This is a genomic window from Komagataeibacter xylinus, from assembly GCF_031081985.1.
Lineage (GTDB): Bacteria > Pseudomonadota > Alphaproteobacteria > Acetobacterales > Acetobacteraceae > Komagataeibacter > Komagataeibacter xylinus_E.
Window position 1 is genome coordinate 505,919 of the sequence record NZ_JARWSK010000001.1, and the last position, 56,295, is coordinate 562,213.

The following is a 56,295-nucleotide window of genomic DNA, read 5'->3' on the forward strand; positions in this document are numbered from 1 at the left end:
CCCAGCCAGCGCACCATTGTGGGCGCGGAAATGCCGCGCATGGTGCCTACGAGAAAGCCGTGGCCGACTGCACCGCCGGTCCAGTTGCCCCCGTCATCCCGTAGGCACTGGTACAGACCCTCCTGTCCAGCGGTTCCGTTTATGATTGTGTGGAAGTTGGTCTGCATGTCCGCAACATTAAGCGGACGGGAAACAGCATTTCAGGGAGAAGGATTTCCCCCTAACGCGCTTCAGAACATGGAGAGCTGGCTGGGGTCGTTGCGCCGGGTCCGCGTGCGTGGCTGCGGTGCCGGGTCATCATGCGTGGCCATGATCTGGACCACGCGCCTGCGCGACACACCGGCGCGGCGTGCGCTGTCATCAAGGGACAGGCCCATCTGGCGGTAGCGCCGCACGCGCCAGTGGCGGCAGACGGGCACATCGTAATACGTGCCGCCGTGCTGTTCCTGTAGGGCTGTGGCCACTTCGGGGCCGAATGTCTGCTCCAGCCTGCTGCCTGCCGTCTTGCATGGTACGCTCAGGCGTGACCCACCCGCAGTCTCTATGAACTGGAGCGCCGCGTCTTCGCCTATGGCGGCGACAAGCCAGTCGATCTGTGCGGGTGGGTGAATGGTCATTTCACGTCTTTACCATATTTTTCCAGCAGGGCGGTAATATCGCGCATGAGATTACCTTCGCTGGCCGCGACCATTTGGTCCTGAATACGCGCGGCATCCTCGCTACTGGTGGCATGCCGCCCGGCAATGACGGCCTGGCGGACCATAGACCGGATTTTATCGCGCAGCGGTGTCAGGTCGTCAGTAATCATCAACATTTTCCTCGGTGTCCGTGGGATAGAAAATCCTTTTTACGAACAGACAGGCACAGATAGTGCCCGCAATCTCGAGAATATCGGTTTTGAAGCAATACCCGATCCCGAACAGGACAAGTTCTATGATGGCAAACGCCACGGCTTTCTGAATGGTCACGGCATGTCTTTCCAAAAATAAAGGCCACTAATGCGCTAAACATTGGTGGCCTTTGACTTCAGCCCCCGAGCGCTCAAAAGCGGCACGGGACACGTATAGGGCAAGGTTGCCCTGCACGTACAGGAGAACATGCAGAAACAAAAAACCGCCCCGGATAGGGGCGGTTTCTGTAGTGGCCGCATGTGAGGTTAATAGAACGCCCGCAAGCCGAATAGGAGAACCATCGCAATGATGCTCACCAATACTGCGCACATCATCAGCGTAAAATTGCGACTGAGAAGCGCACATACTGTGAAAGTCACTGCAACGGTTGATATCGACGCGGGCAGCCAAGGATGTAGCTTCATCATTTCAAACCTTTCTCAAGGCGCGATTTCCAGCGCTTCAGTCCTTCAATCACCTTCCGTCCCTGCACGCCGTCCAGGAATTCGGGTGCGGTGATGCCAGCGGGATGGTCTGCCGTCATGGTCTGGCGCTGGACGTAGGCGCGCAGGGCTTCACGGGTGCCCCCGCTGGTCAGCATCGGGGCCATGTCCTTCCAGATGGCATAGATCATGCGCACATGCGGCTTGTCGCTGCTGGACAGGCTGCCTTTCTTCGGCTTCCAGCCCAGCGTGCGGAAATGGGCCAGAACCTTCTCCAGCGCGGGTGTGGTGGCGTCCTTCGCGCTGGTGTGGCCGGTGATGCGGTGCAGGATGTCGCGGTATGCTTCATCCGGCAGCGCCAGTTCCTTGCGGGCGATGTGCAGCTTGGCGTAGATCGCGCCGCGTGCCGGGTTGGCCCTGCGGGCCTGTGTGGTGGTCATGTCGCTTTTCCTGTGCCGAGGATGTGCATCTTGCAGTCGTATCGGGCGTGCCCACGCCTGATGCAGGCGGCATAGCCGGGGTTATCGAAATCGGGGTCGCGGGGCAGGCCGAAATACAGCAGCCCCGCGAACGAAAGGACCAGAAGGGCAAGCATGCCGACCATGGCCCACACATCTCTCATAGTGCCGAGAATTGCAGGCTGATCGCGCGCCATTCCTTGTCGCGGCTCTCACGCTCGTAAAAGCGCAGGTAGGACCGTGACCCGGCGATGCGGATACTGTCGGCAATGGCGTCGCAGGCATCGGGCCATTTGGAATGGGGAATATCCACCTTCCGCAGCTTTTGCAGGTGATCCACATTGATTTTTCCGGTCTTTTCATCCCGGTTGAATGCATTGTTCAGCAAATCACGCACCCATGGCTCAAGCTGATCTGTCAGGTCGTTCAGCACCTCGCTGACCAGCGCCTGTGCCGCGACCACCGCCCCGTCCACCGCGCGGTAATCCGTCACGCTGAATTCCACCTTCATCAGGTCGTCGAACGACACGATGTTGAAGCCGCCCCGCTTTCCGGTCGGGTTGGCGTTATACAGCGCGAGCATGGACCGGACGTAGAGATCGGCATCAGCCATGAACTGCCGCTTCTGTTCGGCAATCAGGTCACGCAGGGCGCGTGCCCCTTCAACCATCTTCACCGTAATATCGTTCTGAAGCAGGCAGCGCACCTGCACATGCTGGCGCATGCTTTCGGTCCCGATCACGTTGCGCACCGTCCCTTCACGGGACGGCTGGTACACGTCCTGTCCTGCGTCCAGGGCGGCGGCGATGCGTGTGGTGGCGTTCATGAGCGGGTTCCTTTCGGGGATTTCATCGGCCAGCGGCGCAGGCTGGCGTTGCGGGTGAGGACTGTGGCGGTGAAGTGCATGAGCGCGGAGAATGCTTCGTGGTCGCTGGTGGCTTCGGGAATACCGGGCACCAACAGACGTTTGCCTTTGCGGGAATGACGGGCGAGGACTTCCACCACGCCCCGGATCACGCCGGGCTTGCCGTAGGCGATGGGCAGTGTGCCGTTGGGGAAATGGAGACCATCGGCAAAGCCGATGATCCCGTTCCTGTCGCAATGTGCGGTGCAGGTCATATCAGTGGACTCCCGGCGCATGGGGCCGGCAGGCAGTGGCGCATGAAGCCGTTGCGAGCATCAGGGCATATGCCGCCGCGCGGATCGTCTGATAGTTGGCCTCATGCACCTGCATGGTATTCGCTGCATTGACAGCACTTGTCAGGGCTTCATGGATCGCATCCAACAGATCGTTTGGTCCCTTTCCAACCCATTTTTCCTGTTCCGTGGTAATGAATTCGATGGCTGTAGCCGCAGTCGTGGCAAGGGCTGGGGCAGTAACAACCATTCCCCCGCTCATGCCCCGATCTCCCGGCATTCGCCTTCGACCACCACGCTGCCCAGGTGCGGCAGGTGCCCGGCAAGGGCTGCGGTGCCGATGGCTCCGTCGATCTCGATGCACCGGCGCATGAGCCAGTCGCCCAGGTCATGCAGTTCGGCTGCGGTCAGGGTGCGGTCGCCCGTGGTTTCCTTCATGCGGATCGCTGTTTCCCGCATGCTGCAGGTGTTGTGGCGAAGCTGTGCAAGTGGTGTCTGGTGCATCTATCGGCCCTCCAGGCCAGAGAGAATTTGCCGCACACGCATATGCGGCGGCAGGGATCGGAAGAACGCCACAACGATTTTCTGACGATCGCCCGCGCCGCGCTGTGCTGGGGTATCCAAGGAATCAGCGATGGAAGGTGCACACGCGCCCGAAAGGTCGCGCGCCGTGGAGCGCAGCCACAGGATCAGGTCTTCCAGCAGTGGATCGAAGCGATCCGGGTGGTCAAACGGAGTGCCTGCCGTGACTTCGTGCAGGGCGTCCATGACGACGACAGGAGCAATGACCGGATCAATGCACCGGACGCGCGCCGGGAACTGGGGGTTCAGGCAGACGCTCATGATGCCGCGCCTTCGTTGACGGCTGCGCGGGCTTCGTCGTCGCCATCTACCAAGGCATCGAATTGCGCCGCCGTTAAAGAGCGTCCCTCAAGTTTGGCATCTTGAAGGAAGCGCCAGCGAATGCGTTCATAGCGCTGCCGCCATGCAGCAACCTGCACCTCCATTTCATCCCTGAAGACAAGCTGCCAGATGCGCTGCTCTCCGCTTTCGTTGGTAGTAATTTTGATGCCGTGGTCGCTCGCATTTCCGGTAAAAACAACCGGCTGGCCCATCGCCATGAGTATGCGCATCAGCATGGCGGCCGGTTCCTCGCCAGTCGCCTCGGACGCAATTTCATAGCCAAGGGCCGCGCAGGCATCTTCGATATGCTCCGCCGTAATGGTGGCCGGGAGCCAGTATCCGACTAGGACGCCACTATTGTCTGACATTTTCAGCCTCCCACGCGCCGGAACTTCGGCAGTTCGCCGGTCATGTGTTCCGCCCAGGCGCGCTTCATGTCGTCGGTAGTGATGTGATCGTTGCCGCTGATGCGGGCCATGCGCATGGCGTTGCGCAGCACCTTGCTCATGGAGCGCAGGCCGCCGGGCTTCTGCGCGATGCCCTTGGCTGCGATCTTCACGTCATCATCCTGAATGTTCCATTCCGCGATGATGGCGCACATGTCGCGCTCCAGCGGACGCTGGATGTAGCGACGCAGGCCGATGCGGCTGAAGAGCTGCGCATGTTCCTTGCTGCGGCCCAGCCCGTCGATCTTGTCGTTCAGCGGGGCATTGCCCGCGATCACGACGCCGATTTCCGCCAGATCGTGCAGGGAGCGGATTTCCTCCAGCGCCTGAATGCTCAGGTGATGGGCCTCGTCCACGATCAGTAGGCCGCCGGTATCGGTCAGGCGTTCGATGATGGCTTCATCCAGACCATTCCCGCGTTCACGCAGGCCCAGTTCCTTGGCGATGCGCGTCAGGATCGCGGTGGGGGAGCGCATGGCCGGACGGCCCGTGACCAGCCAGACGTTGTTGTTCTGGCGGGCATAGGCTTTCAGCGCCACGGTCTTGCCCACACCGGCATCGCCCGCGATCATGGCCATGTCCGGCCCGAACTTCGCACCATCCAGCATGGCGAAGATACGCGACGCGGTGGCCGTCATGATGAACCCCGGAATGATCGGGGTCATCTCCCGCTCTTTTTCCTTGGTCGCCAAGGATTTCAGCCACTTTTCCATGACCTCATCAATGCGGGCGTTATTGCCCGCATAGGTGTTGTTCAGCCAGGCGCTGTAGGTGGTGTAGGCAATGCCTGTGGCATCAGATACCTGCCGGTTCGACAGGCCCTGCTTTTCCTGTGCCAGGCGCGCGCGGTTGCGCAGGCTGCTGGCGTCAGGCATGGGGGTAGCGTTCGTGGTTTCTTTAACCATCGTTCCGTGTTCTTTTCTGTTGTGTCAGTCGGTTAATTCTTGCGGACGGTCAGTAATCGTCCGGGTCAACAAGGCGTAGGCCGGGTCGCTGGGCACGTTCCATTTCCATGGCTCGCACCAGATAGTCGTCTTCTTCTTCATCCGGCTGGATGGCGATGGCGGCATTACCGGACGTGGCGGCAGCAGGGCGGAACGGGCGCACCACCTTGGCCTCCATGGGCGTTTCTTCCGCCGCATCGGGATCGGGGGCGTAAATGTCCTGCAATTCCGCGATGGACATGCGGTTCTGCGCCTTTTCCATATCCTTCTGCGCCTTGATCCACGCCTTGCGTGCCCGGTTGTGGGACTGGGCAGCCCCCTTGTCGGCGAAGCCTGCCGCAGCAAGGCACGGCGCTTCACACACGAAGGTGCCGTCCAGGCGGTAAACGAACACCGATCCCTGCAATGCCTGCGGGTCAAACCGCACCACAAGTTGCTGCCCGCGCAACGCGGTCAGTTCTTCCGCCCAGAAGCGGTTGCCTTCCAGCTTGAATTCACCCGTGGTCTTGTCCGCGCGGATCGCTTCCGCCGCCAGCAGCCACAGCCGACGCTGTTCCGGCGTGGCCTTGGTGATGGGAGCGGTGGCATAAGATGCTTCGAAAGCCTGTTTGAAGCTGAGTTTTCCGCCGCATACCTTGCTGCGCCGCCCTATACGCTCGTTGTGCTCCTGAATGCCTTCCGCCACTACCTTGATGAACAACTCCAGTGGCACGGACCGGCTGCCGTAGTTCTCTGGCTTGTTCATCGGGTTATTCCCGGCATACGCTCCCTCGAACAGCGGATGCTTGGCCAGCCCCTGCGCCAGATCGCGCCACGCACGCTCGATCGGCTTTGACTGCCCGCTATAGGGATTAACAAACCGCACATCCACGCCAAGCTGGGGCATGATGCCCTGCGGTTCATCATCCCGAAGCTTGAAGCGGTAGCGGTTTTCGACCCCGCCGGTCAGCCACTTGCTAGCGAAGGCGCGCCCGTTATCCAGATAGCATTTATGGGGGATACCATAGCGTTCCACCATGTCACCAAACGCCAGACGAACCATCTCCTTGTTTTCGGAAATATCCAGACGCCATGACAGGATCATGCCGGTAAACAGATCCTGAAAGGCCACTAAAACGGGCCTTACAGGCTTCTGAATGCCCGGATAATCAACGAACACGTCAAAGACATGACCATCGACATTTACCGCCTCCATGGCATGGAAGATGGAGCGGTCACGCTCCTGCGCGGGGAACATGCGGTGCAGGGCATCGTTACCTTCCCGGCACAGGGTCAGCAGCGCCGGTCCCAGCGCGTCCATGCGCCGCTTGAGCGTCTTTGCTGATGGCAACTTCCATCCCTCCTTTTTGGCTTGTCCCTGCAAGCGCCGGTAGCAGTCATTGAAGGTCGGACCAGACAGGCGCAGGTAATCGGCTTTCAGGATTTCCCATGCCTCACGCGGACACTCCGCGCGCGACTTGGCCGTGGCGTAATGCGGTGCCAGGGCGGCCAGCCAGTCGCACCGGTTCAGCCCGCGCACATCCCGATACCAGTTGTATATCGTGGTCGTGCCCACGCCGCGCAGCGCTGCAATCTGTATGATCGCGTAATTCTTGCGCACGCCATGTTGGATCAGCGTCTCCACCGCATCCAGTATCTGGTATGCCCGGCGGGCTTCCTCCTTTCTGTTCTCCGGCATGGCGTCAAAGCGCCACCACAGGTCTTCACGTTCACGCCGGGCGCGGTCTTCATCCGGCTTCTGTGCTGCCTCGGCAGCCTGCATCCGCATGACCAGGGCAGCCTGTGCAGGGAGCGGAAGGGAATACATGGTGAATTCGTATCCGCCCCCCCGGCCATTACGCTCACGCCATGTCTGACCCTTAAGTTCAGGGTTCATCCAGCCTTCTGCGTTGCACCTTTCGCGCATGTTTCGTTCGGTGGCAGGCAAAGTGGGGAGCGCCATAGCCGCCAGTTCGGTTAGCGAAAACCAGTGCTGCTGTGCAGTAACCGCCATCACCAGTCACCCCCACGCATAGCCTGACGGCGCAGGGCATTTTCACGACGTGCCAGCTCTTTCTTGTGCTCACTAACCGCGGCAAGCTCGATCATAGGCAGGTAGCGGCGCTCGATCACAGCCCAGCCGAGCGGCTCCGCCATGAACTCCAGCAGCCTGCGGTCCCGCGTAACAGATAGAAGGGCATCGAATCTCGGCACGCTGATCTGATGCCCTTCACGCTGCACGCTGGCGTACGCATTGATCATGTTTATCGACACCGGCTTTTCCAGCAGGTCGGACATCGCCGCCGCAATCTGCTCACGCGACCGCCCGCAGGTGTCCAGCGAGACGGAAATGGCGCGCGACAGGCGCGATGTGAACTGGTTGGCGCGGATCAGGCGCGGGTCAAACCGCACCACCGGATTGGGCGGAACCCAGTCCAGCAGGGAAAGCTGTTCAGGTGCATTCCGGGTCATGCCGCTGCCCTTTCTTCTGCCTGATAGCCGGGAAGATGTGGCGCGAAGAACTCAATGATCTGCTTGCGCTCCGCAGGGGATGCCTTGCGCCAGATGGCAGCCGTCTTTTCCAGTGCACCTGGCGGCGTAGGCTTCGGGCGACCAGCAAGCTGGCGCACGATCTCGGACACCTTCCGCACGCCCGGCCATTGGGCCACGAAATCCGCGATCTGGCGCTGCATGTCCGGCTCCTGCTTGGCCAGTTCATCAAGCTGTGCGCCGCTATCGGCCAGCCAGGTGCCCGTGATTTTTTCGCGGACATCCGGCATGATGTGAGTGTAACGGGCAATGGACCGGCGGATGGTGCTGGCATCAATGCCCAGCTTTTCACCCGTGCTTTTAGTGAAGGAAGGGATCAAGTGTGCAAGGTTGCACTCTTGATCTGACTTCCGGTCGCCACCGTGCTTCGTTTCCGGGTGCAGTTCCTCATAAACCGCCTTGCGTTCGGCCAGAAACGTAGCCTTGTCCAACGGGCTCAACTCCCGGCGGCACAGGTTTTCGTCAATTTCCAGCAGCTTCGCTTCCAGATCGGAAGCCTTCACGATGATGGCAGCGGCATGGTCGATGCCCGCCAGCTTCATCGCAGCCAGACGGTGGCCGCCAGAAATCAGCGCATACTTGCCAGACCGGCCAAGCTTGCGGACCTCAATGGGTGCTCGCTGGCCGTTCTCCTGCATGGAAGCGGCAATCAGCGCTGCCCAGTCTGGGTCAACCGCCCGCAGGCGCTCGCCAACCTCGATATCGGCTACAGGGATTTGTTCGATGTTCATGCCGCCACTCCGTTTTGACGGTGCGCGTCATGCGGCAGGGCGGTAGGTGTCCTGATAACGGTCATGGAAACAGGAGACCCGTCATGATGATAGCGACCCGGCCAGATGTTCTGCGGCTCACGCCCCAGCACCTTGGCAATCTCGCGTTCAATCGGAACCGAATATCCCACGGTTCCGATGGTTTTGCTCACGGCACGGCTATCGCGGCCAATCATGGTGGAGAACTTCGCAAGCGAGCCGTATCGCTTCCGAAGCTCCGCCTTGATGTCCTCGGCGTGCATTCCTCTAGGCTTCTGTGCCATATATATAGCTCCTGAGATTCGGGGCGGTGCCAGCCGCCCTTTTCTTCAACCCCGTTTCAGCGACTTTACGCCGCTGTTGTTCGTCGCGAGGTGTGCCGTGAGAATATCTAATCCGCAGTGCAGGGCAAGCGCAAAAGTGCGCATCCGACTTCTTATCTGTGGAAATCATGTTGATAAGTGCGGTTACGCATTAGTATGACTGAAGAAATCTCAGGGAAAGACGTTCGGAAGCGTGACATCCAAGTTCCGGACCCGAACTTGGATGCGATCCATCTCGTGGAGCGCCTACGCAGTGCCATCAAAAGTGCTGGTGGGAATAAGCACGTATCCGCACTATCTGGCGTTCCTAACGGCTCGATTAATCACTATCTCACGGGCCGATCTATGTCGGCAGAAGCCGCATCCCGCATAGCCCGTGCATGTGGGGTATCCCTAGACTGGCTTCTTCTCGGTGATGAAGTCTCGCATGCGCGTTCAGAAGTGAGTATCTGCGGTCTAGAACCATCAGATGATTTGACTCACATCGACTATTATAATGTCGCCGCGTCCGCAGGCTTTGGCCTGTGCGCTGATGAGGCGGAAAAGCCCGAGAAAGTCGCTATTTCTAAGCGTTTCTTGCGGCAGGACTTGGGGCTTGAGCCCAACCGCGCCATCATGCTGGAAACCCGTGGCGACAGCATGGAGCCCGCCCTACGGGCTGGGGACCTCCTCGTGGTCGATACCCGCCAGCAGCATATCCTTGATGGCGTCCATGTCCTGGTCGTAAACGGCGGTCTGCTCGTCAAGCGCGTGTCAGCCGAACCAGACGGCAAGGTCCGCATAGCCTCGGATAACCCGCTTTATCCGCCATTTTTCACGGATATATCCCGCGTGCGCTGGGGGAAACCCGATGGCGACAACACAATCACCGTAATCGGCCGCGTAGCCTACAGACTGCAGGCGATGTCGTGATTGAATCATATAAAAATTGCTCTACTTTGGAGAAAGAAGATATGAATAATGCAATTTTATCTGAAGGAAATATCTATATTGACAAAAGCCTTATAAAGATTGGAGAAAGCACTTTTTCTGTATCATCAATTGGAAGTATATCTATTAAAAAGGAAAAAACTGGTCTATTTAATTTCTTGGCATTTATGGTGGCAGCAATAAGCTTAGCTTTGATAGCATCCTCTGCTTATGCTGCTATCGCTTTTTTTGTGGTTTCATGCTTTATAATTGGAAAGTTAGGGTTAGATAAATACATAATAATTGTAAAAAATTCATCTGGCGATCAGCCTTTGCTGACTGTTAAGAAAAAAGACCAGGCTGACCGGATAAAACAGGCAGTGGAAGAGGCGCTTCGCCTGCGCAGCTAGAGGATAAGCTCGACCTCTTGATTGAAGCCAGCGTCATCAGCGTCTGTGGGCGTTATCGTGGCGATCTTAACGTGGCTTCAGGGCTTCCATCACTAGCGCCCTAAGAGGCCATTAAGATTGTTCAGAGCGCGCCGCCATCTGAACATGCCACGGTTCCAAAGGGTATGTCCCATATGCCTGAAACGCCATTTGCTTCCAGACATTTCCAAATGGCGATTTCATCTTGTGGATAACTCTCCACCAGACTAGCCTGCGCCTAGAGAAACCGGTATTTCTCGATCCCATCAGATCCCCGCATATCTCACGAAATCCCGGTTACCTTCTGCTTCCATTCCCACTGTCCCCTTTCAACGGTAGCGTGCCTGCTTTATGTCACCCTATGTAGTTTTGTACTACAGAGGAAAATTGTTGCCTGCACGGTTTTTAGGTATAAGAAACATATCCTGACAGTTCTGTATCTGACACGGCCACATAATGCCCATAGGGGAACGGCTTAATTACAGAAAAGCATCAGCGGAAATCATCAAACGCAGAATATACAGATATGCCTTATGCATAAAATGTGCACGAAGTCGCACGCCAAACCATTCTGGCAGGATGGAGCATGGAAACTGTATTTGCTGCCTGCGCGGTTTTTCAGCATAAAGAGCCTATCCTGACAGACCCACGCCCGGCACCGCTTCCGCGGTTTCCGGGCGTCATGCCTTTTATGGAGAAACAGCATGCCCGAACAGGCCGCCACGGGCACGCGGCGCAGCGCCTATAGCCGCAGACTGGCCGATGATATCTGCCTGCGCCTGGCTGATGGGCAGAGCCTGCGCGCCATCTGTGCTGATCCGGCGCTGCCACACCGCGCCACCATATTGCGCTGGCTGCGCGATAATCCGGCCTTTCGTGCGCTCTATGATACCGCGCGCGAAGCCGCGGCCGACACGCTGGCCGAAGAGATCATAGCCATTGCCGACCGCGCCACGGGCCGCGAGGATGTACCAGCCATAAAACTGCGCATGGAGGCCCGCATGTGGGTTGCAACGCGCCTGCGTCCACCGGCTTCCGCCACGCGGGGCGAGGGGGCAGGCAGCATTTCCATTACCATCACCACTGATGACGCAGCCCTTTAGCCTCACGCCCGACCAGCATGCCGCCAACCGGCTTCTGGGGGGAAATGCCACCCATATCCTGCTGCGGGGTGGGGCGCGTTCGGGCAAGACATTCGTGCTGGTGCGCGCGCTGGTCGTTCGGGCACTCCGGGCGGCGGGCACGCGGCATGGCATATTTCGCCACAGGTTCAACGCTTTGCGGGCCACCATTGTGGTCGATACGTTTCCCACCGTCATGCGCCGGTGCTTTCCCTCCGTGCCGTGGCAGCTTTCGCGCACCGACTGGAGCGTGACACTGCCCAATGGCTCGCTCATCATGTTTGGCGGGCTGGATGACGAAGAACGGACTGAAAAGATACTGGGGCTGGAATTCGCCACCGTCTACCTTAACGAAGCAAGCCAGGTCACTTACGGCGCGCGCAACATGCTGCTTACAAGGCTGGCGCAGAAATCGCCCCTGGCACTGAAGGAATATATCGATGCCAACCCCCCAACCACCGCGCACTGGCTTTACCGCGTGTTTGAATCCGGTATCGAGCCTTCATCGGGCCAGCCTTTGCCAGACCCCGCGTGCTACGCCACCATGCAGCTTAATCCGGAGGGCAACCGGGCCAATCTCTCGGCGGAGTATCTGGCCCAGCTCGCGGCCCTGCCAGAGCGTGAACGCAGGCGCTTTGTGCAAGGCGAATACCAGCAGGCTGTCGATGGTGCTTTGTGGCGCCTGGAGGATTTTCGCCGCGCCGCAGCAATAACACCCGCCACCAGCCGCCATGTGGGCACGCAGATGCGGCGCATCGTGGTGGCGGTTGACCCGTCAGGCTGCGCCGGGCCGGAAGATACCCGCTCCGATGAAATCGGCATCATTGTGTGCGGGGTGGATGGCGCGGGCGCGCTTGCCACGGTGACCGAGTGCTTCAAGGTGACAGGTGCCATGCTGGCAACCCAGGGCTGGCCCATCGCCGCAGATGATGCCACCACCATTTTCTGGTGGCTGCGCGTGTGGGACCGGGCGGACTGTCACGTTTATGTGCCCCAGCGCGTGGATGCCGGCCTGCCCACCCGCCTTGATGGCACGCGCAGCACCCATCACGGCCTTGGCTTCGTGCCGTGGGTGTGGATGGCCAATCTGGCGGCACCAGGTACGGTGGATGGTCCCTGCACCTTTGCCCCGGCCATCGATACGGTCATCGAATGCGATTATCTGCTCTCGCAATCGGGGCGGGGGCTTAAATACAGTGCGGACCCCAGGCTTGTCATCCGCGCGGGGCCGGACCCTTATGCCGATGGCACGCCCGCCAGTACCGGTGGTGCATCCGCTGCCCTGACCCTGCCGCTTGATGGCGATGCCAAGCTGCTCGAAATCAACGGTGACGCGGCAGGGGCCATGCGCGACCATTACCGTGAACTGCGTGCCAGCGTGATGGAGCAGATCCATGGCAACCGCGCACAGGCCGATTGCCTTGCCGCCCCCACATCGGGCCGGGCGATGGAAATGCTCTATCAGCCTCTTTTGTGGCTTGTGGACCGCATGGTGTGCGCGTTTTCGCATATGCTTGAAGGCGGCGTGCATATTGGCGGACAGGATTACACCAGGCTCGATGCAACGGGGCTTGCGCTGCAATGGCCCCCCTATTTTGCCGATACGGAAGCCGAACTGGCGCAACTGGCCCAAGGACTTGGCGCTGCGGTGCAGGGGGGCTTCCTGTCGCGGCAGACTGCCTGCGCCATATTTGCCACCCGCGCGGGTGGCCCGGCCCCGCATGCCGAGTGGGCACGGCTGAATGCAGCCGACCCGACCTGATTTTTTTTCGTTGATGGAGAGATATGATGACCCGTGCAAGCGTGCCCCAGACCCCCGACATTGAAACCCTGCACCGCGAGATGGAAACCCTGCGTGCCGAGCTTGATGCGGCCGTGAATGCCCGCACGACGCTGGAGGGCGACCTTGCCCGCGCTACCGAGCAGGTCAGCACGGCCCGCACCCGCGCGGACCGCGCCATCATCCGCGCCGAGGCCCGTGCCCTTGCCGCCCGCATGGGAGCGGTGGAACCTGCCGATGTGGTCCGCCTTGTTGACCTGAGCGCTGTAACGCTCGGCGAAGATGGCGCCCCGCAGGGACTGGACACGATCATGACCGCCGCGCGTGAAAGCCGGGCCTACCTGTTCGCGTCGCCACAGGGGGCATCGGGCGCTGCGCGTGGCACTACTGCAGCAGGCCCCGCACCCCGCGCAGACGATCCGGCCCCGTTCGATGCCCGCACGGCAGGAACGCGCGATGTAAAAGCCGCAGCCATGGCGGCAGGGCTGCGCTGGCCGGTGGCGAATTAGGGCCTGAGCCGACAGACCACAGGGCGGTTCATTACCTGAACGTGACGACCAGAAGACTGTTTGAAAATAATTCCCTGATTTGCTTTTTTAAAAATATAAAAGTAAAGAATATATAGAAATAATGTAAATTTATGGAACAAAAAATGGTTGTGATAAAAAGAGGCATCATCAGGGAAGGTGAGTATAAAGGTTGGAGAGTAGAGGTTGATTTTGATGAATCAGATACTGGTGGATATTACATATACATAATAAAATCTCCAACAGAGGGATATGATTTGTGGTGCAAAGATATGCCATTGGTAAATGGCGAGTTGGAAGAGTTTGATGTCAAATGGGAGTAAATAATTAAATCAATTAAAATAAAAACATAATTTATTCGCAACATCATTTTTATGATGGCAGGATATTGCCTGGATAGATTTTGCAAATAGCGTTCAGGTAAAATATACGCCTGTCTGTCATGGATATAAACAGGAAGATGGCATAATATGCCAATAGTCGCACCCAGCTTGCAGGGATGTACCGTGGCAGGGAGGCAAAACGTACATCCTGCTCACCCATTGCGGTTAAAATAGGCGATCATCCACTATCTGGAGCAGGGTGGATGCCGGTCGCGCGCAACCCCAGCACACGTACCGGCCCCGCCTGCCGCAAGGACCTGTTCATGAGCCAGACCAACGTCACCACACGCAGCTTTATCGACCTGCGCGCCTTTGCCGCCGCATCGGCACCCCAGCCCGGTGACTTCCTGCACGCGCGCACGCTGCTTGCCGGACAGGAAGGCGGTCTTTCCATTGCCGCCTGTGCACCTGAAGGCGCGGGCATCATCACCGCCATGGCGGAAGATGAATTCGTGATCGTGCTGGCGGGCGAACTCAACATCGGTGCGAATGTGCTTGGTCCCGATGCCAGCATCGTGCTGCCCAGGGGGAGCAGTTTCAGTTGGGCTGCGGCACCGGGCACGCGCGCCATCATCATGGGCAGCAAAACCAGCACGCCGGGCGCACAGACGCCGGTGGCGATCAATCCCGCGCCCGTGCTTGCACCTTCCAAGTCGCCTTCGGCCGATCTGCTGCTTGGTCCCGCACCGACATGCCATAGCTTCAATGACTATAAATCCGCCAATGGCGAACTGGTGTGCGGCACATGGGACTCTACGCCTTATGCCCGCCGTGCCATGCATTATGGCCATGCCGAACTGATGTACCTGATTGAAGGCAGTGTGACGTTCGTGGATGGGGCAGGCCGGGAAAAGACGTTCGTTAAAGGTGATATCTTCTTTGTCGAGCAGGGGGCTGACTGTGCATGGGATAGCCGGGAATATGTCAAGAAAGTCTATGCCATTTTCCGCCCGGCCTGAAGCGCAGGGTATTTATTGCCTGCCATAAAATGGTCCATGCGGAATAATAAAAGTTTTTGGGTGCCGCCTTTTTTTTAAAGGCGGCATTCTTTTGAAGATTTTCAGAAAATATTCAAATCATAATTAAAAATCATATCCGCCCGTTACCTGTTCCGCCCACGGTCAAGGCCGCCTGCGGAACAGGCAAGGGGCGCATGATCGCTTACGCATCATGATGGCGCGCCTTACGCCACGCCCCCTTGACCACCCACCCCAGCCATAGATGGCACCTCGCTGCCATAGCCCGTTACCCGCCGCCACTGCATTACGCATGGCGGCTTTTTTCGTTTTTTCAAGGAAATGAAATTCATGGCGATCGCCAATTTCCCCGCTGCCCTCCAGCCCGTCATCCAGCAGGGGTTCCTGTCGCGTGCGTTCCAGGATGCATTGCAGTCGCGCCTGGGTTTCCGTTCCATTGACGACCAGATGGAGTTTCCCGCCCGCATCGGCCAGACCATTACCGATACCCGCGCAGGCCTGCTGCCGCCATCATCCCGCCGCCGCATGCAGGCAGCCGGTGGGCCGTGGCCTACCAGTTCATGACCACCATCGGGCTGAACATCGGCTGGGCGGAAAATCACTTCAAGCCGGGACAGTCGGGCGTGCGGGTGCCGCTGGCCGACAAGCCTGCGGCCAAGCAGGCCGTGACCGCAGCGGGTATTCCCGTTCTGAACAGGAAGGGCAGGCCCGAAATACCGCAAGAATAGGGGTGCAGCTTCGGCGCTAGGTGGATGGCCGATGTGAGCCGAAGCTGCATGCTCCATTCTGCCCTTCATTACGGCAAAAATAAGTCACGTATGTTTCACCGCCATCAGTCTTTCATGTGTTACAGCGGCCATGGGCCCCGCAAACGTGGCGCTGGCCAATACGGTAATAACTGCACTCAAGGAGGCTCTCGATACGTTCAGGAATGCCGCCGGGGCGAGCACATCGTCAGTTATGACAGTACCAGCATTCGCACGGCGTTTGACGGTATTATAGCTGATATCGAGCAGATCAATACACTTGTTATCGCAGTCATTACCGGCATGGCGTCTGACCTGTCGGGCACTGTGGTCTCGGAGGTAAAAACGGCAGCGAATGCCGCGTCAACGCTGATCTCGCTGCTCAAGGCCATGGTGGACATGACTGCACGGCGCAGCACAGTTGGCACGACACTGACGGCGCAGGAGGCAATCGGGCGGATTACGGTTTTCGTGGCAACACATGGTGCATGAATGATCATGAGCAGGGGAAGCAATATGGAACATGCCACAAATGTATTTGCCTTCCTTTACGGCATTGTGGTGGGAAATGCCGTCAGCCTGCTGGCCGGGGGGCTTTTTATGTTACGGCACTGGCGGCGGCAACGGATGATGCGCGAACGCCTTGGGCCGCCGGTGACCTGAGAAAAGTCAGTTGAAAACCTCACGCAATACCGCCTTTTTATAAAGGCGGCATTCAAAATCACTTTCCGGGTTGTGAGCGTGCAGGCACCCTGATCTCACTTGCCAGCACGCCTGCCACAATACAGCACGCGCCCAGAATCGAGGTGGCTGGCATCAGGTCACCGGCCACGCGCCCGACAATACCCCCCCATACCGGCTCACCCGCGTAGATAATGGTGGCCCGCGTGGGCGAGACGGCTTTCTGCGCCCAGTTCATGGCCAGTTGCACAAGCATGCTGCCAACGCCCAGACCCACGCTCCCGGCAACCCATATCCATGAAAATGTGGGCAGGCGCTCGCCCGCAACCGGCATGGCCAGCAGGGCTAGGATCCCGGCCACGAGCAACTGCACCACGGTGATGCGCCTGCTGTCTCCCACCAACGCACAACGGCTGATCAGTATGATCTCGCCTGCTGCCGATACGGCACACAGCACGGTCGCCCATTCACCCCGGCCAAATCCACCTTTGGTTGCATCCTTACCTGCCAGCAGCACCAGGCCACCAAAAGCCATTCCAATGCCTACCCAGTTCATGATGCGTGGCGGCCTGCGCAGCACGATCCATTGCACAAGAGGCACGATCGGCACGTAAAGTGCAGTCAGAAAAGCGGAACGGCTGCTGCTGATGGTTTGCAGACCGTAGGTCTGCAGGGTGTAACAGCCCCATATTGCAATGCCGATCGCCATACCCGCGCCCATCTCGGCCAGGGTCATCCGGCGCAGGACGCGATGAAAAACGGTGCAGCCGATCAACCCTGCTGTCATGAAGCGCAACCCGACGAAGAACAGGGGGCCGCAATGTCGTAGCGTGACATGCACGATCAGGAACGTGCCCCCCCAGAACAGCGTTACGGCCATCAGGGCCAGTTCCTGCCGTGAGGGAAGGTTCATGATCGCCATGCGCGCGCCCGCCATTGTTTTATTTTGATCCGCACCTCTTCCTCCAGATAACCAAAAATAAAGTGGGGCTTACCCTGCGCGAAGGCACGCAACCCGGCCTTCTTGCGTGCTGTTTAACACCCGGGCGCATGGCTTGAAGCAGAGGAGGGCCGTCTTGTCACTTTTTGCCAATATGTCATCGGGGGAAGGCTGGCTCCAGCTTGGTGAACTCGTGCTTGCTTTCATCCTGTCGGCCCTGGTGGGGATGGAACGGGAGTTCAGGCAGAAAAGTGCTGGCCTGCGCACTTACACGCTGGTCGGGGTGGCGTCCGCGCTATTCATGCTGGTATCAAAATACGGTTTCAACAACATTCTTGATGCGGGGCGGGTGGTGCTGGACCCCTCACGCATCGCGGCACAGGAGGTATCGGGCATCGGGTTCATTGGCGGTGGCGTGATCTTCATGCGGCGCGACATCGTGCGGGGGTTGACCACGGCGGCATCAGTCTGGCTGACTGCGGCCCTTGGCATGGCCTGTGGGGCAGGGCTGATTACGCTGGCGGTAGCGACAACCATTGGCCATTTCATCATCATGCTCGGCTTTCCGCGCATCAGCCACCTTGTTCCACGCGATCATGCCGCCCGCCCGGTCGGGCTGTTCGTGTCCTACCCCGATGGGCGGGGGCTGCTGCGCACGATCCTGATCCGCTGCACCAGGCTGCGTTTCACCATTACCCGCGTCAAGCTCGAGCCGCCTGATCAATCCCTGCACGACCCCGAGGCCCTGCAGGATCTGCGCGACCGACAGCACGATGCCGAACTGTCACGACCTGATGAGAGACCGGGCCACGGCACGGTCACGCTCTTCCTCAAGGTGCGCGGCAAGCGGCCTGTCTCGCACCTTGTTGCCGCGTTATCGGATCTTGATGGCATTATCAGCGTGGAAACCGATGAAGGCGATCATGACCCCGAATAGACAGCCTGCACCGCGCCGCTCAGGGGGCCGCTCAGACCGGTAGCTGCACACGGCCCTGTGCATCATGAGTTACGGCAGTGGTGGCGACAACCGCACCAACAGGCAGGGCGGCATAGAGATGCGGAAAAAGCTGCCCTCCACGTGAGGGTTCCCAGCGCACGGCCGCCGGGTCAAGCAGGGCCAGATCGACCGCAAGCAGCACAAGACCACTCTGGCCTGCAAAATGCTTTTCAAGCGTGCCCTGCACCTGTGGCCCGGTGGAGAAATGGATGAAGCCATCCGCCACATCAGCCGGCGAGCCTTTGAACAGGCCCACGCGGACTAATGCTTCATGTTCGGGGGCAGTCAGGATTTTATAGACGATATGCTCTGTCATGACGTTCTGGTCCGGTCAGGGGAGGGCACAGCATAGGGCAGCGCACCAGCAGGGGAAACATGCTGGTCACCATAGCGTCTCACTGCATGCGATGCGAGCAGGCCCATCCGGGCCATGAGTGTGCGCGGGTCCGGCCCCGAGACCAGCCACGTGAGCGGGATGGCCGTCAGGGCCACCAGCGAGGCATAGCCCGTGACCAGACAAACCCGATGTAACCGGGCATGACAATACGCATCATAGCTTCCGGCATGTCGGCCGCCTGCAAATCCGGCAAAACCGGGCCGCTTTAATGGCATATCCGGAGTGAGAAAAGGGGGAAGGCGCACAATTACGGTCATGATGTAAAATCAGTCTGGCCATTGCGGCGCCATGGGCGCACCGTGGAGTTACTCAACCACTACTGTGCATGAAGAGACGGAAAGGTTCGCATGATGATGCCCCTCCCTGGCAATGATACGGAACCAGCCGTGCTGCATTTTCCACGCCGGGCCATTCTGCCTGCAGGAGAAGCATCGGATTACCTGGGCATCCACCCGCGCCACCTGCGCGCCATGCGCCTGCTGCGTTGCGGGCCGAAAACCATCACCATCAATCGCGAGACACTTTATACCGAAGAAGACCTGCGCAGCTTCCGCCAAGGATTGCTCAATATGGTCGGCGTTACGGAAAACGGGGGGTTTTACCGGGAGCTCAAGCCCGGTGAACGAACCGCCGCAACTGAGGGTGACCCGCTGATCAGGCTCCTGTCGCGCCATATCATTCGCCGCAAGGCCATGCTGGTGGGCCTGTGGAGCATGATGGCGCTGGGCATTGGCATCGACCTGATCCTGTTCTGAACAGGAGTGCTTACGGAGCACAGTCTATCGAGAACAAAAAAAGGGGGCTCCATCAGGAGCCCCCTTTTTTGACACATGGTGTCAGGCGCGCAGATTACTGCTGGCCGTGATCGCCGTGCTCATGGTCGCCATGCTCACCACCGTGGTCACGGTCGCCGTGCTCGCCACCATGATCGCGATCGCCATGCTCGTCACCACCGTGGTCACGGTCGCCATGCTCGCCGCCCTGACCGTTCTGGTCATGACCGCCGCGATGGCCGCCATGGTGGCCACGGTGCTCACCGTGGTGCTGGTCGTTGTTGTCATCCGCATGGGCAGCGACGGGCAGGGCCAGGCCGAGGGCAGCAGCAAAAAGCAGTGCTTTTTTCATGTAATCTATTCCTTCCTAACGAACTGATTTTTTCAAATCAGATATTGCCTTATAAAATAACGGCCCGATGATATAAAGAGCATACCGCTATTTCATTTGTAACCGAATGCATCACTTATATCCCTGAAGGTCAATACCTGAATTTTGCGTAACGCTGCCATGCATTTCAGGCATCATCATACAGGAAACCTTCATCGGATACCGTATGTGCGGCATCCTGCTGGCGGGCATAACCGCGCCTGCTGCGCCACGCGCGCAGCAGGGCTTCACGCCACTCTTCATGCGGCTCTTTGCGGGGTTTTGGAGTGGAATCGGACTGTACGTTCATGATCCGGAAACCTTTGAAAAAGCCCGCCAAAGCGCAGGCAGGGATGCTTAACAAATATGGAACATCACAAGTGTGACGATTGTATGAATCCTGTTTCGCGGCACCCTGGCTTTTTCCCTCTGCAGAGGCTAAGGATCGACCTGATGGTGGTATTGTTAGGAATCTATTCTTCTTGCGCCACAGGTAATCAGGGTCGTCCCGCCGAAATAAACGTGATGGTGAAAAATTGCCGGAACCGGGCGAAACAGCATGGCCATGCCCCTCTGGCCCTTGTGGAGCATCCATGGTCTTGTGAAGCCAAAGGCGCGTGCGCGCGTTCCACCCGCAAAGAAAGGAAGACCGACCATGCAGATTGATCTGACCGGCCGCACGGCCATTGTAACAGGCTCAACCGGCGGGATCGGCCTGGCCATTGCCAGGGGTCTGGCTGCAAGCGGTGCGCATGTCATCATCAACGGGCGCCGCCCGGCAGCGGTAGCGGAGGCGGTCAAGGCTCTCGGTGCATTGGGCAAGGGCAGCGTAGCTGGCTTTACGGGCGATCTGGGCATGGCGGAAGGCTGTGCTGCGCTGGTCGCAGCCCACCCGCATTGTGATATCCTGATCAACAATCTGGGCATTTTCGAGCAGAAAGATTTTTTTGAAACTCCGGATGCCGACTGGACCCGGTTTTTCGAGGTCAATGTCATGTCTGGCGTGCGGCTTGCACGTGCCTATCTGCCGGGCATGCAGGCGCGCAACTGGGGGCGTGTGGTATTCATTTCATCGGAATCGGCGTTCAACGTTCCGGTCGAGATGATTCATTACGGCTTCAGCAAGACCGCGCAGGTCACCATCGCCCGCGGCCTGGCAGAGCGAATGGCAGGCACCAATGTCACCGTCAATTCCGTGCTGCCGGGGCCAACCCTGTCGGAAGGGCTGGCGGAAATGCTCAGGCCCGAGCAGGAAAAAACCGGCAGGACAATGGAGGAAGTGGCGGCCGAATTCGTGATGCAGCATCGCCCGTCTTCCATCATCCGCCGCGCCGCGAGCGTGGATGAAGTGGCGAACATGGTGGTTTACCTGTCCTCGCCGCAGGCTTCGGCCACCACGGGGGCGGCGGTACGCGTTGACGGCGGCGTGCTGAGCACGATCTGACCTGGCCGCCCTGTGCGTGCGTCCCGCGCCGATCATGGCCGGGGCGTGGCGCAGACCCTGCATGACACTGCGGATTGCTGGTAGGAGAACAGGGTCTGTTCATCATCATGCCGCAGGGATGTTTCATGTCCACCACCGTTCTTTATTCGCCAGACGACGTGCGTGCCGCAGGGAGCGGCGTGCTCCTGATTGACGTGCGCGACCCCAAGGATTTCGCGGCAGGCCACATTCCCGGTGCCGTCAACATGCCGGACATCTTTACCTATCTGGCCGAAACCTCGCATGAGGGGCTGCACAAGCTGCAGCAGACCTTCGCCACCCTGTTTGCCGATTACGGGCTTGATGGCACCAGAACCGCCATCGTGTATGAAGACGCGCTGCACACCCGCTATGGCGCATCCTGCCGGGGCTACTGGATCCTGCGTTATCTGGGTTACCCCAAGGTGGGCATTCTTGATGGCGGGCTGAGCGCGTGGCGCAGGGAAGGGGGCATGCTGACCACTGATGTCATCACCCCTGCCCGCACGGACTTCCCCCTGCGGCCCGATGCCAGCCTCATGGCAACGCAGGCCGAGGTGCGGGCAGCGCTGGGTTCTTCCACCATCAAGCTGCTCGACAACCGCGACAGGGTGGAATGGCTGGCGGAAAGTTCATCGCCCTACGGGATCGATTTCGCGCCGCGCAAGGGCCGTATTCCCGGTGCCGTGTGGATCGAGTGGTATGACTTCATGAAGGTGACCGACAACCACGCCGCCTTCCGCACGCCTGATGAAATCCGCGCGCTGGCCGCCACGCGCAACCTGCACCCTGATGATGACATCATCATCTACTGCTTCAAGGGTGCGCGTGCTGCCAATACCTATGTGGCGCTGGCCTCGGCCGGGTTCAGCAGGCTGCGCATCTACATGGGTTCGTGGAACGAGTGGTCGCGTAACCCGGCATTGCCGATTGAAGGCGGACTGCCGAAAGCTGCCGCACCTTATAACGGCGACCAGGAAACTGTTTAAAAACAATGCATTGATAAAAAAATAATAAAAGTTCTTGGATGCCGCCTTTTTTCAAGAAGGCGGCGTTCTTCAAAGCTTTTTGAAAAAATCTCCACGAAAAATCTTCATCATTTCAGGGTGTTGTCTGGTTCACCCTGCCGGGCATGGCTGGCCATGATGTCTCTGGTCATGGTCTCGACATGCTGCGTCAGGCGAGAAAGCTGCCGGGTGCGGTCATGTACCAGAGCAAGCGTGAGGTGGGGCACCTGTACGCCCGCAAGCGGCACGAAGGCCAGTTCCCCGCGCATGACCTCTGCCATGACATCGAGCGAACTGAGAAAACAGATCCCGATCCCTGCCGTCACCAACGAAAGCATCATTTGCACATTGTTTGCCCGAGCAGCCACCGGCGGGTTGACGCACCCGCCTTGCAGCAGCCTGTCGAACACGCTGGCAATGGCAAGCGGTTGTTCAGGCATGATGACGGGATGGTCCATGCACTGCGCCAGCCTGACCGACCCTTCCCGTGCCAGCGGGTGCGCGGGTAGGCACACGAAGCCGAGGGGGAAGGTCATGCGGTGCAGTACCACGATGTCGCGCATGTCATCGGGGTCGAGCACGAGGGCCAGGTCGCCTTCACCCGACACAAGGGCCTGGCAGATCCGTTTATTGTCACGGATGTTCACATTCAGCACCACGCCCGGATGGCTGGCCTTCATGTCTGCCACGAGTTGCGGCACGAAGGCGCGTGACAGGGCCTCGGGTGCGAGCAGGTCAACCTGCCCGCGGCGGATGCCCTTCAGGTCATCGATCTGGCGGGTCAGGTCATCAAGATCCTTAACCCAGCGCCGGGCGCAGGCATAAAGCAGCTCGCCCACCGCTGTCAGGCGCATGCCGGTGGGCAGGCGCTCGAACAGGGGGGTCTGCAATTCCTTTTCACCCAGCAGGATATGCCGGTTGATGGCCGAACCCGCAATGTGCAGTTCCTCCGCTGCACGGCGGATGGATTTATGGCGTGCAACCGCCAGAAAATAGACCAGAAAGCGCGAAAAAGGGTTCATGCGTTCTTATTTTGAGAATGAATAAGGATCAATTATGATATATCTGAGAGCATGAAGCATGTGAAATGATCTTTCTGAAAGCCCGTTCAGGAGACGACACCATGCCCGCCGCCGCCACTGCCCCTTCCTTGCCCCGCAACATGACATTCGATGCCGATGACTGGCTGATCCTGGCCCGTTGCTGGCACCCGGTCGCCCTGGTGCGCGATCTGGGCACGCAACCGATGGGCGTGACCCTGCTTGATGCCCCGCTGGTGCTTTACCGCGCGGGCGATACGATTGTGGTCGCCGATGACCTGTGCCCGCATCGGGGCGTACCGCTGAGCATGGGCAAGGGCGATGGACAGACGGTGGCCTGCGCCTATCATGGCTTCCGCTTTGGGCAACAGGGGCGGTGTGTAAAAGTGCCCGCCCACCCCGACAGCGCCATTCCCGGCAAGCTGAAGCTGCGCACCTACCCGGCGGTGGAGCGGTATGGCCTGATCTGGACCTGCCTGCGCCCTGATGAGGCGCCGCCCGTCATTCCGCCCATGCCGCACTGGGATGATCCGGCCTATCAGCAGATCAACTGCCCCTTTATTGACATTGCCGGTTTTGCCGGGCGGCAGGTCGAAGGCTTCATTGATGTGGCCCATTTCGCCTTCGTGCATACCGACACCTTCGCCGACCCCGAAAACCCTGTAGTGCCGCCCTACAAAACGCATGTCACGCCCGATGGGTTCGAGGCCGAATATCGCAGCAGCGTAGGCAACTACCCCATTGGCAAGACGGATCGGGGGCGGCCAGGCTTTGAATGGCTGCGCCACTTCCGGGTGCATGTGCCCTTTACCGCCACGCTGGAAATTTATTTCCCCGATAACGGGCGGCTGGTCATCATGAATACGGCTTCACCTGTATCGGCGCGGAAGACACGTATGTTCGCGCCGATGTGCCGCAACTTTGACAAGGACCTGCCGCTGCAGGATGTCTATGACTTCAACCTGCGCGTATTCGAGGAAGACCGCGCGCTTGTCGAGGCCCAGAAGCCCGAGAACCTGCCGCTCGACCCCACGCTTGAAGCCCATGTCATGGCCGACCGCAGTTCGATTGCCTATCGCCGTGCCCTGCGCACGATGGGCCTGAGCCAGTTTTTTACGGCATAACGTCATGTCAGCTCTTTTTCCTGTTATCGTGCATGATGTCATGCCGGAGGGGGCGGACTGTGTCCGCCTGCGGCTTGCGGTAGCGCCAGGGCAGGGGGCACTGCCCCGCTTCGCGCCCGGCGCGCATGTGGATGTCCTGACCCCTGCGGGGCTGGTACGCCAGTATTCGCTGTGTAACGATGCGGATGATCCCGGTTTTTATGAACTGTGCATCAGGCGCGAAGCGGCCTCACGCGGGGGATCGGCCTCCCTGTGCCGCAGCGTGGAGAAGGGGATGGAACTGCACATCTCACCACCCCGCAATGCCTTCGCGCTGCCGAGTGCGCAACGCCATATACTGATTGCCGGCGGAATCGGGATTACGCCGCTCCTGCCCATGATGGCTCGGCTGCAGCATCAGGGTGCTGATTGGACGCTGTACTATTACACACGTAAGCCCGATCAGGCACCGTTCAGGGACCGGTTGCTTACCGCTCCCTATGGGCACCACGTGCATATGGCCACGAGCCTCAGGCAGGGCTACCCCGCTGCACTGGCCTGTCCTGAAGCGGATACGGCCATCATGCTGTGTGGACCGGATGGCTTCATGCAGGCCGTCTCGTCCCATGCCATCGCTACGGGCTGGGAGGCTGCGCAGATCCATACGGAACATTTCCGCCCTGCGGAAATGGCACCTGCTGATGGGGAGCAGGCGTTTGAAGTCGTGCTGGCCCGTTCCGGGCGGCTCATAACCGTGCCGCCCGACCAGAGCATTGCCGGTGCCCTGATGGCGGCAGGCATTGCGGTCAGCCTCTCATGTGAACAGGGCATGTGCGGCGCCTGTGTCGTGCCGCTTCTGGCCGGGGAAGGCACACATCGTGACATGGTGCTGACCGAGGCGGAACAGGCCAGCAGCATTGCCCTCTGCTGCTCACGCGCCCGCACGCCCTCCATCACTGTGGACCTGTAACAGTTATGCTCCTGACAATGCATATCTGGCGCATGCAATGATCGGTGGCACGGTAATCCGGGTTCAGATTCAGGACAGGAAGCACAAAATGCCATCCAGACCCCTCGGAAGGGGACAGAAAACAAACGGTCCATAGGAAAATCAGAAAGGCTGGCCTGAATTTGGGAATTTTGTAATTACTGACAACATGGGCTGTTGGAGGGCATTACCTCAACAACATTGACATCATACATGCTCTCATGACAAAGCCGTTTTATAAAGTCAGGGGAATGACATATGCCGAGCGACAAAGCTGCCGCACAGACCCGGCAACGCATTATTGAAAGCTTTGTCGCCCTTATCGAAGAGCGCGATGATGTCACGGTTTCCACTGCCCATATTGCAGAACGCGCCAACCTTTCCGTAAGGACTATCTATAAGTATTTTTCCTGCCGTGATGCCCTGTTGCGGGCGACGGGTGAATGGCTGAATACGCAGGTATTCGGCTTTGCGTTGGGCACGGATCCGGATGATCTGGTGCAGGGCTTCCGCATCGCGGCAGCGCGGTTTGACGAGCACCCGAATCTTTCCCGCATTCTTGCCCTGACGCGGGTCGGGCGTTCAATGCGGATCAAGTTTCGCAATGAACTTCTCGTCCGTCGGCGCAGAACGCTATGGCGCGATACGCCAGACGTGCCCCCCGCCGATCGACGCCGGGCAGAAGCCGTGATTGCCTGCCTGGACAATGTCCTGTCGTGGCTGACGCTCCGCGAAGAGTTCGATATGAACGGCAGCGAGGCAGGCGCCGCCATAAGCTGGGCCATAGAAGTGATTCTGCGTGAAACGCGTGCCATGGCCCCTTCGGATCCGCCTTCCCAACCCTGATTCCCATCCCGCTCCAATCCGCAACTGATGGGGCAGGGCGTGGATCAATCCTTCGGGCTATTTTCCTGCTTCGTCCGGTTTGGCATCGAGCGCGCGGGCCAGATCGCCCCTGATGAAGGCATCGAGAATATCACCGAGAAAAGCGGCCATGCTTTCACGCGGGTTATCACCATCAAAAAGAGGCCCGGTGGGCGCTTTTATGACGAACAGGTTCGCTAAACCGCAGAGCATGGCGTACATGCCATAACCAGCCTGCACTTTCCGGCGCAGGATTTCCATATCATTGGGGCCGAAGTCATCGGTTAACGTAAAAACCCGCTTGCCATATATCAGTTCCATCAGATCTTCGAACGCGGCACCGACGATGATGCGATAGCGCGGATAGGCATAGGCATCCGGTATGTAACCGAACATGAGCCGGTAGAGTTGGGGATGGGTGCAACCAAAATCCACGCAGTAAAATACAATACGCTTGAGCGCATCGGCGCGATTGGCGCAAGTGCGGTTGATATGGGCGATCTGCTTGCGGAAAATCTGAAAATATTCCACGGCAATTTCTAGCAGGAGATCATTCAGACTCCCATAATGATTATAGAAATTGGCCGGTGCGACTTTGACTTCCTTGGCGAGGCGACGCACCGAAAGGGCTTCGAGCCGTTCAGATTCAAGTATTCTGACAGTTGCGATGCGCAGGTCTTCGGGAACATTTCCTTTATGATAGCGTCTTGAAATGGGAAGGCATCCTTCTGAAAAGGCGGCATAAGCGTATGAACGTGGGATTATAATCAGAAATTATGTTGCGATTGAGTATGATAAAAAAATGATAGATTTTATACAATGTATGAAATAATTCCTATTTATCCAGCCAATTGTCACAAAACCCTTACATACAAAACATTTTGTCCTGAAATTCCTAACAACATCTTATCGGGCCAGCAGGGACCAAGCGTACGCGCCTACACATGCAACGTGTCATTTTAACTGACTTCAGGATGCATGGCATTGATATAAGAACGGATTTTTTTCTTGACAGGGATTTCAGCCATTGCGCGACAGCGTTGGCCCTGCCTGTTACCAGAGGAAAAAATCATACCTTCTTTTGAACGTCCCTCCAGTGACAAGGTAGATGCAAGTAATAGGATTTATTTCCTAAACACCAACATGCGCCATTATGAACGATGTTAATATAAGGCCCATTAAAAACAGACGCTGCCACAAGCAGTTACGCATCATATTAGGGTGTTTCGTTTAAAAAATAGATGCATATCTTCCTGATATGTATATTAAAAAATATAGTAGCAAAAATTTTTTCTTTACTGAAAAAATGGAATAATTACCCGCTATGCAAAGGATTAGATTTTCCCTTGACAGAAAATTAATCAGAAATTAATACCACTATGAGCCAAAGCGAAAGTCTCGTGTCCACATAGCCGATTACGCTCTCGCCCTATTTGTATCATAGTGACCACTCAACCCAGGTGGAGATCTGACTTTAGGCCTAAAGTGAACATTGTTCATATTTGATTACCGCTTTCCCCATAGGATGACGTAACACCTTGGGGAGGCTCGATTATTAACGATAGCAAGGCAGCGATATAGCTGAACATGGCAGCGGCAAAACGCATAACGGACAAAATCGCGGTCCTGATGAAAAAGACACCGCTGAGCCGGATGCCCCCATGGGTGCCGGTTGTTGTTGGTGCATCCATCATGGGGTTCGCGGGGTCCATAACACTCAGCCTGTATTCCCAGGGGCTGCTGTGCATCGGCACGGTCACGCTCCTGCTGGTGCTCAACCGCAGGCCGGGGCGGGGCATCACCATATTCCTGATGATGCTGTCGCTGCTTGTTTCGCTGCGCTATATCGTGTGGCGGCTGACCACCACGCTGGAATTCCATGGGTGGATACAGGGTGCCCTGTCCATCCTGCTCCTGCTGGCCGAGGCCTATGCCTTGGCCACGCTGTGCCTGAGTTACTTCCAGATGTCGTGGCCGCTGGGGCGCAGGGAGCACGCCCTGCCAGAAGATCCTGCCGACTGGCCGAGCGTGGATGTCTATGTGCCATCCTATAATGAAGAACTGTCTCTCGTGCGCTCGACGGTTCTGGGCGCGCTGGAGCTTGACTGGCCTGAAGACAAGCTGAATGTCTATATTCTTGACGACGGCAGGCGGGTCGCTTTCCGCGATTTTGCGATAGAGTCTGGCGCGGGTTATATTATCCGCTCGGAAAACAACCATGCAAAGGCTGGCAACCTCAACCATGCCCTTAAGGTAACGGACGGAAAATTCGCGGTCATTTTTGATTGTGACCATGTGCCCACCCGTGGCTTCCTTAAAAGAACCATCGGCTGGATGATTGCCGACCCCAACCTCGCCCTTTTGCAGACCCCGCATCATTTCTATGCGCCCGATCCGTTCCAGCGCAATCTGGCCGCGGGCATACATGTGCCGCCTGAAGGCAACATGTTCTATGGTCTGGTGCAGGATGGAAATGATTTCTGGGATGCAACATTCTTCTGCGGCTCGTGCGCCGTCATCCGCCGCTCCGCCGTTATGGGGATCGGCGGCTTTGCCACCGAAACCGTCACCGAAGATGCCCATACAGCGCTCAAGATGCAGCGCAGGGGCTGGGGCACCGGCTATCTGCGCGAACCACTGGCAGGCGGGCTGGCGACCGAGCGCCTGATCCTGCATATCGGCCAGCGCGTGCGCTGGGCGCGCGGCATGCTCCAGATCATGCGGCTTGACAACCCCATGCTTGGCCCCGGCCTGCGGTGGGAGCAGCGGCTCTGCTACCTTTCCGCCATGTCGCACTTCCTGTTCGCCATACCACGGGTGACCTTTCTGGTTTCGCCGCTGGCGTATCTTTTCCTTGGTGAAAACATCATCGCGGCATCACCACTGGCCATCAGCGCCTATGCGCTACCCCATATCTTCCATTCCATCATGACCCTTTCGCGTGTTGAAGGGCGCTGGCGCTATTCCTTCTGGAGCGAGATCTATGAAACCTCACTCGCGCTGTTCCTGGTGCGCATTACCATCGTAACCCTGCTCCAGCCCCACAAGGGCAAGTTCAACGTAACCGACAAAGGCGGCCTACTGGAGCGCGGCTATTTTGATTTCAGCGCGGTCTATCCCAACATCATCCTGGCACTGATCCTGTTTGCTGCCCTTGGGCGCGGCATATTCGGCATCATCTGGCAATATCACGACCGCCTCGCACTCCAGTCCTTCGTGCTCAATACCCTGTGGGTGGTCATAAGCCTCATTATCGTGCTGGCCGCCATCGCCGTGGGGCGCGAAACGCGCCAGACCCGCGCGGCGCCGCGCATTACCGTGCGCCTGCCCGTAACCATTACCGATGCGCAGGGCAGGGCGTTCCATGCCCATACGCATGACATCTCGCTTGGCGGACTGTCAGTTGACATGGACTGGCCACACAATGTCGAGGCGCCACAGACCGTCATGGTCAGCTACGACAACGAGCGTGACGGCATTCATACCCATGTGCCAGCCGAGGTCATGGCCATGCACCCGGGCAACCTGCGCCTGCAATGGATGCGCCGCGACCTTGGCGATGAACGCCAGGTGGTCGACATGGTGTTCGGGCGCAATGATGCCTGGGCCAACTGGGCCGATTTTCCCCCCGACCGCCCGCTCCGCAGCATCGCCATGGTGTTCAGAAGCATTGGCGACCTCTTTAAATGGCGTAAGCCTGAAAAACCGCGCCCCATTGCGCAGGCAGAGGAAATCACCGTGTCCATGGTGGAAGAAAAACTGGAGAAACAGAGCCTCGTGCTGAAACCTGCCCAACGCAGCGCCCGCAGGGGGGCTGCCCTATCCGCGACTTTCCTCCTGGCCTTCACGGCCCTCGCGCCGGCGGGCCTGGCCCAGGGGCTGCCGCCTGCGCCCGCCACCGCCACGGTGGACAAGACCGGAATCAGCGCCCAGACCCCGTTCGGTGATAGCAATACCGGCATCGTGCCCGATGTCGCCCCTGCGGTCGACCCGCTGGCGGCAGCCCGGATCAGCGATACGGAGGTGACGCGCACCCTGTCATTCCGCGACCTTGGCGCCACGACCGGCCCGCTGACATTGCGCGGCTATTCTCCGCTACAGGGGCTTGATGTGGTCGTGCCCGCCAACCGGGTGGTCACGCATGCGCAACTCACCCTTTCTGGCGCGCTCTCGCCCTCGCTGCTGCCTGAGGCGAGCGCTGTCACGGTCACGCTCAACGAGCAGTATATCGGCACGATCAAGGTCAACCCTGACCACCCCGAGTTCGGCCCCGTCACGTTCGATGTCGATCCGCTGTATTTTACCGGCGATAACAAGCTCAATTTCCGTTTTGCCGGTGAATACAGGCGTGATTGCAACGATCTCTTCAACGAGATTCTGTGGGCACGCATTTCCGACAGTTCGCGCATTACCCTGACCACGGTGCGGATCGCGCCCGAACGCAAGCTCTCGCGCCTGCCCGCGCCCTTTTTCGACCCCAACCTGCGCGCGGCACTCCGGGTTCCGTTCGTCATGCCATCTCCCGAGAGCCGGGATGACCTGAAGGCCGCGGGCGTGATCGCCTCATGGTTTGGCAAGATCGCCGATTTCCGCGCGCTGTCCTTTCCCGTTTCCACAACCGTGCCCGCATCGGGCAACGCGGTTGAAGTGGGCCGGAACATTCCCCTTGACGCCAATGGCACGCTGCCCACCGGCCCCACCTTTGCCGAGGTGGCCAACCCCAACGACCCGTGGGGCATTGTCCTGATCGTAACCGGACGCACCGCGCAGGAAGTCGAGGCGGCTGCGCGGAACCTCGCTTTCTCACACGATACGCTTGGCGGCGTTGCATCGAAAGTGGTGGAGGACGTAACCCTCGACCCCCGCCAGGCTTATGATGCGCCTGCCTTCGTGCCAACCGACCGGCCCGTGCGCTTTGGTGAACTCGTGGGGGCGGCCGACCTGCAGGGCGGGGGCTATACGCCTGCGGGCATGACGCTGCCCTTCCACCTGCCGCCTGACCTTTATACCTGGCGGGGGCGGCCATACCTCATGAACATGTGGGTGCGCGCGCCCGGTGGCCCGGTGGTGGACCTCGAGACATCACGCGTCGATGTCAGCCTGAATAACAACTACCTGCAGAGCTATTCGCTCTCGCCGCCGGGCGTGTGGCAGAAATGGTCTGAAAGGCTGGTCAACCAGCATGCAGGGGCCACGGGTCACATGACCGCCCTGCCGCCGTGGCTGCTGTTTGGCCAGAACCAGTTGCAGTTCAATTTTGACGCCCGCCCCATTGACCGCGGTGCATGCCGCCGCACGCCGGGTGATATCCGCATGAGCGTGGATTCAGATTCCACCCTCGATTTCCGCCGGGGCTACCATTACGCCGAACTGCCCAACCTGTCCTATTTCGCCGAGGCGGCCTTTCCGTTCTCCCGCATGGCCGATCTGTCCGAGACGACAATCATCCTGCCGCAAAGCCCCGATGCGGGCACGGCGGGCTCGTTCCTTGACCTCATGGGCTTCTTTGGCGCGACAACGTGGTACCCCGCCGCAGGCGTGCATGTCATGACGGCGGACCAGATGAAAAATACCACCCCGCAGGGCGATATCATCCTGCTTTCCACCGCCGACCGGCTGAATTCGGCCTCTGACCTGCTGTCACGCTCGCCTTACGTGATCAAGGACGGGCACGTGCGGGTTGGCCAGCACATGGGGCTGGAAGGGATCTGGTATCTTTTTCAGGATCACGACCATGCCGGCCTGCTCAACGGCGTGAGTGCCCACCTCAATGCGCCGATTGCCGAGGCAGGCGTCATGATCGGCGCGCAGTCGCCCTATGACAGCCAGCGCTCGGTCATTGCCTTTGTGGGTGATACGCCGCAGCGCATTCATGATCTGGTGCTCAGCTTGCGCAACACCAAGGATCTATCCTCCATCCAGGGGGATCTGGTGCTCAAGAACGCCGAACAGTTTACCAGTTACCGCACCGCGCCGACCTATAAAGTTGGCTCATTACCCCTGTGGCTGCAACTCGACCGGTATCTGAGTTATCATCCTTTCATTCTTTATCTGGCCGGTCTATCAGGGGCGGGACTGACCGCTTTCGGGGCGTGGAGCTGGCTGCGCGCCAAATCACGCAGGCGCGTGCTGGATGATGACAGGACCGGCGAGGCATAAGGTAAACGTCCCTGCATGCTGACCGTGCCCCGCAAGGTGCGGCCTGCATGGGCGGCAATGTCTATCGCACCGCCCCGGTCCATAAATAAATTCTTATACGGAGAAGTAATTCATGAGTGCTCTTCTTGCTGGCCTCACGCTGCTGATCATCGGTGACAGTCACGTGACGTTCAAGGACTCCCTCCTGTCCGTACTGCCGGATGAATTCAGCCGCCAGGGCGCGAAGGTGGTAACATACGGTGTGTGTTCCTCCACCGCGGCAGACTGGGTCGTGCCCAACCCCAACAATGGCTGCGGCGCCGCCGAACGCGTTGGCGATGCCCCGATTGGCGCGCCCAACATGAAGCCCGCATCGCCCCCGCCCATCAGCGACCTCGTGGCCAAGTGGCATCCCAACGTGGTAATGGTGATTCTTGGCGATACTATGGCAGCCTATGGTCAGGCCTCGGTCTCGAAAGACTGGGTGGACGAGCAGGTCAAGACCCTGACCTATGCCATTGGCAAGACCGCGTGCATCTGGGTCGGGCCGACCTGGGGCCAGTTCAGCCCGCGCTATGGCAAGACCGACCAGCGCGCAACAGAAATGGCCACCTTCCTCAAGGGGGAAGTCGCACCCTGCACCTATGTTGATGGCACGGCACTGCTCAAGCAGGGCAGCGTGAACACCATTGATGGCATTCATGCAACACCTGAAAGCTACAAGGTATGGGGCAACGCGATCGTGCAGGCAACGCTGCCTGAACTCGAAAAGCTGAAAGACGCCCCGCCTGCCACCGGCCAGTAAGGTCGCCCCTTACGGAAGCACGGCCGACACCGCGCGGCGTGCTTCCGTATCTGCCCCCTGACGGGCACAAGACGTGGAAAACTGTTGATGCTGCACCTGAATGAACCTGCCCCCACCACAAGCAGGTGGCGTGAAATACTTGAGAAAGACTTTTTCCCCCTCAACCGTCGGCGCGATATCGATGGGCTGCGTGGCCTTGCCATTGCCCTTGTGGTCCTGTTCCATGCAGGCTGGCTGCAGGGCGGCTTTATCGGCGTCGATATTTTTGTGGTGATCTCGGGCTATTTCATGGGGCGCTCGGCGCTCATGCAGCATCCGTTCCAGCCCCTGCGGTTTGTCTGCCGCAGGCTCTACCGCCTGCTGCCAGCGCTGGTGTGCATGATTGGCCTTGTCTCGGCGGGCATGCTGTGGTGGGTCCTGCAGAGTGACCGGGCCGATATTGCCATCAACGGGGCCTATGCGCTGGTATATCTGTCCAACATATGGGCTTCGGGGCATGTCGGGTATTTCCAGGGGCAGAGCATTGCCTACCCGTTCCTGCACACATGGTCGCTCTCACTGGAAATGCAGTTCTATACCATCATCTTCCTGATGGCGCTGCTGCTGCCGCTGACAAATCACCGCAAGCTGATGCTCTCGGGCATTTTCACCGCCTCGATGGCATTTTGCGCATGGAGCTACGTCAAGGGCGATACGCAGGCCTATTACAATATATTCGACCGGCTGTGGCAGTTTTCACTTGGCGCCATGATCTGGGTATTTCCGCGCCCGCGCCTTTCCCCGGTTGTTGCCAATATTGTCTATGCGGTGGCGCTGGCAGTCATCGTGGGGGCAGGGCTGTTCTATACCCTTCAGTTCGCCTGCCCGTCCTACATGACCATTTTCCCCTGCGTTGCCGTAGCCATCATCATCATGCTGCCCGAAACGCAGGTGGGCAGACTGTGCCTCGTGCCCATTTCACCGCTCGGGGTCATTTCGTATTCGGTCTATCTGTGGCACTGGCCGGGCATCGTGGTGGCGAATTACCTGTTCTTCTTCCAGGTGCATGGATGGATGATGGCGGCCGTGCTGGGCATCGTTCTTGTCATCAGTGTGCTGAGCTACGTGTTCGTTGAGCGGACCGGGCTTGATTATGAGGACCGGGTTGCGGTTTCCGCGCGCAACCGTGGCGCCGTGCTGCTTGTGGGCGCGTGCATGACGCTGGCCGCGATCCTGTTCTATATCTCTTATGTGTCCCGTGTTCATTAGACACGACATAAAGGGACGATACCAGATCGCCAGCACGCTGCGTGCGGGGCGTGGGTGGCGGCGCGCGCCTGCTGCCTGGGTCATGGCGCCGCAGTCCATGCGCCCGGCAGGCAGCACGATGCGGTTCATCTGCGGCATGATGGCAGGGGTCATCCTGTCTGGCGAAATCATGCAGTCCGCCAACGCGCAGGCCCCGCAGACCGGTCCCGCCACCGATGGCACAGCCATCACGGTCACGCCCACGCAGGATCAGGATGCCGAACGCGCGCACATGGCGCATGCTGCCGCCGTGCTCGAGCTGCTGCTCAACCAGGGCTATTACTGGCTGGGCCGGCATAACCTTGAAAAGGCGCATGAAACGATAGAACGCTCGCTTTCGCTCGAGCCCAATAACCCTGAAGCCCTCTACCTGCAGGGCCGCCTGCTCATGGCGCAGGGCAATGCGGCGCAGGCTTCGGCCGCGCTGGCCCGGCTGGAGCGCAATGGCGCGGCGCCGGGTCTGGTGGCTGACCTCAAGGCACAGATACAGGCTGGCCCCATAGACCCCCAGGGCTTGGCCGAGGCCCGCGCCCTTGCAGCAGCGGGCAAGATGATGCCGGCCATGTTCAAATACAAGGCGCTGTTCAAGAATGGCGATCCGCCACCCGATCTGGCGCTGGAATATTACCGCGTGCTGGGGGCCACCATTCTGGGCCGTCAGGAGGCCCAGACCAAGCTGACCGCCTGGGTGCAGCGCAACCCGCGCGATCTCGACGCCCGGCTGCTGCTGGACCGGATCCTGACCTATCGTGTCACGTCGCGCCCCGAAGGGCTGGATGGCCTGCGCGAACTCGTCCGCTCCAACGCCCCTGCGCCAATTCGGGAAGGGGCGGTTGCCGCATGGCGCGAGGCGCTGTTGTGGGAGCCGATCACAGGCCCCACCATTCCGCTTTACAATGAATGGCTCGGCCTGCACCCCGATGATGCGGAGGTGACCGAACTGCTGCACAAGGCGCAGGAAACACAGAACGGCATTGATGCCGCTACCGCCCACCAGGAGGGTTATGCACTGCTGGCCCACCATAACCTGGAAGGCGCATCGCAACGCTTCCACCATGCCCTTGCCCTCAATGCCCATGATGCCGATGCTCTGGGCGGGCTGGGGCTGGTGGCGCAGGCCCGGCAGCAGCCCGCGCAGGCCATACAGTATTTCCTGCAGGCGATACAGGCAGACCCGGACTCCGCCCCCCACTGGCGGGCTGCCATCAAGGCACTGCAATCTGGCGCGGGCGGCGGGGGCGTGGACCCGCTGGTGGTGCGGATACTGCAGGCCATCAATGACGGGCACTATGATACCGCGCGCACCACACTCGTAGCTCTGGGTCGCCGCCCCGGCAGCAGGCTTACTTTCCTGTCGCTGGAAGGCATGCTTGAGCGCAAGCAGGGGCATGACGCGGAAGCCGAGCGCATCTACCGTGAAATCCTGGCCCAGGCGCCAGGCAATGCCGATGCGCTGTTCAATCTGGGCGGCATCCTGATCCAGACCGGGCGCGGAGCGGAAGCGCAGGATATCATCGCCCGCCTCAAACCCCTGCGCCCGGCGCTGGCAACCTACCTGCAGGCCGCCGACCTGTCCGCCCGCGCCGACAGCACACGCGACCCTGATGAACGCGTAGCCCTGCTGCGCGAGGCCGCGGCCCTTGAACCCACGGACCCGTGGCTCCGCCTCAAGCTTGCCCATGCCCTTGATGATGCAGGCGGCCATGTTCAGGCGCAGAGCCTGATGGATGACCTGACAAACGCAAAATCCGTCACGCCAGATGACCTGCAGGCCGGGATCATCTACGCCATGGGCCAGCATGACCTGAATACGGCCGAGCGCCTGATGGCGCGCCTGCCTTCTGGCGGGCGGAGCACTGGCATGGCCAGCATTGCCAGCCAGATTGATCTTGCCCACCGCATACAGGCGCTCAACCGCGCGCCGCGCGCGGATAATGCCGCCCTCGTGGCGCTGGCCGACCAGCCCGACCCCACGGGCGACCGGGGCGTGCAGATTGCTGGCGCCCTGCTTGACCGCCATGCCACGCGGGAGGCCCAGCAGGTGCTGGCCGAGGAAGAGCGCCTGACCCAGCCACCCAAGCCTGCGCAGATGCTGGCCTATGCCGGGCTGTACCTGCGCCTGCATGCCACGTTCGACACCACGCGCTGCCTCAGCGCCTTTGATGCGATGGCACGCGACTACCCCGGCTCGGTCACGCCAGAACAGTTGCATATAAGAAACGACATTGCCATCGGCCTCACCATCATGACCGCCGATGAATTTGACCGTTATGGCCAGACCACGAAGGCCTATCAGGTACTCGCCCCCATACTGCGCGCCCACCCGGACTCAGCCGAGGCCCATCTGGCCATGGGCCGGATATACCAGGCACGCAACATGCCCGCCCGCGCGCTCGAGGAAGACCAGATTGCGCTCCGCCTCAAGCCGCACAATATTTACGGCCTTGCCGCCGCCGCGCGTGATGCGGGCGGTACGAACCAGGTAGCGCTCGCACGCGGCTATGCCGACCGCCTGGCGCATGAAGACCCCGATGGCCCGATGAGCTGGGAAGTGCGCTCCGATGTCGATCGCGTGGCGGGCAATACGCGCGCGCAGCTCGCCGATGTGGAACACGCCCGCCGCGCCCAGCGCACGCTTGATGGCGAAGGCACCTATGCAGGCCATGAAAGCTTCCTGCCGGATTATCGCTGGCCATTCATCGACAGCAATTATATCGACCTGCAGGGCGCGACACTGCCTGCAACCTATCATTACATCCCCGAAGATGACGGGGCCGAGGCCATGGATCGGCAGATCGTCTACCTGCGTGATTCCATCTCGCCACAGCTCGACGCCAACAGCTTCGTGCGCAGCCGCACAGGCGTTGCAGGGCTGGGGCAACTGACGGAATTCGCCATTCCCATCACCGGCACGCTGCCGTTTGAATCATGGGAGCACCGGCTGTCCTTCTCGGTCACGCCCACGCTGCTGTTTACCGGTGATGCGCTGAACAATGCCTATTCAGCCCACCAGTTTGGCACCTATTCCGTCAATGGCGCCCTGCCGGGGGCATACCATCATTACTACACGCAGGGCGTGGGGCTGAGCCTGAACTACGTCAATCACTGGTTCTCGGCCGATGTGGGGTCTTCGCCGCTGGGCTTTCCCATCACCAACGTGGTGGGGGGCGTGGAATTCGCGCCGCGCCTGACCCGTAACCTTGGCCTGCGCATAAGCGGGGGCCGCCGCATGGTCACGGATAGCGAACTGTCCTATGCGGGCATGCATGATCCCGGCACGAACCGGGTGTGGGGCGGGGTGACACGCATGTTCGGCCACGGCGCGCTGGAATGGTCTGCGCCGGGGTGGAACATCTATGCCGGTGGCGGCTTTGCCTATCTGGATGGCACGCATGTGCAGAGCAATACAGAGGTGGAGGCTGGCGCCGGCGGCACCGCCACGGTATGGCAGGCCCACAACCGGCAGTGGCTGCGCGTGGGGCTCGACCTCATGTATTTCGGCTACAAGCGTGACAGTTACTTCTTTACATGGGGGCAGGGCGGCTACTTCTCACCACAGCAGTATTACGGCGCGATGGTACCGGTTGAATGGTCGGGACATAACAAGCGATGGACGTGGTTCCTGCGCGGTGAGGCGGGCTTCCAGCATTATCACAGCAATGGAGCGCCCTATTACCCGACAAGTGCAGGCCTGCAGCAGCTTGCGGCCTCGAACCCGCCTGACGAATATTCAAGCAGTGGCGCGAGCGGTCTTGCGGGCAACATACGCGGGCGCATTGTCTATCAGTTTACCCATCGGCTGCGGGTGGGCATGGAAGGCGGCTACAGCCGGGCAGGCAACTGGTCTGAAACCAGTGGCATGTGGATGGCGCATTACGCATTTGACGGTCAGTAATACACTCAAACCGGGGCAGGTTCATGCCCTACACTTCATATCCGGGAACAGCATTACATGGAAACGCGCGGAAGAGTTCTGGCCTGCATCACCGCCATGGCAACCCTTGGCCTGCCTGCCCTTGGGGTAGTGGCACAATGCCCGGCTGATGACCATAAAGGTGGAGAAACCTGCATTCCGGCCAATAGCGCCGTCAATACAGGGCTGAACCGCCCGCCCGGTGCGAATGACGACGTGAGCAGCGGTTACGCGCCAGGCGACCTGTGGCAGGCGGCAGGCCACGTGTGGCGCGCAACCACGCTTACGCCAGGGGCCGCGCAGTGGACGGCCGTGCCCACATCGCATGCCCCAGCGGATACCTTTGGCCCGCATGCCGTTTTTGCCGGTGGGCCTACGCGGATGGTCAGCACCTATTCCGGCCCCGCCGTGGATATCGAGACGACAGCAGGCGGCCAGACGGTTGCCACCACGCTGAACATACGCCCTGATGGCACGCTTGATACGGCCTCCCTCAATCGCGTTCTTGCCGCGCGGGATGCGGGCACCTTCGCCACAGTAACCCGCGTGTATGACCAGACCGGGCACGGCAACCACCTTGTGGCGACGCCGGGGCGCCATGTGGTGCATATCGGCGCGGTGCAGGTTTCGGGGCAGGAGACCCTGTCCTGGGGTGAAATTAACGGGCCGGGCGGTCTTGTACTGCCGCAGACGCTCAAGGTACCCACCAACAGCTTCTTTTTTGGCACCACGGGCACCTATGCCTCGTCCAATTCCGGTTATTCGGCCTTTCCCGTGCCGCTCATGCTGGGGCAGCAGGGGCAGGAGTTCAAGGTATTCATGGGCAGCTACACGCTCGATGGCTTCGTGCATGTGGCTGACATGCGCAGCCCGGACCAGCGCACGGACCTTATCATCAGCAATGATCCCGCCGCCTTTGGCCTGAGCGCAACACCGGCGGGCTACCGGCTTGAAAACGGCAACAACCACGTCGTGCTTGGCGGGGCGCTGCCCGAGGGGTCGTTTTCTGGCGGGTATATCGGGTATAATGCCGATGGCGGCGACTGGTTTGAACAGGGGCGCAACACCGGGCAGTGGACTGGTATCGTCATTGCAGATCAGGCCGCCACGGCCAGGCAGGAGCAGGACTTTGAAGCCGCTGCCGCCGTGGCGGGCAACCACATGCCGCAGCTACGGGATACGTTCGTCGCCATTGGCGATAGCCGGACGGAAGGCTTCGGCCTGAGCGATGGCACGAACTGGCCCTATCTCATGCAGCGTTACGCCCGCTACAAAAGCTACAATTTTGCCGTATCAGGCGCCACGACCAAGCAGATGCTGGACATGGTGCCCGCAGCAGAAGCGCTGGCCCGCCATCCCGGCCGCAAGGTTGCGGTCGTGTTTGGCGGCTTCAATGACCACCTGCACCAGATCGGCACCGGCGAGACGGTGCGTAACCTCGGGCAGATCACCAGACGCCTGAAAAAGGCCGGCTATCACGTTGCGCTCCTTGATGAGACCATGACACAGGGCGCACCGCGCACCGCGGTGCACAATGCGGTCGAGGATGGCAAGATCCCTGCTGATATCGAACTCGATCTTTTCTCCACCGGCGAACCTCTTTCCGATGTGCTTGACCAGACAAAATGGCTTGCCGATACCACACACCCCAACCAGGCCGGGCATGACATCATCGCCCGCAACGTGTGGCAGAATATCGCCAATTCTCTTGGCCAGTAAAAACGCCATACGCCTGTAGGGAACAGTTTTCACATGCCGCCTTTTACCAAAAAGGCGGCATTTTTCATAAACGGCCCGAAAAGGCCGCCCTGAACAGTGCTGATGATGCTGTTCCCGACAGGGCCGGGCCACCACAACGCCACGCCATCATTTTATAAATATTCCATAAAATTACTTGCCGTAGGGTGATATTCTCACCGCAATCATTAAGGGCAGCCCTGCTTTTCAGGACAGGAATTTGATGCAGTCTTTGGAAATGACGAACAGGTTTGGCTGGGGAACACGCGGTACGGAAACAGTATCGGACAAGCCACAAGACTGGCTGGCGCGTCAACTGCGCGGCCCTGATGCCGCCCGCTTTACCGGCGTGGGCACCACGGCGGATGGGCTGGTTGCGCTGCGCACGCAACGCATGAACCGGATGCAGGGCAACCTGCTCGTCAAACCGATCTTTCAGGCCGAGGTGGCAACTCAGCTCGACAACCTGCTCCTGACCCGCCAGCCTTTTCGTGAGCGGCTGGCATGTTTCTGGTTCAACCATTTTACCGTCAGCCTGCGCCAGGGCGGCACGCGCGCGATCATTGGCGCCTATATGCGCGAAGCCATAAGGCCGCATGTAACCGGCCGGTTCGTGGACATGCTGCTCGCCGTCATGCGCCATCCGGCCATGCTGATGTATCTTGATAACACCTCCTCCATCGGGCCGGACAGCCCGGCGGGGCGCAGGGGGCATCGCGGCCTGAACGAGAACCTGGCGCGCGAATGCCTCGAACTCCACACCCTCTCGCCACAGGGTGGCTACACGCAGGCCGATGTCACGGCCTTTGCCGCCATCCTGACCGGGTGGGGCGTGGACCTCAAGACGGACCGGCCCGGCTTTGTCTTCCGGGAAAAGGCGCATCAGCCCGGCACCAAGACCCTGATGGGCCACCGCTTTGGAGAAGGCGAGGAAGGCGGCCTGCAGGCGCTGCATTTTCTGGGCACGCACCCGGCCACCTACCACCATATTGCCACCCGGATGGTTACCCATTTCATAACCGACACGCCTGATGAGCATGATGTCATGCAGGTCAGCCGGGTATTGCAGCAGACGGGGGGCGACCTGACTGCCGCCGCCCTGGTGTTGCCCACGCTGGTTGATGCGACACCGGAGGGCGGCAAATTCCGCTCGCCCATGGATTATGCCACGGCAGTGATGCGCGCGCTCTCGATGGGGGGCACGCCAAGCCCGCCGGATGATCCCCATTCGCCCGCGCATACACTGTTTGCGGCCTTTGCCGCGCTGGGCCAGCCATTATGGACCGCACCGCTGCCCAATGGCTGGAGCGACCGCGCTGCTGACTGGGGGGCACCTGCCGACATGCTGGCCCGCAGCGACTGGGCCTGGCAGATGGCAGGACAGGTGCGCGACGGTGACCCGCTGGATATTGCCCATGCCGTGCTTGGCCCCGCACTCCGGCCACAGACGGTAACCGCCATGCAGCATGCAGGCTCAAGGCAGGATGCGCTGACGCTTCTGTTCTCCTCACCCGAATTCCAGAGGCGTTAATTCATGTTGATCCCTCGTCGCACGGCCCTGCTGGGCCTTGCCACAGGCTGGGCGCTGGGGCGTGCCGCGCTGGCCATGGCAGCCCCGTCCAGCCATGAAGATGATCCGCGCCTTGTTGTCATTGTCATGCGCGGGGCGCTTGATGGCATGTCCGCCGTCACCCCCTATGGCGACCCGAGCCTTGCCAGCCATCGCCGCGCGCTTGTCCTGCCCGAGCCGGGAGCAGCTAAGGGGCTGCTCGATTTAGGCGGTTTTTACGGGCTGCACCCGGCACTGCAGAACATGCATGCGCTTTATGCTGCAGGCCAGTTGCTGCCGGTGCATGCCGTGGCGGGAAATTATCGCAGCCGTTCGCACTTCGAGGCGCAGGACTACCTTGAAAGTGGCGCGGATGCACGCATGGATAGCGGCTGGCTCAACCGGGCCGTATCGCTCATGCCCCAGCACGATGCGGGGCCGGATGGCTACGGCCTGGCCATGGGGCTGACCGTGCCACTGCTGCTGCGTGGCCCGGCCGAGGTGGGCTGTTACGCGCCTGCGGCCAGCCATCACCCTGACCCTGATCTGTACCGCCAGATCGCGGCCCTCAACGCTGATGATCCGGTCACGGGCCCCGCGCTTCGCAATGCCCTGCAGGCCCGAGGTTTTTCCGATACCGTGATGGAAAGCAGCGCGCCCGCTTCTACCGCCGCGCGCAAGGGCAGCAGGCCCGATGCGTTCCTCACCCTTTCAACCGCGGCAGGCCGCATGCTGGCCAACCGGCGCGGCCCGCGCATCGCCGCGCTTGAAATTGGGGGATGGGACACCCATGCGCGGCAGGTTGAACGCCTTGGCCGCCCCCTGACGCAGCTCGACCGGGGGCTTGCCGCCCTGCGTAATGGCCTTGGCCCGGCATGGTCGCGCACCGTCGTGCTGGCCATGACCGAGTTCGGCCGCACCGTGCGGATCAATGGCACGGGCGGCACGGATCATGGCACGGGCACGGTTGCCTTTATTGCGGGTGGCGCCGTGGCAGGGGGGCGGGTAGCAGGCACATGGCCCGGCCTGCGCCCGGAGCAACTGTTTGAAAACCGCGACCTTGCCCCCACGACCGACCTGCGTTGTGTTGCAGCAGGGCTGTTGTGCGATCATTTGCGGCTGAAGCCTGCGGGCATGGCCACGGTCTTTCCCGGTGCGGCCGTAACGCCGATGCATGGATTAATCCGTCAGGCATGAAGGACGAGGCGCATTTTTGGTGAATCTTGTTTCAAAAGCTTCACCAAAAATATCTCATGTTTCCCACTCACGCGCCATGCCGCCATCGCGCGGGCGATGCCGGCGCTTGAGAGGGGGATCTGATGATATCGAGCCGTATGTCGCAATTCATCTCCTGACCCTGCATGTTTTCACGGTACGGGCAGGGCAGGCCAGTCAGACCGGATGGGTCGCCCCCATGGCCGGGTCCGTGCGCCCTGGCAGCCCGGTCTCGATGCGCCCTGCGAACTGATACAGCAGTTCCGGTTCATCGGCACTCGACATGGTGAGATCATACCACAGCATGCCCTGCGTCAGGTCGAACGCCACGTTCACGCTGCCGCCAGAGGCCACATGCACCCTGCGCGTGATGCCGGAGGGCGCCATGGAGCAGGTCAGCTTCGCGTGTCTCGTGCCATGATTGCTTATGGTCACGACCAGATCCTGCCCCGGCCCACGCAGGTAGGTGCAGGCCGCCTGTAGCCGCAGGCCGCCCTTCCTGCCGCTATAGCGCCGGTAAAAGCCGTTGGGGGCATGCACGTCCACATCATAGACTTCGTTGTGGAAGGTGGACTGGGCAAACGCCACGTCAAGCGCATCGCCTGCCGCCACGGCGTAAGTGCCTGCCTGCATGCCGCTTTCCGATGCGATGCCGTGGCGATGGATATTGAACGGCACGCCAGCAGCACGGGCGCCAAAGCGGGTCCTGCCCGCGCGCAGGTGCACGCTCACCTGCCTGCCATCAGCCGAGACCCCGCCATCGCAATACGGCTCATAGGGCAGGGGGGAGGCGACCCGCGTGCCGGTTTCCTGCGCCACGCTTTCGCGCATTTTGGCCGGATCGGTGCGCAGGGTGGCAATCGTAGCCGCATCGAGGGCCTGATAGCCACCGGGCAGGGGCCGGTTGCGCGCGCTCTCGATGGTGTGCAGATACGCATTACGCTCAAGAAAGGGCAGGTGCGGCACGCTGCCATCATAGGGGCGGAAGCATGAGGTAAGGTCGCCACTGATGGCCCGCCGCCACGGCGAGATATTGGTCTCGGTCACATCCTTGCCGAATTTGCCCCGCACGAAGGTCTCAAGGAAACGCAGCGTGGAGGTATGCTCGAACAGTTGCGAATTGACCCATCCGCCCCGGCTCCAGGGCGAGGCGATGACCATCGGCACGCGAAAGCCCAGCCCGATCGGCCCGCTGCGCGCCAGGCGCTCGGGCACGCCGCGATCGATTTCATCCTGCGCGCTCGTATATTCCAGCCCCTTCTGGCCAATGCTGCGCGATGATGCGCCGGTTTCGGGCCGGGCGGGATCAGGCGCGGCGTAGGAACAGCAATGGTCAAAATACCCGTCATTTTCATCATAGGTCATGATGAAGATGGTTTTTTTCCATACCTCGGGGTTTTCGGTCAGGATATCCATGATTTCAGACACGTACCACGCCCCGTACCACGGCGAGGTCGGATGATCGGAGAAATGCTCGGGCGCTGCCAGCCATGACACGGTGGGCAGCCTGCCTGTTCTGACATCCTCGCGAAACTGATGCAGCACATCGCCCTTGGGCGCCTGCATGTGGATGGCTTTTCTGCCATCGTGGAATTTCAGTTTTTCGAGCTTGCGGTAGTGCCTGTCGCCCGTGTTGGTCACGAACGCCTTCTCGAACAGGGCGCGTTCCGCCGGTGTCAGTTTTTCAGGCGTCTCGCCCGCAACAGCACGGCGGCGCGTGAGCACGGCCAGCAGGCTGCGCGCTTCGGCCAACTGTTCGGCATGCGTGCCAGACACAAGCATTTCATGCGTGTTCAGCCGATCGATATGGGACTGGCACTCGCTGATGCGCTCCTCAAGCCACGTGCCAAAACCGGGATTGGCCGTGACATGGTACTGATCGAAACATTCCAGTACATTGCACCCGAAATTGGACAGCCATGCCCGCTCGGGCGCACTCATGCCACCAGCCTGCGAGAGTTCGTTCTGGTAGAATTTCCACGAAACGCCTGCCTGTTCCAGCCGCTCGGGGAAGGTCCGCCACGTCATGCCACCTTCAAGGATTTCACCATTACGCATGTACACATTCGACGTGGGATCCTGCCGGTCGCGCACCGTGCCGGTCCAGAACAGCAGCCGGTTGGGGGTGGTGCTGGTCATGGCGCCACAGTAATTCTGGTCACATACGGTAAAGGCATCGGCCAGGGCATAGTAAAAGGGCAGATCCTCGCGGGTATAATGACCCATGGTCAACGGATAATGGGCATAGTCCTTGTGGTGCGACTTCTTGGCGTCGATCCATCGGTCATGGCCGCCATTGTTCCATGCATCGACCTGGCTGTCGCGGGAATGGGGGATGGAACCCATCCATGTCACGCGGGTATCACGAATGTTGAGCCGCCACGGCAGGTAGGTCTCGCCTGACTGGCTGGACTGCACAAAAGCCGGATTACCGTTGGGCAGGCGCATGGCACGCGGGTCATTGAATCCGCGCACGCCCTGCAGGGTGCCAAATACATGATCAAAAGAGCGATTTTCCTGCATCAGGATCACGACATGCTCGGCATCCTGCCAGGTGGACCCCACCTCGGGCGCAATGGCAAAGGCCCGCCCGATGGAAGCGGGCAGGCGGGAAGATGCACCCGCAGCACCCGTGAGGAGGGCATATTTCAGGAAATCTCTACGTGTCGTCATGATTGGCTCGTGCATGAAGGAATCTTGTTTCGGTGCCCTCTGACCATGGCTTGAACAGGGGGCCAGCCGTGAAGGCAAGCGATTGCATGCTGATATGGTCATGCGTCAGCGTACCGACAGTGCCGGGCATGGCGTGAGAGACCATCATTGCGCGTGAAGTAAAGCTCTTTGCATTGCCCTGGGGTGTTCCGGCACAAGTCTCAACGGGGTTTCTCTAACAAATTCATTATCCGGTTTATATACTGCTCCATTCCATTTCATTTTAACTTCATTCAATATTCTTAAAAAATTCATATCTGGATATGTGCTCATGGCAGCAACGAAAAAGAGAGGGAGAGGCATCGGGCAATGCCATGCGTCATTTGCCTGAAAAGGTGAGAACCGGGCCGTAATCCTCTTCCGATTCAGATACGACAATATCGAATTCCTTGCCCGGAAATCCTGCATGCAGGGCCAATATACAGCATCTTTACAATAAATGGGCAGAAAGGCGGACATCATGACCTAACATTTTATTGTCATGATCAATAATATCATAAACGTGTACATGATTGATCATGCTCTCCACGCCCTTCATGTTTCTCAGCACACTCATCCATCGGGCAAAACTGTCTTTTGTAAACTGGATGCCCAGAAACACGCTGCCCTCGTAATCCATGAATTCTGGCAAAAGCAGCCTGCCTATGGCCAGCACGTCAACGCCGGTGCTGTTAGAAGCGATATGGGGCAGCCATGGCTGGCTCAAGGGCGCCTGTCGCTTCTGTTTGCCTGTATAGGCGGATTTGTCACCACGCGGCATGATCCATGCTCCCGTCCATGCGTTTGCCAGGGCTCTGGTGCGGTGGCGCATGCAAGCCCCACCTGCATGACAATGCGGGATCAGGGCAAAAGTTTTTACAGGGCCACCTGCCGGGCTGTTACACTTTGAGAGGGGCATATCAGGTATTGCAGAGGCTCTTTTCTCGCTATTGCGCGGCAGGGGGTGTAGAAGCAGGCCCTCATCCTGATGGAAGATCTCTATGACGACCGTGTGCCGGACTATCGCCATTTCACCACAGCAGGATCCTCCCGTTCCCATGTGCCCCAGCCCCGATCGGGGAGGCCGTTGCGATCATGCGAAGGAGGCACGCCAAAGGATTTCATCATGATGACCGATGCCTGCAAGGTCCTGATGATCTTCCCGCTTTTCAATGCCAATTCATTCTGGAACTACAAGGAGGCCTGCGATCTGGCGGGCGCGCGCTACCCTGCGGCCCCGCTTGGCCTGGTCACGGTCGCGGCCCTGCTGCCCCAGCACTGGCAGATACGGCTGGTCAACCGCAATACCGAAGACCTGACCGACGCCGATCTTGACTGGGCCGACATGGTCATGACCGGCGGCATGCTGCCGCAGCGCAATGATGCGCTGCACATCATCGCGCAATGCCATGCGCGCGGCAAGCCGGTGGTGGTGGGCGGCCCCGATGTGACGTCGAGCCCGCCGCTTTACAGCGCCGCCAATTTTCAGGTTCTGGGCGAGGCCGAGGAGATCATGGATGATTTCGTTGCGGCCTGGCGCAGCGGCGCGCGGCAGGGCGTGTTTGAAGCGCCAATGGGCAAGACGGATGTTACAAAAAGTCCGTTGCCGCGCTTTGATCTGCTCAAGCTTGACCAGTACCTGCATGTGGGCGTCCAGTTTTCACGCGGGTGCCCGTTCAGTTGCGAGTTCTGCGATATTATCGAACTCTATGGCCGGGTGCCGCGCACCAAGACCAATGCACAGGTCACGGCTGAACTTGATGCCCTGTACGCGCTTGGCTACCGCGGCCATGTCGATTTTGTTGATGACAACCTGATCGGCAATAAAAAGGCGCTCAAGAAATTCCTGCCCGACCTGAAGCGCTGGCAGGAGAAAAAGAAATTTCCCTTCGAATTTTCAACCGAGGCCTCCATCAACCTCGCTGATGACGCGGATCTGCTGCGCAGCCTGGCCGATACGAATTTCTTCGCCGTGTTCGTGGGCATCGAAAGCCCGGATACGGACTCCCTGGTGCTGATGCAGAAAAAGCAGAACACACGGCGCAGCCTGCAACAGAGCATCGACACGATCCATAAGGCCGGGATTTTCGTCAATGCGGGCTTCATCGTAGGGTTTGACAGCGAGAAGGGCAGTGTCGCCGCGGGCATGATCGAATGCATTGAGGATACCTCGATCCCGGTCTGCATGGTCGGCCTGCTTTACGCGCTGCCCACAACCCAGTTGACGCGCCGCCTGCTGGCCGAAGGGCGGCTGTTTTCGGGTAGTGAACAGACCCAGTCGGGCGATCAGTGCACCGCGGGCCTCAATTTCGAGACCAAACGGCCACGCCGCGACGTGCTGAGCGATTACAGGACGGTGCTCAAAACGATTTATGATCCGGTCGCCTATTTTGGCCGCGTGCGCAGGCTCGGCCGCATGCTCGGGCGCAAGCGCAGCCACCGGATGATCAAGGGCGACCTGCGCAGCTTCATGCGGCTTGTGCTGCGCATTCACCGCGCGGGGCCGGGCACGACAGGGCCATTTTGGCGGATGATGCTCGACTGCGCGCTGCATAACCCCAAAGCATTGCCCTATGTGGTCATGACCAGCGCGCTCTACCTGCATCTCGGGCCGTTTGCGCGGCAGGTTGTTGGCGAGATTGACGGTGAGATCGAGAATGTTGACACCGGCCACTGGCAGGCGCCGCCAATGCTCAAGCCTGTTCCGGCAGCGCTCGTGCCTGCCTGAGCAGGGCATGGGGTAAAAAGCTTCCGGTGACTGGCGCGGTGGCTGGCAGCACCGCCGCGCCAACGCATCATCAGGCTTTTGCAGCCTTCGCTGCGGCAGCCGCCGCGCGGGCCGCGTTCTTCTCTTCCTCGGTCCAGACCTTGCGCTCGCGTATTTTCGGCGGCTTGACCTGCTTGGCCGGGCCGCCACCCAGCACGGGGGGGCGCATGGTGGAGTTGCGCGCGGCCTCCGAATGCCAGGGGTGGTCGGCCTGCACGTCAAGCGGGCGGCCAATTTCACGTTCCACGCCATGCAGCCAGGCGCGCTGCTCGGCATCGCACAGCGTTATGGCAAAGCCCGTGCGGCCCGCGCGGCCGGTGCGGCCAATGCGGTGCACATAGCTTTCGGGCAGGCTGGGCAGGTCATGGTTGAACACATGCGTCACCGTATCGACATCAATGCCACGCGCCGCGATGTCGGTTGCCACCAGCACCTGTGCCGCGCCACACCGAAACGCCTCGAGCGCGCGCTCACGCTGCCCCTGTGACTTGTTGCCGTGCAGGGCCTCGGCTGTAATGCCCGCCTCGGTAATGAAGGCGCAGACCTCGTTGGCGATGTTCTTCTGCAGGGTAAAGACCACGGCCTGCCCCATGCCCGGCGTGCGCAGCAGTTCCAGCAGGGCGGCCTTCTTGTCTGCTGCATCGACAAACATGACCGACTGCTCGATCCGCTCCACTGTGGTGGAGGGCGGCGTAATCTCGACCCGGGCCGGATCGCGCAGCAGGCTCTCGGCCAGGGCCGTGATGGATTTGGGCATGGTGGCTGAAAACAGCACGGTCTGCCGGTCTGCGGGCAGGGTTGCGACAATACGCTCGATGGGCTTGGCAAAGCCCATGTCGAGCATCTGGTCGGCCTCATCAAGCACCAGTGCCTCAAGCTGCGACAGGTCGCATGCGCCTTGGGTGATCAGATCCAGCAGCCGCCCCGGTGTGGCTACGATGATGTCCACCCCCTCCCTGAGCGCATTGATCTGGTGGAACGGGCTGACGCCGCCAAAAATCGTCGTAATGCTGGGCTTGAGGTGCCGCCCGAAGCCTGTGAAGCCATCGGCGATCTGGGATACCAGTTCACGCGTGGGAGCCAGCACCAGCACGCGCGCGCCCCCTTTGGGGGCAGGGCGGGGGTTCATGGCAAGGCGATGGAGCAGCGGCAGCGCAAACGAGGCCGTCTTGCCCGTGCCGGTCTGGGCCATGCCCAGCAGGTCGCGGCCTGCGAGCAGCATGGGGATGGAGCCCGCCTGGATCGGGGTGGGGGTGGCGTAGCCCTCCTCGGCCAGGGCGCTGAGGAGTTCGGGCGCCAGGGCAAGATCGGCAAAGGTCATGGACATGGTCAAGCAGCGCCTCCGGCGCTCTGTAAAGGCTACGCCTGTTCGGGCTTCGCTGGTGCGGGAGGGCGGACTATTACGGGGGGCACCGTGCCACGTCAACGCAGCGCGGCAGGCCCGATGATGGTTTTTGCCCCCGCCCTGCACCATAACCCTCATGTTTTGGATGATGACCTGAAATGTGCTCCCGTCATGCCGCTTGCATGGAGTATCGATCTCATCACATGCAGGATAAGTGCACTCATGGTTCCTCCCATTCTTTCAGAAGCCGCATTGCTGCGGGGGCTGGCCCTTGCCCTGACAAGCGGAACGATACGCCGGAAGTCATGGCTGATGACCTGATCCCCCTGCTCGAGCAGGCCGCCGGGAAGGGCGATTGCGCGGCACGGGCGGCGTGGTTCCTCAAGGCCGCGCAGGCGGGTAATCGTGAAGCCATGTTTGAAACCGGCAAATGCTACCCTGACAGCCTGGAACTGGCCTTCTGTCAGCATGAACGCAACATGCGCACGGGGCAGGATGCTGGCAAAGACGATTTCTGAGCCTGCTTTTGCAAATTCGGCCTGCCGGGCAGAACTGTAACTTCAATATGCAAGACCTGGCGGGCGGGCAGGGCCAGTCACATTATCGACCAGCCTGCCAATCAGGAGCACGGAGTGCGTCCTGTGTCATGTTTTCAACAGGCGCGTCGGGCGCAGGGAACAGGGCGCGACAGGCCGGGCGAAGCTGTTCACGATTGGCCTGCAGGCAGGCGGCAATTTTCTTCTTGTTGGGGATGTCGTTTCCGCAGAATTTGAAAGCATCCCTTTCGCAGGCATGCGCTTCGCGCGCGCGGGTGGTTTCGGCTGCCTGGCATATGTTCATGCCAGACAGCACAAAAGCCGCGCCTGCCATCATGTTTATGAACGCCTTCGCGTTTCCGCATTTTTTCATTCTGGCACTCATAAACCGTTCCCTTCATTCCCATAAGAACCAAAGCCACCCTGCACATGGTCAGGCAGCCTGTTGCCGTTCACATAAACGATACGGTACCGTTTCTCAACAGCATGTACGAAACAGCCCGTCACGGTCCCGGTCAGGGGCATATGCCAGCAGGGGAGGGCAGTGCGGTTAACCGGTGCCAGAACTGCAAAAGGGCTTCTATCGCACCCTCTGCCACAAAGCCGGATTACCCCATTCGATCTGGCAGCTTTTCAACTGGTGGATGCGCAGGCACAATATTCACTCGATGCCGTAGCCCCACGGTTGAAGGGCATGCTGTTTCAGGTCACGGCCCGGAACCTGCTCAACCAGCGCACCATCCCAACTGCGCGGGGTCGATACCAGCTGTGCCCTATCGGCGCGAACCGTAATATGATCGGCAAGGCGACGTATAGATGGTAACGGATGCAAATTTTACCATGCGCGACACGTCCCGGTTGTGCGTGCCATGCAGAGGCAGAGTGAATGCAATCCAGTCAGCCTTTTTTACGCGCTGCTGCTTCGGTGTGACATGGCGTATTGTGTTCACGGGTAATTGAGACCGGAGGAAAGACGTGAGCCAGACGTGGGGTGATTTTCAGGCCGTCGTGCAGTTGTCAGCGGCCCTTAACGTGGCAATTCTCAGTTTTGTCGATATCAGCCTGCCGGCGATCAAGGAGCGGCGACGGGTCTTTGCCAAGGCACAGCAGGAACTGGGCATGTACCGCACGGCCCCGGCAAAGCTGGTCAGCGCGCAGCAACTCGAACGTGACTGCCAGATAGAGGAGGTGAACGAGAAGCTCTATCTGCTCTGGCAGGAAAGTGCCGACTACAGTAAAGAGGAAGACACGCTGGTCCATTATACCGGCGTGCTTGGCTTTCTGGGCGCGGTGCTCAGCCTCATCCTGTTGTGGTATTCGGCGGAGTGTTATGACACTGTTATTGGTGGGCTGGGACAGGCCGTGATCGCGCTGTCGTTCTGTTCGCTGGTGGTGGCGTTCATCATCAATTTCATGACGGCTTCGCAATCCAGTGTGTTTACCAAAAAATGCAATGACATCCGCGAACAGGCGCGGAAGAATCTGGGACAGCCGGCCAGTCCGCCAGCCAAGACATCCTGATGCGCGCGGCTACCATGACCAGGAGCCGGATGTAGTATCTGCATATAAATAGGCTCTCATTGTAAAAATTATATAATTATTGATATGAAATCTGTTCGTTTGTTCTTGAATCAGGGGAATGAAAGAATTGATCCTTTTTGTTACATAATATTACCCTCATCCGTCCCGGTCTGTCGCAATATATGTCGGGCGATCAGGGAAGGGATCATGCAACGTTCAATCTTTCTGCCCCTTGCGCAGCGTGCCCGGAATTATTTGGGCAGCCGTCCGGTCACGCAGCAACCGGGGCACTGCGCAACGACGATATGAGGATAGTATAGCACCTGACTATCAGACGTATCGGGCGCGTCATGCCGCACGACCATGCCCGAAGACCGTATCTTAGCCGTAACGTCCCAAAACAGGGAAAAACTTCATGAATCGTCGAAATGTGTTGAAGATACTGGGGGCGGCCCTCCTCCTGCCCGCCGGTGCCGTGGCGGCCCCGCGCAGGAAGGGCGTGATGCTGATGAACCGTATCGGGCCATCAGTGTCACAGCTTTACCTTGCCAACGCTGACGGGCGTGACGAGAGGCCATTCATGCCGGGAAATGGCCTTGATTATCATGCGTCTTTTGCCCCGGACGGGCAGTCCATCCTCTTTACATCGGAACGGAACAGGCTGGGGCAGGCGGACATATTCCGCGCCCGCCTGGACGGCACCGGTATCAGCCCCCTGGTCAGCCATCCATCCGTGGACGATGCGGCCGCCCTGTCACCCGATGGCACGCGCCTGGCCTTCGTTTCCACGCGCGATGGATACCGTGCGAATATCTGGGTCATGGACCTGCGCACGGGCAGGCTGCGCAACCTGACCGGGTCGGCCCGCGTGCAGGGCGACAAGGCAGGACCAGACTGTTTCTTCCGCCCCGCATGGTCGCCCGATGGCCGGTGGCTGGCATTTTCCTCCGATCGCAACACTCCGTGGCGCGGGCATGACAATGGCCGGGGCTGGGAACATACGCAGGCACTCAGCATTTACATAATCGGTGCGGATGGACAGGGTTTCCGCCGTATTGCGACCCGCCCCGACTACTGCCTTGGCTCCCCCAAATGGTCGCCAGATGGCCGACGGGTGGTGTTTTATGAAATGCTGACCGAAAGCACATGGGGGGCCAGACGGCCCGAAGGGGTGGCATCTGTCGTCTCCCAGATCGTGTCCGTCGATATCACCAGCGGGGAACGGGTCCAGCATACGTCCGGCCCGGGGCTGAAGGTCTTTCCCCAGTTCGTTACGGCGGAAATCATCGGGTATCACCGTAAAGGGGGGCCGGATGAGGGGCTGGCCTATACCACAGGCATTGCCAGCGTGCGCCGGACGCTGCGTTCCCCCGCATGGTCCCCCGATGGCCGGACGGTCATCTATGAAAAGGTCAGTTTCCGCCCGTTTGCCCAGAACCAGCCCCTGTATAGCTGGGATCCGCAGCGGGACTACCGGCATACGGATGTCTTTCCCGGCCTGTCACGAGATGGCAGGCTGGTGCTGACGGAAAAGGCGTTCAATTCCTCCATCGCCACCATGAACCCGGATGGATCGGACCGGAAACGGATCTTTGATGTCTCCAGCACGAACCTCAACCCGGCACAGGTGGACCATGGCATGGCCGGGGCGTTTGCCCCCGCATGGTCACCCGACGGGCAGTGGATCGCCTTCGGGCTGGGCCAGTGGTTCCAGGCGCGCCGCACGGGCAAGGCAACGGTCATGCGCATGCGCCGCGACGGCAGCGCGGTCGAAGCCCTGACCGATGGCACCATACATTCCGGTTTCCCCAGCTATTCCGCTGATGGCCAGCAGGTCGTGTACCGGGTGTGGGGCGAAAACAACATGGGCCTGCGCATACTGGACCTGCAAACCCGGCAGACACGCGTGCTGACCACCGCATATGACAACCTGCCCGGCTGGTCGCCCGATGGTGGCCGGATCGTATTCACGCGCCGGGTCGATGACGAAAATTATGATATTTTCACCATCCGGCCCGATGGAACCGGGCTGAAACGGCTGACCACCAGCGGCGCAAATGATGGCCATGCCGTATGGACTGCCGATGGCCACATCATGTGGTCAAGCGGCATATATGGCTTCCGTGACGAGGCGGCGCTGTATGACAATACGTTCCAGCCTTACGGGCAGATCTTCATCATGAACGCCGATGGCAGCCACAAGCGGATCCTGACGGACAGCCTGTGGGAGGATTCCATGCCCCTTTATGTTCCGGCATGATGTCGCGGTTATGAACGATAACGGGCACGGCACGTCCTTCCGGCAGGCATCCGTTCGCACGAGATCCGGCGCTTAATCTGCATCATGAGAACGAAAGGAAGTTCATCCGAAGAGCGAGGCCCCACCGGAAATCCTTCGGCGAACAATATTTGCGATTTCCTGGCTGTTGCAACCAACAGCCACACTCTTCCTCATCGCTGTTACAGCAGACTACATCAAGGCCTGACAGACCCTATTGATAGAAAAGTTTGAATAGAGTTTGTCAAACCCTGCATATGGGCCAGATACCTAGGTTCAGGACTCATTCTTTGAGATAGAAGATGAAGCTTGCTGCGATCTGAATTGCGGACATGAACGTATGAGCGCACCGGTCGTATCTGGTTGCCACACGTCGCCAGTCTTTCAACTTTGCGAACATGTTTTCGATAAGGTGGCGCTTTTTATACAGGTGCCAGTTGTAAGATGGCTTTGATTTCCGGTTTTTCCTCGGTGGAATGCAGGCGATAATGTTCCGTTCGCCAAGAGATCGTCTGATCCGGTTGCTGTCATAACCCCGGTCCCCGATGACCTCTTCTGTTTCTTCCGGCAGGTCCGCCAGAAGAACATCAGCCCCTTTGAAGTCACTGACCTGTCCAGCAGTCAGATACAGGCGGACAGGCCGGCCCTGGCCATCACACACGGCATGCAGCTTTGAGTTCAGTCCGCCTTTTGTGCGTCCGATATGGCGGGAAAAAGCCCCTTTTTGAGCAGTGACGCCGCTGTTCTGTGTGCCTTGAGGTGTGTCGCATCAATCATCAGACGCTTCGAACGGCCAGCCTGTTCTGTCAGGGCGACAAAGATCCTGTCAAAGACACCCAGGCGGCTCCACCGGATGAAGCGGTTGTATAAGGTCTTGTGCGGACCATACGCTTTCGGGACGTCTTTCCACTGAAGACCGTTGCGGATCACGTAAACAATCCCGCTCAGAACACGACGGTCATCGGTAAGCCTGTGAATCATAATGCCCCACTCAGTTCAATAAATTAATAGGTCCTGAGCCTAATCTGGCCTGCTGTTATGAAGAAGTCGAGCGGACGTCCGTTCCGGTCGGTGACGGCATGCAGCTTCGTATTCATCCCGCCTTTGGTGTGCCCAATCAGACGGCCTGGATCCCCTTTTTTAACTGCAGGCTCGAAGCTGTGCGATGTGCCTTGAGATAGGTCGCATCAATCATGGTCGTCTGAGGCTCTGCCTTGCCGGTCGCCAGTCCCTCCATCATGCGGATGAATATCCCCATAGCACTCCAGCGCTTCCAGCGATTGTAGAGCGTCTTGTGTGGACCGTATTCCCGGGGTGCATCACGCCAACGCAGACCATTTCTGTTCACGAAAATGATCCACTCAACACACGACGGTCATCAACACGAGATTTGCCATGACTCTTCGGGAAAAAGAGCCGCAGACGCTCCATCTGCTCATCCGTCAGCCAATACAGGTCACTCATCTTCAGTCTCCTCAAGAAGCCTGAATCACATCCAGCCACTCATATCAATGGGTCCTGAGCCTAACAAGCCCTATATACGCTGGTGTTTAAACGATCACAAAAAACTCTCCGCCACAGTATTTTGTGGCAATTATCATGCGGGCTTATCGTGTATTCCAGCTTGCAAGCCTTTATCAAAACATTCGGTCCAATTCACATCGTAAGCAGTTCTTACTTGTTATTGGTAACTGCCCGATAGATGGTGGCTTTATGCACGCCAAAACGGGCTGCAACTTCTGAAATGGAGAGGTTCTCGTCACGGACAAGCTTCCGGATCGTCGCAATCTGCTCTGCGCTGAGCTTGGCTGGCCGACCAAGATGGACACCCCGTTCCTTGGCCCGTTTCCTACCCGTTTCCGTGAGGTTGCGGCTTAATGCGCGTTCAAATTCGGCAATGCCGGCAAAAACACCAAGAATCATTTTCCCATAGGGAACGGTAGTATCGGCCCAGGGTTCACAAAGGGAGCGCAGCCCTGCTCCTTTTTCACGCAGTCGATCAGCCACCTCCAGCAGGTGGGGCGTTGACCAGGCGAGACGGTCCAGAGAATAGACAACCAAAGTATCGTCAGAAGAAAGTTCCGTCATGACGCCCCCCAGAATGGGCCAGTTTCGGCTCATTGTAGGAACTTTTTCCTCATATATTTTTTGACAACCCGCCTTTCGAAGTGCTTCTACCTGATGGAGAAGCGTCGCTT

General features: G+C 59.5%; 57 protein-coding genes and 4 pseudogenes (2 of these 61 only partly in view). 30 read left to right on the forward strand and 31 right to left on the reverse strand.

Going from position 1 to position 56,295, the window contains the following annotated elements:
• The 17 genes from QEG70_RS02545 to QEG70_RS02625 all read right to left on the reverse strand — a co-directional run.
• Positions 1-167: the beginning of a glycosyl hydrolase 108 family protein gene (locus tag QEG70_RS02545; RefSeq protein WP_308719210.1), read on the reverse strand. Its footprint begins 454 nt before the window's first position; the window shows 167 of its 621 coding nt (coding positions 1-167); its start codon is at positions 165-167; its stop codon lies beyond the left edge, outside the window.
• A gap of 63 nt (positions 168-230) precedes the next feature.
• A complete protein-coding gene (locus QEG70_RS02550) occupies positions 231-617 on the reverse strand; it encodes a hypothetical protein (protein WP_308719211.1) in 387 nt (128 codons plus the stop codon).
• Positions 614-808, reverse strand: a complete 195-nt coding sequence (locus QEG70_RS02555; RefSeq protein ID WP_308719212.1) for a hypothetical protein — start codon at positions 806-808, stop codon at positions 614-616. Before QEG70_RS02555 ends, QEG70_RS02550 begins: the two co-directional genes overlap by 4 nt.
• The gene (locus tag QEG70_RS02560; protein ID WP_308719213.1) at positions 798-968 is read right to left on the reverse strand and encodes a hypothetical protein; all 171 of its coding nucleotides are present in this window, start codon (positions 966-968) and stop codon (positions 798-800) included. Before QEG70_RS02560 ends, QEG70_RS02555 begins: the two co-directional genes overlap by 11 nt.
• 346 nt (positions 969-1,314) lie before the next feature.
• Positions 1,315-1,773 carry a regulatory protein GemA gene (locus QEG70_RS02565; RefSeq protein WP_308719214.1) on the reverse strand — a complete coding sequence of 153 codons (459 nt, stop codon included), beginning with the start codon at positions 1,771-1,773 and terminating at the stop codon, positions 1,315-1,317.
• A complete protein-coding gene (locus QEG70_RS02570; protein WP_308719215.1) occupies positions 1,770-1,955 on the reverse strand; it encodes a hypothetical protein in 186 nt (61 codons plus the stop codon). The genes QEG70_RS02565 and QEG70_RS02570 overlap by 4 nt, the downstream gene beginning before the upstream one ends.
• A complete protein-coding gene (locus tag QEG70_RS02575; protein WP_308719216.1) occupies positions 1,952-2,617 on the reverse strand; it encodes a DUF3164 family protein in 666 nt (221 codons plus the stop codon). The genes QEG70_RS02570 and QEG70_RS02575 overlap by 4 nt, the downstream gene beginning before the upstream one ends.
• Complete coding sequence (locus QEG70_RS02580) at positions 2,614-2,910, reverse strand: host nuclease inhibitor protein (protein ID WP_308719217.1); 297 nt, start codon at positions 2,908-2,910, stop codon at positions 2,614-2,616. The genes QEG70_RS02575 and QEG70_RS02580 overlap by 4 nt, the downstream gene beginning before the upstream one ends.
• Position 2,911: 1 nt before the next feature.
• Positions 2,912-3,190 (reverse strand): hypothetical protein, encoded by a 279-nt coding sequence (locus tag QEG70_RS02585; protein WP_308719218.1) that lies wholly within the window; start codon positions 3,188-3,190, stop codon positions 2,912-2,914.
• The gene (locus tag QEG70_RS02590; RefSeq protein ID WP_308719219.1) at positions 3,187-3,432 is read right to left on the reverse strand and encodes a hypothetical protein; all 246 of its coding nucleotides are present in this window, start codon (positions 3,430-3,432) and stop codon (positions 3,187-3,189) included. The genes QEG70_RS02585 and QEG70_RS02590 overlap by 4 nt, the downstream gene beginning before the upstream one ends.
• Positions 3,433-3,771, reverse strand: a complete 339-nt coding sequence (locus QEG70_RS02595; protein WP_308719220.1) for a hypothetical protein — start codon at positions 3,769-3,771, stop codon at positions 3,433-3,435.
• Positions 3,768-4,199 carry a hypothetical protein gene (locus tag QEG70_RS02600; RefSeq protein WP_308719221.1) on the reverse strand — a complete coding sequence of 144 codons (432 nt, stop codon included), beginning with the start codon at positions 4,197-4,199 and terminating at the stop codon, positions 3,768-3,770. Before QEG70_RS02600 ends, QEG70_RS02595 begins: the two co-directional genes overlap by 4 nt.
• Before the next feature lie 2 nt (positions 4,200-4,201).
• Positions 4,202-5,152, reverse strand: a complete 951-nt coding sequence (locus QEG70_RS02605) for an AAA family ATPase (protein WP_308719222.1) — start codon at positions 5,150-5,152, stop codon at positions 4,202-4,204.
• Between the two features lie 79 nt (positions 5,153-5,231).
• Positions 5,232-7,214: a transposase domain-containing protein gene (locus tag QEG70_RS02610; RefSeq protein ID WP_308719223.1), complete on the reverse strand. Its 1,983-nt coding sequence runs from the start codon at positions 7,212-7,214 to the stop codon at positions 5,232-5,234.
• Positions 7,214-7,672 (reverse strand): hypothetical protein, encoded by a 459-nt coding sequence (locus QEG70_RS02615; protein ID WP_308719224.1) that lies wholly within the window; start codon positions 7,670-7,672, stop codon positions 7,214-7,216. Before QEG70_RS02615 ends, QEG70_RS02610 begins: the two co-directional genes overlap by 1 nt.
• Positions 7,669-8,481: a ParB N-terminal domain-containing protein gene (locus QEG70_RS02620; RefSeq protein WP_308719226.1), complete on the reverse strand. Its 813-nt coding sequence runs from the start codon at positions 8,479-8,481 to the stop codon at positions 7,669-7,671. Before QEG70_RS02620 ends, QEG70_RS02615 begins: the two co-directional genes overlap by 4 nt.
• Positions 8,478-8,783, reverse strand: a complete 306-nt coding sequence (locus QEG70_RS02625) for a helix-turn-helix domain-containing protein (protein WP_308719227.1) — start codon at positions 8,781-8,783, stop codon at positions 8,478-8,480. The genes QEG70_RS02620 and QEG70_RS02625 overlap by 4 nt, the downstream gene beginning before the upstream one ends.
• A gap of 195 nt (positions 8,784-8,978) precedes the next feature.
• Here QEG70_RS02625 and QEG70_RS02630 point away from each other — a divergent pair, with 195 nt between their 5' ends.
• The 11 genes and pseudogenes from QEG70_RS02630 to QEG70_RS02680 all read left to right on the forward strand — a co-directional run bounded on the left by QEG70_RS02630 (position 8,979) and on the right by QEG70_RS02680 (position 16,356).
• Complete coding sequence (locus QEG70_RS02630; protein WP_308719228.1) at positions 8,979-9,734, forward strand: LexA family transcriptional regulator; 756 nt, start codon at positions 8,979-8,981, stop codon at positions 9,732-9,734.
• Positions 9,731-10,141, forward strand: coding sequence for a DUF6232 family protein (locus QEG70_RS02635; RefSeq protein ID WP_308719229.1), 411 nt, complete (start codon positions 9,731-9,733; stop codon positions 10,139-10,141). Before QEG70_RS02630 ends, QEG70_RS02635 begins: the two co-directional genes overlap by 4 nt.
• A 722-nt stretch (positions 10,142-10,863) precedes the next feature.
• Positions 10,864-11,262: a terminase small subunit-like protein gene (locus QEG70_RS02640; protein WP_308719230.1), complete on the forward strand. Its 399-nt coding sequence runs from the start codon at positions 10,864-10,866 to the stop codon at positions 11,260-11,262.
• Positions 11,246-12,130 (forward strand): annotated as a pseudogene (locus QEG70_RS02645) (phage terminase large subunit); the annotation flags it as partial. The gene QEG70_RS02640 and the pseudogene QEG70_RS02645, both read left to right, overlap by 17 nt.
• 935 nt (positions 12,131-13,065) lie before the next feature.
• Entirely contained in the window at positions 13,066-13,569 is a 504-nt protein-coding gene (locus tag QEG70_RS02650; protein WP_308719231.1) for a phage scaffolding protein, read from the forward strand.
• 143 nt (positions 13,570-13,712) lie between these two features.
• Positions 13,713-13,910, forward strand: a complete 198-nt coding sequence (locus QEG70_RS02655) for a hypothetical protein (RefSeq protein ID WP_308719232.1) — start codon at positions 13,713-13,715, stop codon at positions 13,908-13,910.
• A 263-nt stretch (positions 13,911-14,173) separates the two neighbouring features.
• A complete protein-coding gene (locus QEG70_RS02660; RefSeq protein WP_308719233.1) occupies positions 14,174-14,929 on the forward strand; it encodes a cupin domain-containing protein in 756 nt (251 codons plus the stop codon).
• Positions 14,930-15,277: 348 nt separating this feature from the next.
• Positions 15,278-15,511: a hypothetical protein gene (locus tag QEG70_RS02665; protein ID WP_308719234.1), complete on the forward strand. Its 234-nt coding sequence runs from the start codon at positions 15,278-15,280 to the stop codon at positions 15,509-15,511.
• Positions 15,448-15,675, forward strand: a pseudogene (locus tag QEG70_RS02670) (hypothetical protein); the annotation flags it as partial. The gene QEG70_RS02665 and the pseudogene QEG70_RS02670, both read left to right, overlap by 64 nt.
• Before the next feature lie 24 nt (positions 15,676-15,699).
• Complete coding sequence (locus tag QEG70_RS02675) at positions 15,700-16,185, forward strand: hypothetical protein (protein WP_308719235.1); 486 nt, start codon at positions 15,700-15,702, stop codon at positions 16,183-16,185.
• Complete coding sequence (locus QEG70_RS02680) at positions 16,186-16,356, forward strand: hypothetical protein (protein WP_308719236.1); 171 nt, start codon at positions 16,186-16,188, stop codon at positions 16,354-16,356.
• A gap of 58 nt (positions 16,357-16,414) precedes the next feature.
• Here QEG70_RS02680 and QEG70_RS02685 read toward each other — a convergent pair whose 3' ends face one another.
• Positions 16,415-17,287 (reverse strand): DMT family transporter, encoded by an 873-nt coding sequence (locus tag QEG70_RS02685; RefSeq protein WP_308719237.1) that lies wholly within the window; start codon positions 17,285-17,287, stop codon positions 16,415-16,417.
• Positions 17,288-17,468: 181 nt separating this feature from the next.
• Here QEG70_RS02685 and QEG70_RS02690 point away from each other — a divergent pair, with 181 nt between their 5' ends.
• Entirely contained in the window at positions 17,469-18,251 is a 783-nt protein-coding gene (locus tag QEG70_RS02690) for an MgtC/SapB family protein (protein WP_308719438.1), read from the forward strand.
• A 31-nt stretch (positions 18,252-18,282) separates the two neighbouring features.
• Here QEG70_RS02690 and QEG70_RS02695 read toward each other — a convergent pair whose 3' ends face one another.
• The gene (locus QEG70_RS02695) at positions 18,283-18,627 is read right to left on the reverse strand and encodes a DUF952 domain-containing protein (protein WP_308719238.1); all 345 of its coding nucleotides are present in this window, start codon (positions 18,625-18,627) and stop codon (positions 18,283-18,285) included.
• On the reverse strand, positions 18,624-18,923 hold the full coding sequence (locus tag QEG70_RS02700; protein WP_308719239.1) for a hypothetical protein: 300 nt from the start codon (positions 18,921-18,923) through the stop codon (positions 18,624-18,626). Before QEG70_RS02700 ends, QEG70_RS02695 begins: the two co-directional genes overlap by 4 nt.
• A gap of 132 nt (positions 18,924-19,055) precedes the next feature.
• Between QEG70_RS02700 and QEG70_RS02705 the strand changes: the two genes are divergently transcribed.
• Positions 19,056-19,463: a hypothetical protein gene (locus tag QEG70_RS02705; protein ID WP_308719240.1), complete on the forward strand. Its 408-nt coding sequence runs from the start codon at positions 19,056-19,058 to the stop codon at positions 19,461-19,463.
• Between the two features lie 106 nt (positions 19,464-19,569).
• Complete coding sequence (locus QEG70_RS02710; RefSeq protein WP_308719241.1) at positions 19,570-19,860, forward strand: hypothetical protein; 291 nt, start codon at positions 19,570-19,572, stop codon at positions 19,858-19,860.
• Between the two features lie 139 nt (positions 19,861-19,999).
• Here QEG70_RS02710 and QEG70_RS02715 read toward each other — a convergent pair whose 3' ends face one another.
• Positions 20,000-20,161: a hypothetical protein gene (locus QEG70_RS02715; protein ID WP_308719242.1), complete on the reverse strand. Its 162-nt coding sequence runs from the start codon at positions 20,159-20,161 to the stop codon at positions 20,000-20,002.
• 345 nt (positions 20,162-20,506) lie between these two features.
• Here QEG70_RS02715 and QEG70_RS02720 point away from each other — a divergent pair, with 345 nt between their 5' ends.
• Together QEG70_RS02720 and QEG70_RS02725 are read left to right on the forward strand one after the other, a co-directional pair.
• Complete coding sequence (locus QEG70_RS02720; protein ID WP_308719243.1) at positions 20,507-21,295, forward strand: SDR family NAD(P)-dependent oxidoreductase; 789 nt, start codon at positions 20,507-20,509, stop codon at positions 21,293-21,295.
• A 125-nt stretch (positions 21,296-21,420) separates the two neighbouring features.
• Positions 21,421-22,302 carry a sulfurtransferase gene (locus QEG70_RS02725; RefSeq protein ID WP_308719244.1) on the forward strand — a complete coding sequence of 294 codons (882 nt, stop codon included), beginning with the start codon at positions 21,421-21,423 and terminating at the stop codon, positions 22,300-22,302.
• Between the two features lie 107 nt (positions 22,303-22,409).
• Here the strand turns inward: QEG70_RS02725 and QEG70_RS02730 are convergent, their stop codons facing one another.
• Positions 22,410-23,342 carry a LysR family transcriptional regulator gene (locus tag QEG70_RS02730; RefSeq protein WP_308719245.1) on the reverse strand — a complete coding sequence of 311 codons (933 nt, stop codon included), beginning with the start codon at positions 23,340-23,342 and terminating at the stop codon, positions 22,410-22,412.
• Between the two features lie 101 nt (positions 23,343-23,443).
• On the opposite strand from QEG70_RS02730, the gene QEG70_RS02735 reads away from it, so the two are divergent.
• The 3 genes from QEG70_RS02735 to QEG70_RS02745 all read left to right on the forward strand — a co-directional run bounded on the left by QEG70_RS02735 (position 23,444) and on the right by QEG70_RS02745 (position 26,297).
• Positions 23,444-24,484, forward strand: coding sequence for an aromatic ring-hydroxylating dioxygenase subunit alpha (locus QEG70_RS02735; protein WP_308719246.1), 1,041 nt, complete (start codon positions 23,444-23,446; stop codon positions 24,482-24,484).
• 4 nt (positions 24,485-24,488) lie between these two features.
• Positions 24,489-25,433, forward strand: a complete 945-nt coding sequence (locus QEG70_RS02740) for a PDR/VanB family oxidoreductase (RefSeq protein WP_308719247.1) — start codon at positions 24,489-24,491, stop codon at positions 25,431-25,433.
• A 276-nt stretch (positions 25,434-25,709) separates the two neighbouring features.
• Entirely contained in the window at positions 25,710-26,297 is a 588-nt protein-coding gene (locus QEG70_RS02745) for a TetR/AcrR family transcriptional regulator (protein ID WP_308719248.1), read from the forward strand.
• A gap of 57 nt (positions 26,298-26,354) precedes the next feature.
• On the opposite strand, the gene QEG70_RS02750 is transcribed toward QEG70_RS02745, so the two are convergent.
• On the reverse strand, positions 26,355-26,936 hold the full coding sequence (locus QEG70_RS02750; RefSeq protein WP_308719249.1) for a TetR/AcrR family transcriptional regulator: 582 nt from the start codon (positions 26,934-26,936) through the stop codon (positions 26,355-26,357).
• Positions 26,937-27,944: 1,008 nt separating this feature from the next.
• On the opposite strand from QEG70_RS02750, the gene bcsA reads away from it, so the two are divergent.
• The 7 genes from bcsA (at position 27,945) to QEG70_RS02785 (ending at position 42,941) form a co-directional block, all read left to right on the forward strand.
• A complete protein-coding gene (gene bcsA, locus QEG70_RS02755) occupies positions 27,945-32,474 on the forward strand; it encodes a UDP-forming cellulose synthase catalytic subunit (protein ID WP_308719250.1) in 4,530 nt (1,509 codons plus the stop codon).
• 112 nt (positions 32,475-32,586) lie between these two features.
• Positions 32,587-33,258 (forward strand): SGNH/GDSL hydrolase family protein, encoded by a 672-nt coding sequence (locus tag QEG70_RS02760; RefSeq protein ID WP_308719251.1) that lies wholly within the window; start codon positions 32,587-32,589, stop codon positions 33,256-33,258.
• Between the two features lie 87 nt (positions 33,259-33,345).
• Positions 33,346-34,506 (forward strand): acyltransferase family protein, encoded by a 1,161-nt coding sequence (locus QEG70_RS02765; RefSeq protein WP_308719252.1) that lies wholly within the window; start codon positions 33,346-33,348, stop codon positions 34,504-34,506.
• Positions 34,496-38,440, forward strand: coding sequence for a cellulose synthase subunit BcsC-related outer membrane protein (locus QEG70_RS02770; RefSeq protein ID WP_308719253.1), 3,945 nt, complete (start codon positions 34,496-34,498; stop codon positions 38,438-38,440). The genes QEG70_RS02765 and QEG70_RS02770 overlap by 11 nt, the downstream gene beginning before the upstream one ends.
• A gap of 57 nt (positions 38,441-38,497) precedes the next feature.
• Positions 38,498-40,177: an SGNH/GDSL hydrolase family protein gene (locus QEG70_RS02775; protein WP_308719254.1), complete on the forward strand. Its 1,680-nt coding sequence runs from the start codon at positions 38,498-38,500 to the stop codon at positions 40,175-40,177.
• 241 nt (positions 40,178-40,418) lie between these two features.
• Positions 40,419-41,726 carry a DUF1800 domain-containing protein gene (locus tag QEG70_RS02780; protein ID WP_308719255.1) on the forward strand — a complete coding sequence of 436 codons (1,308 nt, stop codon included), beginning with the start codon at positions 40,419-40,421 and terminating at the stop codon, positions 41,724-41,726.
• 3 nt (positions 41,727-41,729) lie between these two features.
• A complete protein-coding gene (locus tag QEG70_RS02785) occupies positions 41,730-42,941 on the forward strand; it encodes a DUF1501 domain-containing protein (protein ID WP_308719256.1) in 1,212 nt (403 codons plus the stop codon).
• A 195-nt stretch (positions 42,942-43,136) separates the two neighbouring features.
• On the opposite strand, the gene QEG70_RS02790 is transcribed toward QEG70_RS02785, so the two are convergent.
• The 3 genes from QEG70_RS02790 to QEG70_RS02800 form a co-directional block, all read right to left on the reverse strand.
• Positions 43,137-45,632, reverse strand: coding sequence for a phosphocholine-specific phospholipase C (locus QEG70_RS02790; RefSeq protein ID WP_308719257.1), 2,496 nt, complete (start codon positions 45,630-45,632; stop codon positions 43,137-43,139).
• 144 nt (positions 45,633-45,776) lie between these two features.
• A complete protein-coding gene (locus tag QEG70_RS02795; RefSeq protein WP_308719258.1) occupies positions 45,777-45,974 on the reverse strand; it encodes a hypothetical protein in 198 nt (65 codons plus the stop codon).
• A 127-nt stretch (positions 45,975-46,101) separates the two neighbouring features.
• Positions 46,102-46,482, reverse strand: a complete 381-nt coding sequence (locus QEG70_RS02800) for a hypothetical protein (protein WP_308719259.1) — start codon at positions 46,480-46,482, stop codon at positions 46,102-46,104.
• Between the two features lie 294 nt (positions 46,483-46,776).
• Here QEG70_RS02800 and QEG70_RS02805 point away from each other — a divergent pair, with 294 nt between their 5' ends.
• Complete coding sequence (locus QEG70_RS02805) at positions 46,777-48,378, forward strand: B12-binding domain-containing radical SAM protein (RefSeq protein ID WP_475704679.1); 1,602 nt, start codon at positions 46,777-46,779, stop codon at positions 48,376-48,378.
• A gap of 70 nt (positions 48,379-48,448) precedes the next feature.
• Here QEG70_RS02805 and QEG70_RS02810 read toward each other — a convergent pair whose 3' ends face one another.
• Positions 48,449-49,744, reverse strand: coding sequence for a DEAD/DEAH box helicase (locus tag QEG70_RS02810; protein WP_308719260.1), 1,296 nt, complete (start codon positions 49,742-49,744; stop codon positions 48,449-48,451).
• 323 nt (positions 49,745-50,067) lie between these two features.
• Here QEG70_RS02810 and QEG70_RS02815 point away from each other — a divergent pair, with 323 nt between their 5' ends.
• Positions 50,068-50,280 (forward strand): hypothetical protein, encoded by a 213-nt coding sequence (locus QEG70_RS02815; protein ID WP_308719261.1) that lies wholly within the window; start codon positions 50,068-50,070, stop codon positions 50,278-50,280.
• Between the two features lie 82 nt (positions 50,281-50,362).
• Here the strand turns inward: QEG70_RS02815 and QEG70_RS02820 are convergent, their stop codons facing one another.
• Positions 50,363-50,683 (reverse strand): hypothetical protein, encoded by a 321-nt coding sequence (locus QEG70_RS02820; protein WP_308719262.1) that lies wholly within the window; start codon positions 50,681-50,683, stop codon positions 50,363-50,365.
• 590 nt (positions 50,684-51,273) lie between these two features.
• Between QEG70_RS02820 and QEG70_RS02825 the strand changes: the two genes are divergently transcribed.
• Both QEG70_RS02825 and QEG70_RS02830 read left to right on the forward strand, forming a co-directional pair.
• Positions 51,274-51,819 (forward strand): hypothetical protein, encoded by a 546-nt coding sequence (locus QEG70_RS02825; protein ID WP_308719263.1) that lies wholly within the window; start codon positions 51,274-51,276, stop codon positions 51,817-51,819.
• A 415-nt stretch (positions 51,820-52,234) separates the two neighbouring features.
• Positions 52,235-54,079 (forward strand): hypothetical protein, encoded by a 1,845-nt coding sequence (locus tag QEG70_RS02830; RefSeq protein WP_308719264.1) that lies wholly within the window; start codon positions 52,235-52,237, stop codon positions 54,077-54,079.
• Positions 54,080-54,380: 301 nt separating this feature from the next.
• On the opposite strand, the pseudogene QEG70_RS02835 reads toward QEG70_RS02830, so the two are convergent.
• The 3 genes and pseudogenes from QEG70_RS02835 to QEG70_RS02845 form a co-directional block, all read right to left on the reverse strand.
• A pseudogene (locus QEG70_RS02835) lies at positions 54,381-55,060 on the reverse strand (IS5 family transposase); the annotation flags it as partial.
• Between the two features lie 59 nt (positions 55,061-55,119).
• A pseudogene (locus QEG70_RS02840) lies at positions 55,120-55,561 on the reverse strand (IS5 family transposase); the annotation flags it as partial.
• A 210-nt stretch (positions 55,562-55,771) separates the two neighbouring features.
• Positions 55,772-56,295, reverse strand: the 3' portion of a protein-coding gene (locus QEG70_RS02845) for a recombinase family protein (protein ID WP_308719265.1). It continues 37 nt past the right edge of the window; only the last 524 of its 561 coding nucleotides appear in the window; its start codon lies beyond the right edge, outside the window — the gene reads right to left on this strand; its stop codon occupies positions 55,772-55,774.

Coding starts and splice junctions, on each gene's coding strand:
- QEG70_RS02550 (WP_308719211.1), bottom strand. CDS start 617: ATGACCATTCACCCACCCGCACAGATCGACTGGCTTGTCGCCGCCATA.
- QEG70_RS02555 (WP_308719212.1), bottom strand. CDS start 808: ATGATTACTGACGACCTGACACCGCTGCGCGATAAAATCCGGTCTATG.
- QEG70_RS02565 (WP_308719214.1), bottom strand. CDS start 1,773: ATGACCACCACACAGGCCCGCAGGGCCAACCCGGCACGCGGCGCGATC.
- QEG70_RS02570 (WP_308719215.1), bottom strand. CDS start 1,955: ATGAGAGATGTGTGGGCCATGGTCGGCATGCTTGCCCTTCTGGTCCTT.
- QEG70_RS02575 (WP_308719216.1), bottom strand. CDS start 2,617: ATGAACGCCACCACACGCATCGCCGCCGCCCTGGACGCAGGACAGGAC.
- QEG70_RS02580 (WP_308719217.1), bottom strand. CDS start 2,910: ATGACCTGCACCGCACATTGCGACAGGAACGGGATCATCGGCTTTGCC.
- QEG70_RS02585 (WP_308719218.1), bottom strand. CDS start 3,190: ATGAGCGGGGGAATGGTTGTTACTGCCCCAGCCCTTGCCACGACTGCG.
- QEG70_RS02590 (WP_308719219.1), bottom strand. CDS start 3,432: ATGCACCAGACACCACTTGCACAGCTTCGCCACAACACCTGCAGCATG.
- QEG70_RS02595 (WP_308719220.1), bottom strand. CDS start 3,771: ATGAGCGTCTGCCTGAACCCCCAGTTCCCGGCGCGCGTCCGGTGCATT.
- QEG70_RS02600 (WP_308719221.1), bottom strand. CDS start 4,199: ATGTCAGACAATAGTGGCGTCCTAGTCGGATACTGGCTCCCGGCCACC.
- QEG70_RS02605 (WP_308719222.1), bottom strand. CDS start 5,152: ATGCCTGACGCCAGCAGCCTGCGCAACCGCGCGCGCCTGGCACAGGAA.
- QEG70_RS02610 (WP_308719223.1), bottom strand. CDS start 7,214: ATGGCGGTTACTGCACAGCAGCACTGGTTTTCGCTAACCGAACTGGCG.
- QEG70_RS02615 (WP_308719224.1), bottom strand. CDS start 7,672: ATGACCCGGAATGCACCTGAACAGCTTTCCCTGCTGGACTGGGTTCCG.
- QEG70_RS02620 (WP_308719226.1), bottom strand. CDS start 8,481: ATGAACATCGAACAAATCCCTGTAGCCGATATCGAGGTTGGCGAGCGC.
- QEG70_RS02625 (WP_308719227.1), bottom strand. CDS start 8,783: ATGGCACAGAAGCCTAGAGGAATGCACGCCGAGGACATCAAGGCGGAG.
- QEG70_RS02630 (WP_308719228.1), top strand. CDS start 8,979: ATGACTGAAGAAATCTCAGGGAAAGACGTTCGGAAGCGTGACATCCAA.
- QEG70_RS02640 (WP_308719230.1), top strand. CDS start 10,864: ATGCCCGAACAGGCCGCCACGGGCACGCGGCGCAGCGCCTATAGCCGC.
- QEG70_RS02650 (WP_308719231.1), top strand. CDS start 13,066: ATGATGACCCGTGCAAGCGTGCCCCAGACCCCCGACATTGAAACCCTG.
- QEG70_RS02655 (WP_308719232.1), top strand. CDS start 13,713: ATGGTTGTGATAAAAAGAGGCATCATCAGGGAAGGTGAGTATAAAGGT.
- QEG70_RS02660 (WP_308719233.1), top strand. CDS start 14,174: ATGCCGGTCGCGCGCAACCCCAGCACACGTACCGGCCCCGCCTGCCGC.
- QEG70_RS02665 (WP_308719234.1), top strand. CDS start 15,278: ATGGCGATCGCCAATTTCCCCGCTGCCCTCCAGCCCGTCATCCAGCAG.
- QEG70_RS02675 (WP_308719235.1), top strand. CDS start 15,700: ATGGCCGATGTGAGCCGAAGCTGCATGCTCCATTCTGCCCTTCATTAC.
- QEG70_RS02680 (WP_308719236.1), top strand. CDS start 16,186: ATGATCATGAGCAGGGGAAGCAATATGGAACATGCCACAAATGTATTT.
- QEG70_RS02685 (WP_308719237.1), bottom strand. CDS start 17,287: ATGAACCTTCCCTCACGGCAGGAACTGGCCCTGATGGCCGTAACGCTG.
- QEG70_RS02690 (WP_308719438.1), top strand. CDS start 17,469: ATGTCATCGGGGGAAGGCTGGCTCCAGCTTGGTGAACTCGTGCTTGCT.
- QEG70_RS02695 (WP_308719238.1), bottom strand. CDS start 18,627: ATGACAGAGCATATCGTCTATAAAATCCTGACTGCCCCCGAACATGAA.
- QEG70_RS02700 (WP_308719239.1), bottom strand. CDS start 18,923: ATGCCATTAAAGCGGCCCGGTTTTGCCGGATTTGCAGGCGGCCGACAT.
- QEG70_RS02705 (WP_308719240.1), top strand. CDS start 19,056: ATGATGATGCCCCTCCCTGGCAATGATACGGAACCAGCCGTGCTGCAT.
- QEG70_RS02715 (WP_308719242.1), bottom strand. CDS start 20,161: ATGAACGTACAGTCCGATTCCACTCCAAAACCCCGCAAAGAGCCGCAT.
- QEG70_RS02720 (WP_308719243.1), top strand. CDS start 20,507: ATGCAGATTGATCTGACCGGCCGCACGGCCATTGTAACAGGCTCAACC.
- QEG70_RS02725 (WP_308719244.1), top strand. CDS start 21,421: ATGTCCACCACCGTTCTTTATTCGCCAGACGACGTGCGTGCCGCAGGG.
- QEG70_RS02730 (WP_308719245.1), bottom strand. CDS start 23,342: ATGAACCCTTTTTCGCGCTTTCTGGTCTATTTTCTGGCGGTTGCACGC.
- QEG70_RS02735 (WP_308719246.1), top strand. CDS start 23,444: ATGCCCGCCGCCGCCACTGCCCCTTCCTTGCCCCGCAACATGACATTC.
- QEG70_RS02740 (WP_308719247.1), top strand. CDS start 24,489: ATGTCAGCTCTTTTTCCTGTTATCGTGCATGATGTCATGCCGGAGGGG.
- QEG70_RS02745 (WP_308719248.1), top strand. CDS start 25,710: ATGCCGAGCGACAAAGCTGCCGCACAGACCCGGCAACGCATTATTGAA.
- bcsA (WP_308719250.1), top strand. CDS start 27,945: ATGAAAAAGACACCGCTGAGCCGGATGCCCCCATGGGTGCCGGTTGTT.
- QEG70_RS02760 (WP_308719251.1), top strand. CDS start 32,587: ATGAGTGCTCTTCTTGCTGGCCTCACGCTGCTGATCATCGGTGACAGT.
- QEG70_RS02765 (WP_308719252.1), top strand. CDS start 33,346: ATGCTGCACCTGAATGAACCTGCCCCCACCACAAGCAGGTGGCGTGAA.
- QEG70_RS02775 (WP_308719254.1), top strand. CDS start 38,498: ATGGAAACGCGCGGAAGAGTTCTGGCCTGCATCACCGCCATGGCAACC.
- QEG70_RS02780 (WP_308719255.1), top strand. CDS start 40,419: ATGCAGTCTTTGGAAATGACGAACAGGTTTGGCTGGGGAACACGCGGT.
- QEG70_RS02785 (WP_308719256.1), top strand. CDS start 41,730: ATGTTGATCCCTCGTCGCACGGCCCTGCTGGGCCTTGCCACAGGCTGG.
- QEG70_RS02790 (WP_308719257.1), bottom strand. CDS start 45,632: ATGACGACACGTAGAGATTTCCTGAAATATGCCCTCCTCACGGGTGCT.
- QEG70_RS02795 (WP_308719258.1), bottom strand. CDS start 45,974: ATGCCTCTCCCTCTCTTTTTCGTTGCTGCCATGAGCACATATCCAGAT.
- QEG70_RS02800 (WP_308719259.1), bottom strand. CDS start 46,482: ATGCGCCACCGCACCAGAGCCCTGGCAAACGCATGGACGGGAGCATGG.
- QEG70_RS02805 (WP_475704679.1), top strand. CDS start 46,777: ATGATGACCGATGCCTGCAAGGTCCTGATGATCTTCCCGCTTTTCAAT.
- QEG70_RS02810 (WP_308719260.1), bottom strand. CDS start 49,744: ATGTCCATGACCTTTGCCGATCTTGCCCTGGCGCCCGAACTCCTCAGC.
- QEG70_RS02815 (WP_308719261.1), top strand. CDS start 50,068: ATGGCTGATGACCTGATCCCCCTGCTCGAGCAGGCCGCCGGGAAGGGC.
- QEG70_RS02820 (WP_308719262.1), bottom strand. CDS start 50,683: ATGAGTGCCAGAATGAAAAAATGCGGAAACGCGAAGGCGTTCATAAAC.
- QEG70_RS02830 (WP_308719264.1), top strand. CDS start 52,235: ATGAATCGTCGAAATGTGTTGAAGATACTGGGGGCGGCCCTCCTCCTG.